Origin of the sequence: Prevotella rectalis, from assembly GCF_900607215.1 — a bacterium.
Lineage (GTDB): Bacteria > Bacteroidota > Bacteroidia > Bacteroidales > Bacteroidaceae > Prevotella > Prevotella brunnea.
Window position 1 is genome coordinate 419,190 of record NZ_LR027820.1, and the last position, 50,827, is coordinate 470,016.

The following is a 50,827-nucleotide window of genomic DNA, read 5'->3' on the forward strand; positions in this document are numbered from 1 at the left end:
CTGTATTTCATCTTATGCCTTGTGTGTTTGGCAAGTTCCCCTGTTGTATCATTATGAATGATATTATAAATGGATTGGTGGGACACCTTTATTCCCTCATTCTTGCGCAGATAACCTGATATTTGTCGTGGAGACCACTGGTCATTGGTGATATATTCCTTAATTCTCCAGACTAATTCGTTAGAGAGCCTGGCGTTCTTTACCGTTCTCTTTCTGCGCTGCATAGCCATATCGTGCGCCTTTGTCCAGATATACTTTTCTGATGGCGTGCTGTTGCGTTTGATTTCACGTGATAGTGTTGACTGACTGATGCCGACGATTGTGGCAATCTCTTTTCTCCCTGTTTTCTTTTGGAGTAAGGCGAAAATTTGCGACCTTTGCTCCGAGGTTAATTGATGATATTTCACAATACAAAGTTAATTAATCTTGGGGAGACAGAGGTCTCCCTTTTTTATTTGTATTGCTGGTTGTTTTTTTTCCTCGCCGAGAGATGCAGACAACCTCTCGCTACGCTTCGAGAACGTCTGCATCTCTCGGCGAGGGCTACTCTTTTATTGCACTTCGTTTTGGAACTTGCATACGAATATCAACTCGCCCATGACAGAATCACTGACGAAAATGCCTTCTCGAGTTAGATGCAGATGGTTGTTTTCCAACTTCAACAACTGATTTCTTATGAGCGGTTGGGCAACCTTTAAGACATATTTTCTGTATTTGGGCTTCAGATGACTTATATCTATTCCTTCTACGGTTCTCAGTTCCGTTGTTATCAGATCGTTATAATGTGTCCCTTCGTCTATTACTTCACCCTTGTAATTCAAGACGTCGCTCTCTATCCCTTCAATGTACTTCAATAGGTTTGATACATTCCATTGTCGCGATGTTCCGTTGTAGGAATGTGCCGATGCACCTATGCCTAAATAGGGGGTGTCGTGCCAATAAGAACTGTTGTGTCGTGAACGGTAAGGAGAAATATCAGCACCACCCACACATTTAGCAAAATTGCTTATTTCGTATTGTTCAAAGCCTGCTTTTTCAAGTTGGTTGATAAGTTCTTCGTACATTTTTCGATACAGTTCTTCGTTAATTTCTTTTACTTTTCCTTGTTCCCACATTCTGTAAAGAGGCGTACCGTTCTCATACATCAAGCTGTATGCTGAGATATGTTCTACATCAAGTTTAATGACTTTATCTATGTCTTCTCTCCATTCATCAAGCGTCTGATTGGGAAATCCGAACATCAAGTCTGTGGAAATATTATTGATGCCACATTTGCGCAACCGCTCTATTGCCGGTTTTATATCTTCAGCGTTATGGCGTCTTTTCAGAAACCGTAGTCGGTCTTCTGAGAAAGATTGCACGCCCATTGATATTCGGTTTATTGGAAACCGTTTAAGATGGTTCGCAAATTCATCCGTAACATCGTCCGGGTTGCATTCCAATGTTATTTCCATGGATTTGTAATCATCTACGTATTCCGCAAAAGTGTTATCAATTCGTTTGAATATCTCCGTAAGGTTTTCCTGTGAGAGTAATGATGGTGTTCCTCCACCAAGATAAATGGTCTGGATTTTTTCTTTATTATCTTTTATATTCGGGTTGCAAAAAATATAGTTTTTTCGCATTTCCAGTTCTTTACAGAGGGCAAGGGTGTATCTGTCGATAATCGAATCTGTCGTAGTCTTTTCTTTTCTTCCGCTTTGCCTTTTGTTGGGGACGACGGTGGAGTAAAAGCCACAATAAATACATCTGCCGGCGCAAAATGGAATATGTATGTAAATTCCTGACATATATTAATAGGTAATAAATAAAACGCTAAGAAACTATTTGCAAAAGTAGTGATTTCTTTGATATATTTTCTTTTTTCTTGTAATTTGTTTTGGCTGTTTGCATAAAAATTTATAACTTAGACCGCTGAAAGCAGGTTTAGTCCGGCTTATCTCATGGTAAAGAAAGAACATTACTAACAACTTAAATCTATCTTGATATGAAAGTATATCAGACAAACGAAATTAAAAACATTGCCTTGCTTGGCAGTGCGGGTAGCGGCAAGACTACTCTTGCCGAAAGTATGTTGTTCGAGGCAGGTATCATCAAGCGTCGCGGTACGGTAGAAGCAAAGAACACAGTTAGCGATTATTTTCCGGTGGAACAGGAATATGGCTATTCTGTATTCCCTACCGTTTTTCATGTAGAATGGAATAACAAGAAATTAAATATTATTGATTGTCCCGGTAGCGATGATTTCGTAGGAGGTGCAATTACCGCCCTGAACGTAACTGACCAAGCCGTTGTTTTGATCAATGGTCAATACGGACCCGAGGTGGGTACGCAGAATAACTTCCGTTACACAGAAAAACTGAAGAAACCTGTTATCTTCTTAATCAATCAGTTGGATTCTGAAAAGTGCGACTTTGAAAATCTCATGAACAGCATGAGGGATATTTATGGTTCAAAGTGTGTACAAATACAATATCCCATCAAGACCGGACCGGAATTCAATAGCTTGATCGATGTTCTTTTGATGAAGAAATATAGTTGGAAACCGGAAGGTGGTGCGCCGATTATCGAGGAAATTCCGGAAGAGGAGAAGCAAAAGGCTTTAGAATTACATAAAATCCTTGTTGAGGCTGCCGCTGAGAATGATGAAGGATTGATGGAGAAATTCTTCGAATCGGAGTCGTTGACAGAGGATGAACTTCGCGAAGGTATTCGCAAAGGATTGGTAACACGCAGCTTGTTCCCTGTCTTCTGCGTATGTGCAGGCAAAGATATGGGCGTAAGACGCTTGATGGAGTTCTTAGGCAATGTGGTGCCGTTTGTTGACGAGATGGATAAAGTGCATAACACTCGAGGTGAAGAGATTACTCCCGATTCCAATGGACCGGAATCCATATATTTCTTCAAGACCGGTATGGAACCTCATATTGGAGAGGTAAGTTACTTTAAGGTAATGAGTGGAAGTATTAAAGTTGGAGATGACTTAACGAATGCCGACAGAGGCTCAAAGGAACGTATCGGACAACTTTATGCTTGTGCGGGTGCCAATCGTATTCCGGTCGATCAGTTGAATGCCGGTGATATAGGTTGTACCGTAAAACTCAAAGATGTAAAGACCGGAAATACGCTGAATGGCAAAGGTATAGAGCAACATTTTGATTTCATAAAATATCCCAATCCCAAATATACACGTGCTATTGAGGCTGTTAATTCTCAGGAAACGGAGAAATTGATGGCGGCTTTGCTGAAAATGCGTCAAGAAGACCCTACGTGGATAGTGGAGCAAAGTAAGGAGTTGCGCCAGACCATCGTAAGCGGACAAGGAGAATTCCACCTTCGCACGTTGAAATGGCGATTGGAAAATAATGAAAAAATTCAAACAGTTTTCAAGGAAGCAAAAATCCCTTATCGGGAGACTTTAACCAAACAAGCAAAGGCTGAGTATCGTCATAAGAAACAAAGTGGCGGTGCGGGACAGTTTGGCGAAGTGCATCTCATCGTTGAACCCTATGCTGAAGGAATGCCTGAACCTTCGGCTTACAAGTTCAATGGGCAAGAGTTCAAGATGAATATTAAGGGTAAGGAGGAGAGAGACTTGCCTTGGGGCGGAAAACTCGTCTTTATTAATTCTGTTGTCGGAGGTGCTATTGACGCTCGCTTCATGCCTGCTATATTAAAAGGTGTAATGGACTGTATGGAGCGCGGACCATTGACAGGTAGCTATGCTCGCGATGTGCGCGTTATTGTATATGATGGAAAGATGCACCCTGTTGATTCTAACGAGTTGTCGTTCACCTTGGCTGCTCGTCATGCTTTCTCAGATGCTTTCAAAAATGCCGGACCGAAGATATTGGAACCGATCTATGATCTTGAAGTTTATGTCCCCGGAGATTATATGGGCGATGTCATGAGCGATTTGCAAGGTCGTAGAGCAATGATAATGGGAATGGATTCTGAAGCCGGTTATCAGAAGTTGCAAGCAAAAATCCCATTGAAAGAGCTTTCCAATTACTGTATATCATTGAGTTCTCTGACTGGTGGACGTGCAAGTTTCACAACGAAATTTGCAAGCTACGAGTTAGTGCCAAACGATTTACAGCAAAAACTGATTGCTGAACATGAGACCGAAGTAAAAGAAGAGGAAGAATAATTCCTTTTCCTATGAGTCTTGTTAATCGAGAAACTTAAAATGTTATTGAGCGAGAGCATGTCTGTTTGAGATATGCTCTTGCTCAATTAATAATCTTATTGTAATTGATAAAAATCAATTATTATCATACAAAATAATTAATAAACTCTAAAAATACAATTTTAATTAACATTTAATTGTTAATGTTTTAAGGAATTGACTATCTTTGCTTTTAAATAAAAATGACAGGTGTGATAAATGCTGAATATGCAGATTGAACGCGCAGATAATTTGTTTAGATGAAGAAAACGACTATTTGGACAATAGCGGTAATTATGGGACTCTCTTTCCTGGCATTGCTACTTTTGCAGCTTAATTACATAGAGGAAATGGCTGAAATGAAAAAGGAGCAATTCGATGAGTCAGTAAATCGAGCACTCTATCAAGCAGCTCGCAACATGGAACTCAACGAGACACTTCGCTTTTTAGAAAGTGATGTGAATAAGAGCGATGCCAAATTAGCCAAGAAAAATGTATCAAAGGATAAATTAACGTCCGATACTCATCAAGCATTGGTGGCTGATGATAATGGTAATGCTTATACCTCGTTCGAGACGAAGCTTATTCAGAACAACCCATCGCTTACACCAAAAGCTCTTGTAGTTAGAAATGATAGTGGTTCACTCACGGCAACGAAGAAACGAATGCAGGAAGTAGTGCGCAATCGCTATGTTTATCAGAAAGCATTATTGGAGGAAGTGGTTTACAATATTTTGTACTCTGCTTCGGATAAGCCCTTGGAACAACGCATCAACTTCAAGTTGTTGGATCAGGATTTGAAGGCGGAAATGATGAACAATGGAATTAATATCCCTTATCATTTTACAGTTACAACACAGGATGGCAGAGAGGTTTATCGCTGCCCAGATTTTGTTGAGGATGGAAAGGACGCCGGCTTTTCTCAAGTACTCTTCCGAAATGATCCTCCAAATAGAATGGGTGTGGTGAATGTACACTTCCCCGATATGACGAGTTATATATTCTCTAGCGTGCGCTTTATGATTCCATCTATTATATTTACCATCGTTTTGTTGGTAACTTTTATCTTCACGATAGCGATTATTTTCCGTCAGAAACGTTATACGGAAATCAAAAACGATTTCATTAATAATATGACGCATGAACTTAAAACTCCAATTGCAAGTATTTCTCTTGCTTCACAGATGCTTAATGATAAGAGTGTGGTGAAATCGCCCAAAATGATAGATCATCTTGGGGGGGTTGTAAATGATGAGACTAAACGGCTGCGCTTTTTGGTAGAGAAAGTTCTACAAATGAGTATGTATGACCAAAAGAAAGCCGTATTGAAGAAAAAATATGCTGATTTGAACGAAATGGTGGAGACGATAGCCCATTCGTTCACCCTTCGCGTGGAACATACTGGGGGAAAAGTATATACGGATATAGAAGCGGTAGATTCAAAGGTTTATGTAGATGAAATGCACTTTCAGAATGTAATTTTTAACCTAATGGATAATGCCGTGAAATATGCAAAACCTGATGCGCCCTTAAATGTGTATTTGAAGACATGGAATACAAACGAACATCTTTATCTTACCATACGAGATACGGGGCAAGGCATCAAGCGCGAGAACTTGAAAAAGGTTTTTGAAAAGTTTTATCGTGTACATACCGGTAACCGACACGATGTAAAGGGTTTTGGGTTAGGATTGGCTTATGTCAAGAGAATGATAGATTTGCATGAAGGTGAGATAAAAGTGGATAGCGAATATGGAAAAGGTACAAAATTTACTATCATCTTGCCAGTAATGCCGGAAGAATAGTTTGTGAAAAAAGAATATAAACAATTTAAAATTTACTGATATGGAAGAAAATTTCAAAATGCTGTTGTGTGAAGATGATGAGAATCTCGGAACATTGTTGAGTGAGTATTTACAGACGAAAGGTTATGAGGTTGATCTTTGTCCAGATGGAGAGGAGGGTTACAAAGCTTTCTTGAAAAATAAATATGATATTTGTGTGCTGGACGTGATGATGCCTAAGAAAGATGGTTTTACATTGGCACAGGAAATTCGCCAAACCAATATGGAAATACCTATATTCTTTTTGACCGCCAGACAACTAAAAGAAGATATCCTGACCGGGTTTAAGATAGGGGGAGATGATTATCTGACCAAACCCTTCTCAATAGATGAACTCGTGTTCCGTATCGAAGCCATCCTGCGTCGAGTACGCGGTAAGAAAAACAAAGAACTGACCCTTTATCAAATCGGTAGATTTACATTTGATACGCAAAAGCAGCTACTGACGCTCGATAATAATCCGGAAAAGGCAACCAAACTGACTACAAAGGAGAACGAACTGCTTGCTTTGCTTTGTGCTCATTCGAATGAGATATTACAACGCGATTATGCATTGAAAACAATTTGGATAGATGACAACTACTTTAATGCCCGTTCAATGGATGTTTACATTACTAAACTGCGTAAGCATTTGAAGGCTGACGACCAAATTGAAATTATAAATATTCATGGTAAAGGTTACAAATTGATAGTTCCGGAGGAGGATTAAACTCGCATCTATCCCAATAATCTCGAGAGGGAAGGAATATACTAAAAATTATGTAATATGAAAAAGAGTGTGTTCGTATAGACACACTCTTTTATGCTGTGAGACGGAATGCCAAATGTCAGGAAAATCAATCTTTATCGCTGTAATTTAACAAATGCCACTGTGCCACCAATGACAAACGCCAACCCCGATAGTAAAAGTTCGTTGCCTCTGTAATCCACTATGAGATGTATTATAAATAGCAATAATCCCAATGTTATGCTTATCAGACCTAAATATTGAATATACTTTTTCATAGAATGCAAAAATACGAAAAAGATTTGGTTAGTTCATAAAAAAATAGTAATTTTGCACCGCATTTTGCTTATGCAGGTGCTATTTTATTAATTATTTATTTTAATGTAGTATGAATCAATACGAAACCGTTTTCATTTTGACTCCCGTTTTATCTGATGAACAGATGAAGGAAGCGGTCGCTAAATTCAAGAAGCTGCTCACCGATAATGGTGCTGAAATCTTGAACGAAGAGATCTGGGGCTTGAAGAAATTGGCTTACAACATTCAGAAGAAGTCATCAGGCTTCTACGCTTTGTTGGAGTTCAATGCAGAACCAACAGTCATTAATACTCTCGAAACAGCATACCGCCGCGACGAGAAAGTTATTCGTTACATCACCGTTAAGCAGGATAAATACTCGGCAGCTTATGCAGAGAAGCGTCGTGCTAAATGGGCATCTAAAAAGGAGGCTTAATTATGGCAGAGCAGAAAAAATCAGAAATTCGTTATTTGACCGCACCCTCAATTGATACGAAAAAGAAAAAGTATTGTCGGTTTAAGAAGAGCGGAATTAAGTACATCGACTATAAAGATGGAGAATTCTTGAAGAAGTTTTTGAACGAACAAGGTAAAATTCTTCCGCGTCGAATAACAGGAACATCTTTGAAGTATCAGCGTCGTGTGGCACAAGCTGTTAAACGTGCTCGCCAAATCGCATTGCTTCCATACGTAACCGATTTGATGAAATAATAGAGGAGGCTAAGGATATGGAAATAATACTGAAAGAAGATATAATCGGACTTGGCTACAAGAACGAAATTGTAAATGTAAAGAACGGCTACGGTCGTAACTACCTCATTCCAACAGGTAAGGGCGTTATAGCATCACCGTCTGCCAAGAAACAGTTGGCTGAAGATCTTAAGCAGCAGGCTGCTAAAATTGCAGCAAGGAAAGCCGAGGCTGAAAAACGTGCAGCTCAGCTGAGTGGAGTGGAACTTGTAATACCGGCTAAAGTTTCTGCAACAGGCGTTACTTATGGTTCCGTAAACACAGCAATTGTGGCTGAAGAATTGGCTAAGAAAGGTATTGAGATTGAACGCAAGATTATCACCATGCGCGATATTAAGAAAGTTGGCACTTATGAGGCTACAGTTCATTTCTTCAAGGATGTAGAGGTGAAACTTCCTGTAACGGTGATAGCTGAAAATCAACCCGCCCCACAAACGGAAGAAAAAGCTGAAAAGCCTGTTGAAAATGCAAAGGAAAACGAAACAGGAGAGACAACTGCTATTGAACAAGAGGCTTCGGCAGCAGAATAAGTTCTATTCTGTATCTCATGAGGTAGATTCTTATATTTGATTCACATCAAGAGATAATATCATGACAATAAATCCCTTTCACTCTCGTAGTGATTGGGATTTTGAGTTTTACGCAGCTTAATATGAAAAGAATTGTCCTGACAGGAGGTCCTTGGGCTCAGTAGAAATTTACTGGGGGAATAATTTGTTATTTATCTTAATAATTCCGACCTTCGCATCATGGAAGAAAATATGTTACGCACCTTGGCAGCTCTTGTGTTGCCCACTCAAATATTACAGTTTTTTACTATCGTTTCTGTCCGTGAGGTCGGATCAGAGTTTCATATTAGTCTTGACGAACGTATGGACAAGACTTTATCGGATGATGCCAACTTCGAGTCCAAAGGGTTCATGGAAGCTGTTAATATAACTGACTTTCCGATCCGAGACCATAAGGTTATATTGAAAATTCGTCGCAGGCGATGGACGGACTTGCGCACAGGCAAGAGCTTTACGCTTCCCATCGCTTTAGACATGGTAGCTCAGGGCACTCGTTACTCCAAGGAATTTGGAGCTTTTTTAAAAGAAACGTATGGAGACATCCCCCGTGACCTGCCTTACGCTTGAGGATTTCTATCATATTGACGGACATACATTTGAGAAACAATACAAGGAAGTTCTGAGCGGCTTCCGTCAATGGGATCAGGCAGAACATGCCGACGAATGGCTTCTCTTTCCTGACAACATCGGACCCTCTTTGGCTATTGATGAAACTTCACTGTCTAACGGCGAACTGTACACTTTCGTGACCAACCGTGCAGCAAGGACACGGGAAAGAAGTCTCGTGGCAGTAGTTGCAGGTACAAAGTCAGAAGATGTCATAGCAGTACTGGATAGGATTGATGAGGAGAAACGCTCTTCTGTTGAGGAAGTCACTCTGGATCTGTCCGATTCTATGCGCAAAATAGTCAGAAGGTCGTTTCCCAATGCCAAGCGTGTAATCGATAGGTTCCATGTACAAAAGTTAGCATGCGACGCCGTACAGGAATTGCGTATCAAGCACCGCTGGGATGCAATACAGCAGGCAAACGACGAGATGGAGGAGGCAAAACTCTGCGATGAACCATACAGCCCATACCGATACGCTAATGGAGATACAAGAAAAGAGCTTCTCGCCAGGTCAAGATATCTGCTCTTCAAGTCCGCTGACAAATGGACCGAGCGTCAGAAAATGCGAGCTAAAATTCTTTTTGAACAATATCCGGACATCCAAAAGGCATATGGATTGTGCCATTCTCTGCGCATGATCTTTGCAAAGAACACCATCAAGGATGCAGCCAGACTTTCCATGGCACGGTGGTACAATAAAGTTGAAGAGGCAGGCTTTCATTCATTCAATGTCATTGCTGCCACATTCTACGAGCATTATGATGAGATATTGAACTTCTATAACAACAGGGCTTCGAATGCCATGGCAGAATCGTTCAATGCCAAAATTAAACTTTTCCGAGCTAATCTAAGAGGAGTGGCAGACAAGAAGTTCTTCCTATTCAGAATTGCAAATCTATACGCATATCCCCACTGATTTTCTACTGAGCCAAAACACCGCTTTAGTAACTATAATTTGGCGTTAGGGAAATAAACGATATCTTATGTTAACGTGAATTCATCGAACTCACGTTAAAAATACATTTACAGCCCCGGCGATGATCATTCTTTTTAACATTTAAGCTGCCACAGAAGACACATGTTTTTTATTCATAGTTTTTCAAATGGTACAAAGGTAATAAATAAAGGACATCTGGAGCTTTTCAGCCTACCAAATGTCCATTACGCCAAAAAAGAGGGTACGTACTTTGGACGCACCCTCGTATTTCAGATCAATGATTAAGTTTTTTATAAACTCAATCCGATTACTTTACATATACTACTGCCAAACGGTTGGAAGTCGTACCCTGAACACCCTTACCAGTAGCCTCATCAACGATAACACCACGGCTTGTGAGATAATCAGCAACAACCTTAGCACGGTTTTCAGACAATGTCTGGTTGAATGTAGGATTACCCTCCGGAGATGCTGTACCAACAATCTGTACGTGTGAGCCTTCATTGATCTTGTCGAGAGCTGCTTTAGCTTCGTTAGTCAGATTGTATTTTGCTTGAGCAAATGTTACGAATACCAAGTCAGATACAGTGAATTCCTTAACGGTGGGAACTTCCTTAACAACTTCCTTGGTGATAACTTCCGGCTTGCGGTTGCGAAGCTCGTTTATTTGTGCGTTCAAAGCGTCGATTTCAGCCTGATCACGTGGAGTGATAATGGTGAAGTTGTGTGTACCGTTAGTATTCTTAAACTTATAGACAATGCCAGCATTCAGTTGTACGAATGAGTTATGGATGTTGTAAGCAGGTTGGTTAGACTGGCTGTAAGCCTTGTAGCCATAAGCTGCACCTGACTCATTGTTGTTCACGCTTTGTCCCAAGAACGCGAAGTTGATGGACGGCTCAATGTAAATCTGCCATGCTTTATTTGCACCGAGATTGAAAGCAAAGTCCAAACCGGCTTTGGAAGTCATGCGGTTGATGGGATCAAGGTCTTTTCTGTTGTTGAAAACGTGTCCCCAACCAAGACCATATACACCACTTACCTCGAATGTTCTTGGTTCACCTTTGTAACCACCGAACCAATTGCTAAAGTTTACGGTTGCGAGTAGTTGTGTATTGATGGCGCGAACAGCTGTTCCTGTAGATGCCCAAGGTTTGTTTGAGAAATATGCATTGCCTTCGATTGCCAAACCAAAGACAGGTGTGAAGTAACGACCAATTCTAAGACCGGCATTTGGATTAAGATCACTCAACCATCTGTGCCCTGTTGTCTTTGTTGCAACACCACCATTAATACCAATGTAGATGTTATCAAAAGTTTTGCTTTCCGAAACAGACTGTGCTGATACGGAAACTGCCATAGTTGCGGCAGCAAATAAAAGTACTAACTTTTTCATGTCTCTCTAAATTAATTAATAATTAATGAAATTCAATTTATTTTCGTGTGCAAAGTAATAAAAAAATACTTACATCTCCAAATTAATCCTATAAAAAGTAATGGTAAGACATACTAAAAGAATATTTAAGGTAAGTCTTCGGGGGATAAATATTCTTGTTGGAATGTTTTTCATGATACCTTAGTGCTTATTTACGTTTTTTACAATTTCGGCGAACTTATTGGAGGTGGTTATGATTTCAATCCTTGTTTTAACTCCTCTGTCGTAAATCTAATCTATTTTGTACTCTCGTAATCTCAAAAATAAGTGAGCATTTCTCGAACTTTACACAATAAAAAAGTAGGCTGGTTGTTTCAGCCTACTTAATTCTATTATCAACATTTGAAAAGCTGTCCGACTTTACAAATGTCTATAGCGATTTTATCTTTATTTATATTTCCTATTCCAATCCCAAACTCTTTTTGATAGCTGAAATTTTCTCACAAGCACGAGCGCGACAAGTTTTATATTCATCTGGCGATTTCATCTTATCCTTAATCTCAAGGTAGAACTTAATCTTGGGTTCGGTTCCCGATGGACGCACGCTTACTTTGTTTCCATCTGTGCAGAACCATTGTAGCACGTTACTCTTATCGGGCATGACCAAAGGAGTTTTGTTTCCTTGCGCATCGACAGCCTCAAGCCTTAAGAAATCTTTCCACAAACAAATTTTGCTTCCACCGAGTTCTTTGGGTGGATTATTTCTGAAGTTCTTCATCATTTGCTGAATTTCATCCGCTCCGCTCTTGCCCGGTCTTTCAACATTGATGGTGTATTCTTCGCTAAATCCATACTCAAGATAAATATCCATAAGCAAATCGTAAAGAGTTTTGCCCTTATCTTTCGCATAAGCACATATTTCTGCCAACAGAGCACATGCGCTCACCGCATCTTTGTCGCGTACGAAGTCTTCCGCCAAAAAGCCATAACTTTCTTCTCCTCCACCAATAAATTGTTTCTTTCCTTCCGAGATAGCTATTTCATGAGCAATCCACTTAAATCCGGTATAGCAGTCGCGCATTTCAATGTTGTGTTTTTTTGCTATTTCCGTAATGACTTCCGTTGTAACGATTGTTTTCACGATATAATCGGTAGGTTGCATTTTTCCTAATGCCTGACGATTGGTAATGATATACCACAAATAGAGCAGACAAGTTTGATTGCCATTGATTAATACCCATTCTCCATTGCTATCCTTGCAAGCCATTCCGACACGATCTGAGTCTGGGTCTGACGCCATAAGAATATCGGCATCTAACTTCTTCGCATCTCTCAAACCCAGAGTTAAAGCCTCAGCGATTTCCGGATTGGGGCGATCTACGGTTGGGAAGTTTCCATCTACAACCATCTGTTCCTCGACACAATGGATATTGTCAAATCCCCAAGAACGCAATGCCTTCGGAACCATTATCCTACCGGCACCGTGGAGTGGTGTGTAAACGATTTTTAAGTCATGTTGCCGCTTTATTACCTCCGGGTCAATGCATACGGTCTTAACTTGTTCCAAATAAACCTTGTCAATATCCTCTCCAATGATTTGAATTAGGTTTTTGTTTCCTTCAAAGCGAACATCCTCTACTTTTACTTTGTTTACTTCCGCTATGATACCTGCATCATGTGGGGTCAGTACTTGTGCACCGTCTTCCCAATAAGCCTTATATCCATTATACTCACGTGGATTATGACTTGCCGTGATATTAACACCTGCTTGAGCCTTTAGGTAGCGAATGGCAAAGGAACATTCCGGTGTAGGACGTAAATCCTCGAACAAATATACTTTTATTCCATTTGCAGAGAAAATGTCTGCAACTTTCTCTGCAAAAGAACGTGAGTTATTTCGACAGTCATGGCATACCACAACGCTAATCTCTTCTCTGTCCTTAAAGTTCATTTTGAGATAGTTGGCAAAGCCTTGTGTAGCCATACCTACGGTATAGATATTCATTCTGTTAGAACCTGCTCCCATAATGCCTCTAAGTCCACCGGTTCCAAATTCTAAGTCTTTGTAGAAAGACTCTACCAACGCGTTTTTATCTTCGTTCTCAAGCATTGTCTTCACTGCTTTACGTGTTTCCGCATCGAAAGCGGGTGTAAGCCACTGCTGAGCTTTCTGCTCACAGAGGGAAATAAGTTCTTGATTATTCTGCATAGTTTACTGAGATATTATTTATGTTTATATTTGCAAATATACTCATTTATTCGCAATATAAGGAGTCTAATTGCATTATTTTTTTGTATTTTTGCACATCATTAGATATTATGTATTGAATTATTGGTTGAAATCGCATCTTAGAATGTTATTCTTCCATTACCACAAAATTAAGTAAATAAGATGGAATTATATTTCGAAGGAATCATCCTTGCTGCCTGCACTTTCTTGATTATTGGGATTTTTCATCCTATGGTTATCAAAACGGAATACTATTTTGGGACTAAGCCTTGGATTATATGGTGTGTTTCAGGCATCATCTGTTGTGTTTTGGCTCTTTTCATCAAAGATACATTTTGGTCGGCCCTTTTAGGTGTTACCGGAGCTTCTCTATTATGGGGTATCGGTGAAATTTTTGAGCAAAAGAAGAGGGTGGAAAAAGGATGGTTTCCCATGAATAAACGTAGGGAACACGAATATAAGAGAAAATACGACAAAACAATAGATGAGAAATAACGCTCCTCGGCAGCTTTGTCAATAGAGGCTTTATTTTATAAAACCAGACATGAGGAAAAATGAAAGCTACGTTACTTTTAATTGGAAAGACCAAGGAAAAGCATTTCATCGCGGCAATCAATGATTATATCTCGCGCATAGAGCACTATCTTCCTTTCTCTCTCGTCACCATCCCTGAATTAAAGAACTCTAAAAATCTTTCAGAAGACTTACAAAAAGAGCGTGAAGGTGCCCTCATCCTCAGGGAAGTTCAACCATCCGACACCTTGATATTGCTGGACGAACATGGGAAAGAGTTGCGATCGGTTGAGTTTGCCAATTGGCTGCAAAAGAAGGAGAACGTTGCCAAACGAGTCGTCTTTGCCATCGGTGGCGCATACGGTTTTTCTCCGGACGTTTACAAACGAGCCAACGAGCAATTATCATTATCCAAAATGACTTTTAGCCACCAGATGGTACGACTTATTTTCACGGAACAATTGTACAGAGCCTGCACCATCATCAAAGGAGAGCCTTATCACCATGAATAGCAAAATGAACATTACAAAGACTATGTTCCACGAAGGACAAGTTCATCTCTACACGGGCAACGGAAAAGGAAAGACAACAGCAGCTTTCGGTCTCGCCGTTCGTGCCGCGATGTCCGGGAAAAGAGTTTATATTGCCCAATTCGTAAAATCAATGAAGTACAATGAGACGCGCATCACCGAGTTCGTGAAGAATATTCGCATCGAACAGTTCGGTTGCGGTTGCATGTTGGACAGAGAGCCGAATAAAGCCGATAAGATTGCAGCTCACGAGGGACTAAGAGTTTGCTCAAAAGAATTATCCCGTGGGGACGTGGATATGGTAATTCTCGATGAAATCACCATCGCCCTGCACCTGCATCTCCTCGACTTAAACGAGGTTTTGCACGTCCTTGAAAAGCGTTCCGAAAAAGTGGAAGTCGTGCTCACCGGTCGTTATGCGCCACAAGAACTGATTGAATATTCCGATTTAGCAACCGACATGAAAGAGGTGAAGCATTATTATGCCCAAAAAGGCTTACTCTCTCGCGATGGAATAGACAAATAACAATCTCTTCCGTATCCATCACAACCTGTTCAGTTCCTCCCAAATTCTTTGTATGGGCAATCCCATCACATTGAAATAGCTTCCCTCGAGCGAGGTTACGCCCACATATCCTATCCATTCCTGAATGCCGTATGCGCCGGCTTTGTCGTAAGGCTTGTAGTTATTGATATAATAGTCAATTTCCGATTCTTTTAATTTCTTAAATGTAACATTCGTTACCACCTTGAAACTTCTCCGAAAATTGGTGGTACTGAGACATACGCCGGTTACTACCTGATGTGTTCTACCACTTATCTCTTGCAACATTCGTTTTGCATCGGTGGCACTCTTCGGTTTCCCCAACACGTCTTTTCCGACCACAACCACGGTATCCGCCGTTATTATCAACTCGTTTCCCATAATTAATTTCTCGTAAGCATCGGCTTTCTCATTACTAATATAAAGAGCTACGTCTAACGCCGAGAGGCTCATGGGATAATTCTCTGATATGTCGGGCAAAACCTTAACTTCAAAATCAATATCTAAACCGCGGAGAAGTTCCTTTCTGCGCGGGGAGTTGCTTGCCAGAACAATGTGATAATCCTTATAACTCATATTTTAATCCTTTACCAACCAAAAGCCTTTCCGTTCATTTTCCACTTCCCTTGTGCACGCAACACTTGCTCTATCACATCGCGGGCAACTCCATACCCCCCATTGAAATCGCTCACGTAAGTGGATATTTTCTTTATCTCCGCAGCCGCATCCTTTGGGCAACAGGCACAACCGGAACGGCTCATCACCTCGAAATCGGGAATATCGTCGCCCACGTAGATTATTTCATCGTCAGAGAGTTGATACCGTTTGGTAAACTCTTCCCACACGCGTATTTTAACCGAACAACTCAGAAAAACATCTTTCACCCCCAAATACTCATATCTCAAACGTATATCCTCACTGCGTCCTCCGGTCATAATAGCTATTTTCAGACCGAGCTTTTCCGCCAACTGAATGGCATATCCATCTTTAATATTCATTGTTCGTATGGGCTCACCCTGTTTGTCCATTGCCACAGTACAGCAAGAGAGCACACCATCCACATCAAAAACAACAGCCTTTATCTTGCGTAAATCATAGTTTATCATATTTCTAAAATCTATTTTTCCTTCTTATGTTTCTCGTGAATGCTTTCGGACAACAGTTGATAGAGTTGGGCTTCCATTGCATTCTCATTCATCAACTTAACTTGCTTTTCGATAACATTCTCATCAAAACGCACCGCAGGTCCGGTTTGTGCTTCCCTTGGGGTGAGCGAATGAACCTTTCGTGCAGTTTCGTCAATCAGTGGTAACAGTACAGAGAAAGGTATGTCATGGGCACTCAATATATCCGATGCAATGTCATAACAGTGGTTCACGAAATTACAAGCCCATACCGCAGAAAGGTGCAGATATTTCCTATCCTCGGAAGACAAATAATATACTTTATTTGTGAGTTTGCGTGCCAACTCATCAACACGTTTCCGGGCAATATCATCGCTATACTCCAAGAACACGGGTATTTCCTTAAACTTCACACGCCGTTCCCTTGAAAATGTTTGCATGGGATAAAATACACCATAATGTGTAGTCCACCCCTCAAAGCAATTTAACGACATGGTTCCCGCAGTGTGTAGAAACACTTTATCGTCCCTATTCTTGCACACTTCCGGAATGACCTCTTCCAGAGCAATGTCTTTGATGGAAATTATATATACATCGGCATCATCGGAAAGCATCGAGAAATGGTTTATTGGCTCACTGTTAACAAGTCGCGCGAGCGTTTCGGCAGACTCCGTTGTTCTGCTGTAAATTTGTGGAATTATGCATTTAGCTTCTTTCAATGCCAATGCCAATGAAGTGGCTAAATTTCCGGCTCCTATCAATGTTACTTTCATGTTACCCGCAAAAGTAATAAAATACCGGTTAAAAACAACATTTCCATTGCTATTTTAGAAAACATTTGCTATTTTTGCATTGTAAGTAAAAATGGAAGTCGAGATAATCACACAAAGCAGTGAACTTCCACAACTCTTCAATGATGATTTTTTTCATAGTCGGGAGTTGTTTTGGATAGTGGAACATACCCCCCGTATGTTTCCTTGTATGGCTATTGCCCGCAACAAAAAGGGAGAGATACACGGACAAATTTTAGCCATTATCCAAAGACAGCCCACATTTATTCCTTTTCGCACCTCCAATCATGCACGCATCTATGGGGAGGGAACGTATGACAAAACTATCTCGTTCAAAGAAAAAAACACTATCTTCGCTGCGCTTCTTGATTCCTTAGTAGAACATCTGAGAGAACACGACTGCCACCACATGGAGATAAGTCATATCTCTCGAAAAATGTTTGGCTATAAAGTCCTAAGAAGGCATGGGTTTTTCCCCGTGCCATGGTTGCAAATTCATCATTCGCTCCACAGCAAACGCCCGGAGGAAAGAGCCAATGAGAAAGCACTCTACCGCATCGGAAGAGCCTACAAGACGGGAATCATGACACGCGAGGCTGATAACGATGAAGAAATTACAATTCTTTATAAACTCATTAAGTCGTATTACCGATTCAGAAAACAAAGACACATTCCCGATGAAAAACTTTTTCACCTGATTGGAAATAGCATCAACGGACATATCTATGTAACCACTTATAAGGATAAGATTATAGGCGGAAGCGTAGTGGTTGATTCCGACAAGAATGCCATGATATGGTATGACACTGCGTTAAAAAAACGCTATTTGCTGCATTATCCCTATCATGCCACCATTTGGCATGCCATCCGGACGGCTTATCGACAAGGAAAAGAGCATATTCAAATTCTCAACGTGGGCTTGCCTTTCAAAAGGTCGCGTTACCGTAACTTCATCCTTAGCTTTGGCGGAAAACCCGTGAGTTCTTACAGATGGTTCCACTTTTCCTTTTCTTGGATTAACAAACTGCTCTTTTGGTATTACAGAATCTGAAAAGCACTTCAAGAGGCTTCGTTTAATATGATAATCAATAGCTTACAAATCATATTTCAAAAACTAAGCTTTCAAAACGCGAAAATTCTTTCCGATGAGATGGGAAAAGTTCAATAATGTCCTGATAATTCTTCATCCATCTCTCCAAAGCTTAGCTTTCGCTCTGTAAAAGCTTACCTTTTGCACTGCAAAAGGTCATGAATCGGGGCGTAAAAGGCAAGCTTTTAAATCCAGATTAATATCGTCTTGATTATCAACAGATTACGAATCGTGTCGCGAGCGTGGTTTTTGTAATATGATTTCGTAATGCCGGGCGGGTCGAATGTTCGCTGTCAAGCATCTGTCTGCCATCACCTGAATACGAATTGGAGGCATAAGGAGGCATGTGTTATCCGACATTGGAACAGAATACGTCCGGTCTCATGATTTGACACGACTTTGTGTGGAAATAACAACATCTTTCAGGAAACCATTGGGAAGCGACAAAGGATTTTCCATGGTCATGCAACATCGGGAAATCCTGATGAATTGATGAGAAAAACATGAAAGAGGATGATTGAAAAAGCATCAATCGGAAAAGCCTTTTCAGTAAGCGTAAAACGTCTCTATAGAGGTGTCAAGTACGTCTCTATAGAGGCGTTAAGTATGTCTCTATAGAGGCGTAACACACGTCTCTATAGAGACGTTGAGCACAGCTCTATAGAGGCGCGTGATGGGGTTATTCACCGTAAAACAGGATGAGAAGTTCTTTCTATACAGACTTGCTCGAATTTATGCTTCCTCACTAAATTTCAACTGATGCGCTATATGACAGCATGGCAAAGTGATGAAGTCAAGGGCAACGGAAAGGGGATTGGAAGAAATAAGGGATGAAACTCTGGTTAGGATTGAAAAAAAGAGACAAAGACACGGTTGATGCTTCGTGAAAAATTACAACAGATCAAATTCTGAGAGAGCTTTTATCGCAACTTGTTCATAAATATCGCCAAGTTCGCAAAAGCGACAAACGCAATTGTAAGCCGAATGCTTTATTCCCATTTCACCGCTCTTCAATGCGGTTTGAACCTGATCCAGAAATTCATTGATTCCACGTTCGTTCGGTTCCTTTCCATCGGCAAAAAGGGCGGCGAGCAATTGATAGCCACAAATCTGAAGCATTTTCTTTTCCGATGCGATGTATTCATAAGCCAGCGATGGAGCAAACGAGAGATTTTTCAACAAATTGAATGCTATTAGTTCCGCAAGTTCTTGATTATCCACCGCTTCCATCCAAACATCCACCAGCTCGCGCGACATTCTTTCCGCCGGCATGATGTATGTCGCCATGATTTTGCATTCTCGAATCGGCTCTTTCCAAAGCTCAATGGCTAAGTCAAAATTCTTGCCATAGCCCTTTGAGATTTTTCGCAACGATGGTAGTGGAATGCCCCAATTTATTTTATAATTCAAGCCCTTTTTTCTCATTGAACTCGATGTGGCTCCATCCATGAATAGGCGGAAAGACCTTTTTATCTCCTTTAATGTTTCGCTCTTTTCCTCATTCATAATATTCCGTATTCATTTGAATATCTCAACATCTGATCAGTATAGCTCTCCGTGTAATCAATTCGAATGTCTGCTATTTCTCCCGAGGCATTATGAACAATTTCCATTTTCGGGTTTAAGAACCCTTTATATGGCGCAATGTCAAGACTATCATATCTTGATAAAATTTCCTTATGCAGGGTGAGATCAATGTTGATGGCGTACTTTTCCACTAATTGTCTGCCCTTGTCGAAATCCCCTTCGCTCTTGATGCGTTGAATTTCTGCCAACTCATATGCAAAAATATCTCGAAGAGCCAAATAATCATTTATTCTCAAAAACGTCTTCCCTGATATGGAAATCAATTCCGCGACTTTCGCTTTCTTACCAAGCTCCAATGCCCATCTTGCTATCAATGCACGGTTTTGCATATGGGCCTCCTCGATGGATTTGCCGGGTTTGATACGTGCGAGCTGAGTCAGCAAACCGTTCATTAAATAAGAATAATACTGTGCTTTGTAAGCTTCTTCCGAATTTAACAAACCTAAACTTAGCAGCTTATCATCCGGCATATAGTAAAGTCCGAAGAGATCGGCTCGAGTCTCTTCTATGGTATTTCCATAATTCTTTAATGCATCAGTGTCTATGCCCGACAAGAGTTTTCCACTTCCATGTCCCAAACATTCGTGTATATCGGTGTGAAGAATATCTGTCTGATTTCCATACTGTTTTATTAAGTCCAAAGTTCCTTTGTCAATAACAAACTCTTCCAAGAAGCCATTGTTCTTTGATGCTTCATCGTAAGCGTGAATCAGATTGGAGATAGTTACGCTTTTCGAACCATGTTCCGCCCTTATCCAGTCGGCATTGGGCAAGTTAATTCCTATTGCCGTTGATGGATATTCATCACCACCAAGCATTGCCGCGCAAACCACATTTGCAGTTACCCCTTTCACTTCCGACTTCTTAAACCTCTTGTCTGTTGGAGAATTGTCCTCAAACCATTGTGCATTGTCAGAAATAAGTCTTGTTCGCTTTGTCTCCTCTAAGTCCTTATAGTGTACGATGCCCTCCCAAGAGCCTTTATAGCCAAGAGGGTCGCCATAAACTTCAATAAAACCATTAATAAAATCCACTTGTCCCTCTAAATCATTCACCCATGCAATGGAATAATTATCGAAATCAGTAAGATTTCCTGATTTATAGAATTTAATTAATAACTCTATAGTCTGAACCTGACGTGAATTTTCAGCATATCGTTTTGCCTTATCAAGCCATTCTATTATTCGTCTTATCGCACTACCATATTGTCCACCGGCCTTCCAGACAAGTTCTCTTATCACTCCGTTTTCTTTAATTACCTTCGAGTTTAAACCAAAAGATGGAGGATTGTCATGGGCTTTCTTTTTTTTTATGCTCATAAAACTGTTCCACTTCTGCTTGAGAGACATGCTCATAGTAGTTGCAAGCCGAAGTCTTCACAATATCCTGACCATCTGCCTTGTTGACTCGTTTAGGTAAATAGTTTGGGTCGAATAAAACTTTCTCGAGATTCGCAATAAAGGTCTCAAGCGTTTCACCTTCGTCCAATCTAAGCAATGAAATATCTACATGATGAAGTGCATCGACAAAATAAGTTTTGGAGAAGCCGGGAACAAACTTATCCGAACTATAATGATGATATATTCCATTCGCAAACCATACTTTCTTCAGATACAACTCCAAGGCTCGAAAATCATCACTCTCTTCCTTGAACTTGGAAAGAAAGATAGCTTCCAACGCTCTCCTGACTTTCAAGTTATATTTGCCAAACTGATCGAAGGTTATATCTCTTCCCCAAAGTGTGGCTTGCGACAGACAATAAACATATTTTTTCTGCCTTAGTGAAAGTTTCTCAAACCCACACAAATGGTATCTTAAGATCTGTATATCATCAAATCTTTCGTTTGAAAAATCAAAAACTTTTTGGTTCATCTGAGTCACAAGATCTATTGAGGGGGTGTTATTTGTTCTGTTCACCGTTGCCATTCTTTAGTCGATTAGCTTCTTTAGACATGGGGTTGGTATGGTTTAATCTGTATTGTCGCGGAGTGATGCCATTAATTTTATAAAACGAGGCATAAAAAGATTGACGATTGGAAAAACCCACCATATCGCTAATGTCTTCAATAGTTAAATCCTTATATCTCTTATCGACTAACAAGCCCATCGCTTCTTCAATACGGAACTTATTTACGAAAGACGTATAGTTCATGTGAAACCGCACATTAACAACCGCGGAAATATATCTCGTGTTAGTACCCAACATCTCAGCTAACTGCTTTGCTGAGAAATTCTTGTCTTTATATTTTTGCTGGATAAGTATAACATTCAAAATCTTATCCTTTAGTTCGTCCATCAGCTGAGGGCTGACCAAGCTGCGATAAGCGGCAACTTTCTTCTTTTTCTCTGTAATGTTATACTTTCCCATAAGATTAAGATAAAAAAAACGATCGCTTTATTCCTTTTGCAAATATAATTCTTTTATTTTACAAATTCAAGTTTTTTATATTATTTTAGCTATAAAAGTGTTGAATTGCTTTTATACATTTTCAAAAAGACATAATCATCTGATAACTTAATAGTTATTGAAAAGTAAAAGCCCACATTTTCACGTTTTATCTCTTTCTTTCAAAAACAGACTGATTAAGCAAAAAAAACAACAAAAAAGGGATGAGCTTTTAACCCATCCCTAATCCCTGTGATAATTTATCAGTTAGAAATCGTCATCTACCACATCTTCCGATTCCATTTCCAAAACCTCAGGACCGGCATCGAATGTCGTATGATAACTTTCTTCCGTCAGCTTATCGTCATCGAACTCATCTTCCTCAATTTCCGAATCATCAATATCATCTTTACATAGAATATTCCCTTCCGAATCTAACATCTCATCATCGACTTTTCCCGATTGAGTGCCATCTCCTGTTGAAAGCTCCTTTACGAAAATGGCTTCAGTCCATGAACCCTTTGTTATTTCCAAGATTTCAAAGCCTTCCTTTAATTTCATCTCATACAATCCTCCTGTTTTCTTGAGTCTTTCTGTAGGCAGAGTGGTTGTCGAAACTTCAAATGCACTTTGAATAACACTTTGTACGGATTGAGGCAAACTTTCCCATCCCCCTCCAAAGTTCCTTTCAAGAATCTCAATGAGTTTGGCAGCGGAAACATGATGAATATTATCCGTATTCAAATCATTTATTCGTGTGATATTTTTTTTCTTTATGGCCCATTTAACAGGTGTGCCATTATCAAAACGGACGCTACCAACTTTGCAACCTCGTTCTTCATACTTCCGAATAACCTCAACTTTATCTACTTTCACTTCTTCAATGAAGAAAGCAGACTTTATAATATCCAAGTAATGATGACTATTTTCTTTTAGATCCGCATCACGTTGAGCCTGTGACCACAATCTGAAAACATCATTCTCTTGAATATTCCATACATTCTTCTTAGTCAATGTTTTTAAAGTCAGTGTTTGTCCTTGTCGCTTCATATATTTTCCTAACCTAAAATTATCCAAAAGCTTATTTGAAAATCGCTGCAAAAGTAAGTACAAATGCGTGAACTTCCAAACATTTTATTAAAAAAAAGTTCAGAGAATAAAAATCAATGCAACTGTTATTATAAATCAAATACTTTTACTATCTTTGCATTAATATTATTAATGTATTTAGGATATGGAGCCCTTAGCGGAACGCATGCGACCTCACACACTTGATGAATATGTCGGTCAAAAACATTTGGTCGGCAAAGGAGCAGTCTTGCGCAATATGATAGATTCGGGACATATCTCTTCCTTTATATTATGGGGACCTCCGGGGGTGGGCAAAACCACATTGGCGCAAATTATCGCTAATAAGTTGGAAACCCCTTTTTATACTTTATCTGCAGTTACAAGTGGAGTCAAAGATGTTCGTAATGTTTTGGAACGTGCTAAGAATAATCGTTTCTTCAACTCCTTGCCACCCATCCTTTTCATAGACGAAATTCACAGGTTTTCTAAGTCACAACAAGATTCATTGTTGCCCGCTGTCGAGAAAGGAATTATTACACTCATAGGGGCAACAACAGAAAATCCATCATTCGAAGTTATCAGACCATTGCTGTCAAGATGCCAGGTTTATGTATTGCAGAGCCTAAATAAAGAGGAACTTTCAAGTCTGTTGGAAAGAACTATAAAGACAGATACTTATTTGAAAGACAAAGACATCCAAATAATTGAAAGCGAAGCTTTGTTTAGGTACAGTGGCGGAGATGCAAGAAAACTTCTCAACATATTAGAATTGGTGGTTGGCACCATAAGAGAAAACAAGGTGGAAATTACGAATAGCCTTGTAGCAAGCTGTCTTCAACAAAACTCAATGACATACGATAAAGATGGAGAAATGCACTATGACATCATCTCAGCTTTTATCAAATCCATTAGAGGAAGCGACCCCGATGCAACATTGTATTGGATGGCACGGATGATTGAAGGAGGAGAAGATCCTAAATTTATCGCGAGAAGACTTGTCATCAGCGCGGCGGAAGATATAGGATTGGCAAACCCCAACGCATTGTTGTTGGCAAATGCTGCTTTTGACACTGTGATGAAAATTGGCTGGCCGGAGGCAAGAATCCCATTAGCTGAAGCAGCAGTTTATTTATCCGTATCGCCTAAAAGTAACTCGGCTTACCTCGCCATTGATGCTGCATTGGACGAAGTGAGAAAAAGTGGAAACCAACCAGTTCCACTCCATCTTCGCAATGCTCCCACACAGCTAATGTCTGAGTTAGGTTATCATGATGGGTATAAATACCCACACGATTATCCTGCGCATTTTACAAAACAACAATACTTACCGGATTCGTTAAAAAAATCACGATTCTGGTTTCCGCAACATTCGCATCAAGAAGAAAAACATTACCAATGGATGATGAAATGTTGGGAAGATAGATATAAAACAAAAGGACTTGAAGATGAAAATAGTTGATTTAGATGGTTTCGCTGCCAATCCCGGTGATATTTCCTGGGACGCTTTCAAGCAGCTTGGAGATTTTGTTGTCTATGATAATTCCAATAAGGAGCAAGTCATCGAAAGGGCAAAAGATGCTGATATCTTACTTGTTAATAAAATTGAAATTGCCGAAGATATTATCGAACAATTACCCAAATTAAAATACATTGGAGAACTTGCCACCGGATACAACAACATAGACATTTCCGCAGCGAGGAATAAAGGAATTATAGTTACAAACATTCCGGCGTATAGTACCGACAGCGTAGCGCAGATGGTGTTCGCCCATTTACTCAATGTGGCAACTCATGTGGATTATTATGCTTCGGAAACAAGAAAGGGAGTGTGGAGCAGCAAGGATACTTTCTGCTATTGGGACAAACCGCTAGTGGAATTAGCTGGCAAGACTTTGGGAATTATCGGGTTGGGAAACATCGGATTCAAAGTGGCGAAAATTGGTCACACTTTGGGAATGGATATTTCCGCCTACACAAGCAAAGAGAGCGGAGATTTGCCCGAATGGATTCGCAAAACCACTTTGGAGGGTTTGTATAGTACAGCGAATGTTATCACGCTTCACTGTCCACTGACTCCTGACAATTCTAAGATGATAAATGAGAAAGCATTTGAACAAATGCATCAAGGAACCATACTGATTAATACCGGTCGTGGTGGGCTCGTTGATGAGAAAGCCGTTTTCACTGCTTTGGAAAATGGAAAACTGAAAGCTTATTGCGCTGACGTGCTCACACAAGAGCCACCTCAGAATGATCTACCCTTGCTTAAACAACCCAATGCTTTCATCACCCCACACATCGCATGGGCAACAATTGAAGCAAGAAAGAGACTATTAGAAATAGCAGTAGAGAACATCAAGGCATTCATTCAAGGTAAGCCTCAAAATGTAATCAATAAATAAAGAAGAATTTTAATGACATATAACGATCCCCAGCTGTTACAAACCTTACAGGTTGTAATTGAAACCTTAGGAACTTTTGCTTTTGCCATATCGGGAATAAGGCATGCTGCTGCAAAAAAGTTCGATTGGTTCGGCGGTTATGTTTGTGGATTTGCCGTTGCCATTGGCGGAGGTACCATACGCGATGTCATGTTAGGGGTATCGCCATTTTGGACTACGGATATCCGCTACCTTTTCTTTACAACTCTCGCATTGGCTCTCGCTATCATATCGAGAAAATTGTTAAAAAAATTGGATAATGCATGGTTTGTGTTTGATACTTTGGGACTGGCTTTCTTTACGATTGCAGGACTGCAAAAAACACTATCATTAGGACATCCTTTCTGGCTTGCAATCGTAATGGGCTGTATCACGGGAGTTGCAGGTGGCATCATTCGAGATATATTATTAAATAATGTCCCTGTTATCTTCCACAAAGAAATATATGCCATCGCAAGTGTCGCAGGTGGATTATTATATTGGGGCATGTGGTATCTTGATATAAATATTACCATAACAGCAATTGCTACATTTCTCCTAATTTGCATAATCCGCTTTGTCGCAGTTTATTACCACGTCACATTACCGGCTTTGCATGACGAACTATAAAATTATTTGTAAAAAACATCAAGAAAAGTTTGGAGGATATAAAAAAAAAACATACCTTTGCACTCGCAATTCAAAATAAAGGATTGCGACCATAAATAATGGTTCCGTAGCTCAACTGAATAGAGCACTTGACTACGGATCAAGAGGTTGCGGGTTTGAATCCCTCCGGAATCACTAAGGACTTAGACTATTCTAAGTCCTTTTTTGGTCTATGTTCATTTGTGTGGTAACGGAAGCAGGCTCAGGGCTCAGTAGAAATTTCTACTGAGTCAAAAATTCAATAATGTCCTAAATTTTCTTCATTCACCCATCCAAAGCTTAGCTTTTGCTCCGTAAAAGGTAAGCTTTTGCATTGCAAAAGGTCATGAATTGGAGTGCAAAAGCTAAGCTTTTAAATAACAATTAATATTTCACTGATTAGCAATAGATTACGCAGTTTGTCTCAAGCACAGTCTTTGTAATATAATTTCATGGTGATTAGAACACCATTGGGAAAAGATAAAGAATTTCTCACTGCCATACAACATCGAGAAATCCTAATGACCGATTGGGGTTAAAACGTCACACATAACCAAGTTATTTAAAAAGATAGGCTGCAAAAATATTACTATCTGCGATATTTTCGTATCTTTGCAGCCATGATAATTAAGAAAATTTTAAAAGTGATTCGATGGACAATAGGAGTGATGTTCGTTTCCACTATTTTGGCTGTCGTTATCTACAGGTTCATACCTGTTTATTTTACTCCCTTGATGTTTTCAAGATGTTTTGAGCAGATTGCCGAAAACAAGGATGTTAAATTGTATCATGAATGGATATCCATGGAGAAGATGCCGAAATCGATGCCGGTTGCGGTAATGGCAAGTGAAGATCAACGCTTCCTTACTCATCATGGGTTCGATTATCAGGCGATAGAACAGGCTGCCGTAGATCATTTGGAAGGCGGAAAGAAACTTAGGGGAGGTTCTACCATTTCACAGCAAACGGCGAAGAATGTGTTTTTATGGCAAGGGCGTTCTTGGGTTCGCAAGGGATTGGAGGCTTACTTCACCTTCCTGATAGAATCGATGTGGAGCAAACAGCGAATCATGGAAGTTTATCTGAACTCCATAGAAATGGGAGACGGCATTTATGGGGTGCAGGCATGCGCGAAACGAAATTTTGGCTTGGATGCGAAGAACCTAAGCCGAAGCGACTGTGCCCTGATAGCAGCAACATTACCCAATCCGCGAAGGTTCTCATCGAAGAAGCCTGGACCCTATATGCGGAAACGAACACGGGAGATAGAAAGACAAATGAGGACAATTCCCGCTTTTCCAAAAGAACATTGATTTTTGTAATTGGATATTGACATGGAAGAAAATAGCTTGAGACTATTGGAAGAATTGAACGAAAGTCAGCGTAAGGCGGTGGAGTACTGCGACGGGCCATCGCTTGTAATCGCCGGGGCAGGATCCGGGAAAACGCGTGTGCTGACGTACAAGATAGCTTATCTCATAGAAAAAGGCTTGGCGCCTTATCATATTCTCGCACTCACTTTCACAAATAAGGCTGCAAAGGAGATGAAAGAAAGAATTACCACATTGGTGGGGAGTAAGAAGGCTTACAATCTGCGGATGGGGACTTTTCATTCTGTCTTCTCGAAGATTCTCAGAGTGGAAGCAGCAAAGATTAATTACGACCCCAACTTTACCATTTATGACGAGAGTGATTCTCGCTCTTTGTTGAAAACGATAATCAAAGGGATGGGACTGGATGAGAAAGTGTATAAACCTGCTACGGTTCACGGATTTATCTCCATCGCCAAAAACCATCTGATTACGGCAGAGGCATACGCCGGCGACAGGGCGGCTCTGGAACGCGACAAAGCACGACGTATGCCGGAGGTAAGCAAGATATACATTGCCTACAACACCCGATGCCGACAAGCAAATGCAATGGATTTTGATGATTTGTTATTGAATACTTACCTGCTCTTCAAGAATCATACCGACGTTGCCGGGAAGTATGCGGAACAATTTCAATATATCCTCGTAGATGAATACCAAGACACGAATTATGTACAGGTGGCCATCGTTCAACAGCTGGCAATGCGCCACAGACGCGTTTGCGTTGTGGGGGATGACTATCAAAGCATTTATTCGTTTCGGGGTGCCAATATTGACAATATTCTTGATTTCAAGAAAAAGTTTGAGAATGCAAAGTTGTTTAAGTTGGAACGTAATTATCGTTCAACCCAATGTATCGTTCAGGCGGCAAACTCATTGATGAAACACAATGAAAGGCAAATACCCAAAGAGGTCTATTCCAAGGAGGACGAGGGACATAAGATCGTTTATAAACCTTGTTACAGTGATAAGGAAGAAGCCATGGTTGTCATGAACGAGCTGAAACATCTGAAGGCACAAGAAAACTTTGCATATAACGACTTTGCCATCCTTTATCGCACCAATTCGCAAAGTAGATCGTTTGAAGATGAATTGAGGAGAAACGCCATACCGTATCGTATTTATGGAGGATTGTCTTTCTATCAGCGTAAGGAAATCAAAGATATTATCGCTTATTTCCGGCTGACGGCCAATCAACATGATGAAGAGGCTTTCCGAAGGGTAATCAACTATCCGGCACGAGGCATCGGCAATACGACCTTACATAAAATCACTCAATGTGCGGAGGAGAATGGAATAAGCCTTTGGGAAGTAATAAATGCTCCGGAGACCTACGGACTGAATGTGAATAAGGGAACCATCTCCAAGCTGTCCGACTTTGTTAGCTTAATCAGTGGGTTTGTAAGGAAAGTTCCCACAACCGATGCGTATGAATTAGGCAAAGAAATCATAAAAACAAGCGGATTGTCTGCTGAACTGTATGCAAACAAAGAACCGGAAGATTTGGTTAGACAAGAGAATTTAGAAGAGTTTTTATCGGCAATGCATGCTTTTGTGGAAGCCAACCTGGAAGAAGGGCGTGAGGACGAGACTTATCTCACGGACTTTCTTCGTGAAGTGGCACTTTATTCTGATTTGGATAAAGAAGATGACGGCGCCCCGAAAGTTACTTTAATGACAATTCATGCTGCGAAAGGATTGGAATTTCCCATCGTATTCATCGTGGGGGTGGAAGAAAATATTTTCCCAAGTCCCATGTCGGCAAATTCAAAAAGGGAGTTGGAAGAAGAACGACGCTTGTTTTATGTAGCAATTACACGTGCGAAGAAGCATTGCGTCATTACCAATGCCAGAAACAGATTCCGTTATGGAACGATGCAATTCGATACTCCGAGCAGGTTTCTGAAGGATATTGACACAAAGTTTGTTGAGCTTGACCCAATGTCGGCGTCATTATCCGGCTACAAGAAAATGCCATGGGATGAAGAACCCAACTCCGCTGATTTTGACCCAGGTAACAATAAACTTAGGAAGAGCTTATGGAACAACTCTGACGCAAACGTAAACATACGATTCCAAAATTCAAAACCGGTGGCAAGTCAGTTTAAAGCCGATTTCAAACCAAAAATAACGGAACAGAGGAGCATGGAAGAACCCATCAATCCTTTGTCCCAACGCACTCGGGAGAGGCTGCTTCGTGAGGGCGGAAAATTCAAAAAACTCTCAATGATTATCTCTGACCAAGAACATGGTGGTAAAATCATCCCGGAGACATCTTCAGTCTCTGCGCTAAAAAAAGACGTGAATGGAGGAATTTGTGTGGGAGCGATGATAGAACATCAGCGATTTGGAATCGGTAAGGTGTTGCAATTAGCCGGAGTGGGGGAGAACGCCAAGGCAACGGTGGAATTTCGCAACGCCGGTACAAAACAGTTACTGCTAAAATTTGCAAAGTATAAGGTGCTTTAATGATTTGCCAACCTTGTTTTTATGTTTTACTGCAAGGATAAACGCTCTGTTTCACCGTTCCCCAATTTATCCCGATATGTACCTCTTATATATATCACTATTTACACTTGGGAAGGAGGGATAAGAAGCGTTCATCCAAAGATATTGACACTTTTCTTTTTGCAATTCAATATAATTTTATAACTTTGCCATATCAACAAAATGGGTATAGCAATAGATGGAATACAAGAAGACGGAAATAGAAGGCGTGTGGGTGATAGAGCCTAAGGTGTTCAATGATGCGCGTGGCTATTTTTTTGAAGCATGGAACCAATCCGATTTTGACAAGCATATAGGAAGACACGTAGAGTTCATACAAGATAATGAATCGAAATCATGCTATGGTGTTTTAAGAGGTCTTCACTATCAAAAAGCTGAAATGTCGCAAGCTAAATTGGTACGTGTAATAAAAGGAAAGGTGCTGGATGTGGCAGTCGATCTTAGAAAAAGTTCCCCTACTTTCGGAAAATATGTAATGGTGGAGCTATCCGAAGAGAACAAAAAACAATTTTTTATTCCGCGAGGGTTCGCTCATGGCTTTTTAGTTCTCTCTGAAGAAGCTGTTTTCACTTACAAGGTAGATAATATATATCATCCCCAAAGTGAGGTTAGCATTAGATGGAATGATGCCACAATAGGCATTAAATGGCCTATTGACATGGAACAAGTCCGCTTGTCTGAAAAGGATGAAATGCGTGCCGTATCGTTGGCGGAGGCAGATGTTTTTGAATAGTATTTTCCATATTAACCGAATGGATATGAAACGTTTATACATTGTTGTAATTGTTTTCTCGTTTTTCTTTTCTTGTGGGTCGAAAGATAAAACCTCATTGATGAACCGTGAAGATAAACAGGCAAAGCAAATGATGCAGGGGCTGTGGACCGATGAGAATGGAGCTGCTGCCCTATTGATTAAGGGGGACAGTATTTTTTATCCTGACTCTGCCAGTATGCCTGCCAAATTTTGGATTTACAACGATTCTTTGTATCTTGAAGGAGCTGAAATCAATACATATAAGATAATAAAACAAGCTGACTCATTCTTTAAGTTCATCAATGAGAATGGGGAGGAAGTTAATCTGTTAAAATCCGACAACAAGTTCTTAACCTCGGCATTCGACTATCACGTTTATGCGATGAATACCTTTCAGCGACAAGAAACAGATACTTTGGTAAGATTGGAAGTTGGTTTTGTGGATTGCCATATTTCTGTCTCAACAACCTCTGACAGAATAATAAAGTCCTCATTCAGTGAACTTGGAATAGGAGTGGATAACACCTATTTGGATAATGTGGCAGCTGTGAATGTTTCGATGGGAGGAAAAAATATTTATTCTCATCAATTTCGCAAACAAGAGTTCGAATCATTGATAGGAAAGGATTTCCTTAACAAAAGCATTTTAAGACGATTTGAATTTACTCATGCCGACAAAAATGCTTTATCCTTTGATGCAATCATAGGAATACCGGATGCATCGACCAACTATGTTATTGAAGTAAAATTAACACCTGATGGGAACATCACAAAACGAATGCGGTAAAAGACTATTTAACTTGAGATTATTGATAGAGTTTACTAATTTTCCATTAGGTGCAGTTTTGTGAATCAAATGCAGCAGAATAATTATTTCTTTTAAATGTCTTATTGATGCCAACACAAACGACAGTTCTCTCAACCGTCTTTACAATGCCCATGGATTTTATATGTTGAATGATACAACCGCAAGAGGTATTATTATGGACATGGTAAGGAATATGAAGCATTGGAAGAATATGGCAGAAGATATAGGACTTTCCAGGCGAGAAATCACATACTTTACGGATCGTTTTAAACTGGGTATGGAATTTCAATATGGATCAGAACTTCATCGGTGAGATTTAATCAAATTAAGAAGGCTCTCTATCTGTTACCTTTTTGCTTATACAGCATAAAAGTGTATTAAGAAGTTCTTTTAACTTTTTTTTGTCAGTATGTTGAGCCTATCTTTTCAAAAAAGACTAACTTTGTAGAAATTTAATCAACAAATCGTGACAAACGAAACTATAAAAGAAAAAGTAAGAAACATTCTTGATGGTTATCTTGAGATGAACAATCACCGCAAGACACCTGAGCGATTTGCCATTCTTGACGCAGTGTACGATATGCACAAGCATTTTTCTCTCGATGAGTTGGGGGTAAAGATGGAAGCACTCAACTTTCGTGTTTCAAGAGCCACTCTTTACAATACCATGCGACTTTTCATAGAGCTACGTTTGGTAGTTAGGCATCGATTTATTGGTCAGACGAAGTATGAGGCTTGTTACAATAATGATGATCACATTCACCAGATTTGCACAGTATGTGGATCTGTAACGGAAATAGATGCAAATAGGATAGTGGATGCTATCGAGAATATTAAATTGTCGCGCTTCCGAAAAGATGGTTTCACCCTCTATTTATATGGAGTATGTTCACGTTGTCAGGCTAAAATTTCCCGACAGCGTAACAAGATAAAACAACAGAAAGAAGATAAAGCTAATGAAAACAGGTAAAGTTGATATCCTCTTAGGGTTACAATGGGGCGATGAAGGTAAAGGAAAAATAGTAGACGTCCTTACTCCTCGCTACGATGTGGTGGCACGTTTTCAAGGTGGTCCGAATGCTGGGCACACCTTAGAGTTTGAAAGTCAGAAGTATGTCTTGAGATCCATTCCGTCCGGTATTTTTCAAGGAGGTAAAATCAATATCATTGGTAACGGTGTTGTCTTGGCTCCTGATTTATTCATGAATGAAGCCAAAGAATTGGAGCGTTCCGGACATCCGTTGAAGACGAGATTGCATATATCCAAAAAAGCACATCTTATCATGCCTACCCACCGACTTTTGGACAAGGCCAACGAAATGGCAAAAGGGAAAAACTTAGTGGGGACAACAGGAAAAGGTATCGGTCCTACCTACACCGACAAGACAAGTAGAAATGGGTTGAGAGTAGGAGATATTCTCAATGATTTCGACGAAAAGTACAGACTTCATAAGGAACGGCACCTTAGAATGTTGGCTGCTTTGGGATGGACGGACTTTACCGGTTTAGACGAAATGGAAAAGACGTGGATGGAAGGCATAGAGTATATGAAGAAGTTCATGTTTGTAGATTCCGAACATGAGATAAATCACATTCTTCGCGATGGTAAAACCCTTCTCTGCGAAGGAGCACAAGGAACTATGCTTGACGTGGATTTCGGTTCCTATCCGTTTGTAACTTCTTCAAACACAATTGCTGCGGGAGCTTGTGTGGGATTGGGAATAGGTCCCAGCAAGATAGGAAATGTCTATGGAATTATGAAAGCCTATTGCACTCGTGTAGGTTCAGGACCTTTCCCAACGGAATTGTTTGATGAGACAGGAGCACGCATTCGCGATTTGGGACATGAATATGGTGCGGTTACCGGAAGAGAACGACGTTGTGGCTGGATGGATTTGGTGCAGTTGCGTTATTCCGTTATGGTAAATGGTGTAACTGAACTGATCATGATGAAGAGTGATGTGCTTGATGGGTTCGATACCATAAAGGCTTGTGTTGGCTATGTCCTTCCAAATGGTGAGAAGACAGAAGAATTACCCTTTGATCTGAACGGCGTAAAACCTATCTATAAAGAATTCAAGGGGTGGAAGATAGATATGACAAAGTTTAAATCGGAAGAACAATTCCCAACCGAGTTTAAAGAGTATATGAAGTTCTTGGAAGATTTTCTTGAAACAAGAATAGGGATTGTATCAATAGGTCCGGATAGAGAACAAACAATAGTAAGATAAAAAATATATGGCAAACAAACCTTCCATTCCAAAGGGTACGCGCGATTTCGGTCCGATGGAAATGGCTAAACGTAATTATATATTCAACACGATAAAAGAGGTCTATGCAATTTATGGCTTTCAGCAAATAGAAACACCTGCACTGGAATCCTTGCAGACTCTCATGGGTAAGTATGGCGAGGAAGGCGACAAACTTCTTTTTAAGATATTAAATTCGGGGGATTACTTCAAAGGAATAACTGATGAAGACCTCTTGGGCAGGGACACATTAAAACTTCAAACGAGATTGGCGGAAAAAGGTTTGCGCTATGACTTAACGGTACCTTTTGCTCGCTACGTGGTGATGCATAGGAATGAATTACAATTGCCGTTCAAACGTTATCAAATACAACCTGTTTGGAGAGCAGATCGTCCACAAAAAGGAAGATATAGAGAGTTTTACCAGTGTGATGCAGATGTGGTTGGCTCCGAGTCGCTGCTTAACGAGGTGGAACTGATGCAAATTATTGATACGGTTTTCGTACGATTTGGAATCAGGATAAAGATTAAGATAAATAACAGAAAAATTTTGTCTGGTATTGCAGAAGTAATTGGCGCCCAAGATAAGATAGTTCAGATAACAACTGCCATTGACAAGTTAGACAAGATTGGACTTGAAAAGGTGAATGCTGAATTGATTGAAGATGGAATTGCCACAAATGCTGTTGAACGGCTGCAACCCATTTTAAGAATGTCAGGAACAAACGAAGAGAAACTCGAAACGATTTCACATGTTTTGTCTGAAAGTGAGATGGGCTTGAAAGGAGTAAAAGAAACAAGGTTTATTCTTGATACGTTGAGGCAAATCGGTCTATCCAATGAAATAGAATTGGATTTGACTCTGGCTCGCGGTCTTAACTATTATACAGGTGCAATATTTGAAGTGAAAGCGCTTGATGTGGAAATAGGGTCAATCACCGGCGGAGGTAGATATGATAATCTAACGGGAATATTTGGTATGCCGGGACTTTCGGGAGTGGGTATCAGTTTTGGTGCCGACAGAATATATGATGTATTGAATGTATTAAAGCTTTTCCCCAAAAGAAATATAACCAATACTCAACTCTTGTTCGTAAATTTTGGTTGGAAAGAAACGGAATATATCTTGCCAATGGTTAGTAAGATTAGAAAAGCCGGAGTAAGGACGGAGGTGTTTCCGGATGAAACGAAGATGAAGAAACAAATGAGTTATGCCAATGCCAAGCAAATTCCTTTTGTTGCAATTGTAGGTGAAACCGAAATGAAGGAAGGTAAGCTGACACTGAAGGATATGATGACCGGGGAACAATTGAGTCTGACAGTTGATCAGCTCATTCAAAAAGTTCAGGTATAGTCGGCTTAATTCAAAAGAATAAAAAGGCAATTGGGAAATCTCAATTGCCTTTTTATTCTTTTATCTATTAAACCAAATATTGGTTGGAAATGCTTTCATTATTCACAACCCTTCTGATCGTTTCCGCAAACATATCGGCTACAGAAATTTGTTTCACTTTTGAACAACGATCAGTGTAGGGTATTGAATCGGTGAATACGATTTCTTCCAAAGATGAAGCCTCTACACGTTCTGTTGCAGGACCGCTCATTACACAATGCGATGCACAAGCTCTCACACTCTTGGCCCCAGCCTCTTTCATGATGTCTGCAGCTTTTGTAATCGTTCCCGCGGTGTCAACCATGTCATCAACGATAACAACGTTTTTATCTTTTACATCTCCTATGATTTGCATACTGGCAACCACGTTCGCGCGAGCCCTTGTCTTGTTACAGAGAACAAGTGGACATCCCAAATATTTCGCAAAAGTATTGGCACGCTTTGAACCGCCTACGTCGGGACTTGCAATAACCAAATCTTTTAGTTGCAAGCTTTGTAAATAGGGCAGGATAACACCACTCGCATAAAGATGGTCAACCGGTACGTCAAAGAACCCTTGAATCTGATCGGCATGAAGATCCATGGTCATTAGTCTGTCAATACCCGCAACACTTAACAAGTCAGCGATGAGCTTTGCGCCAATACTAACGCGCGGCTTATCTTTCCTGTCTTGCCGTGCCCATCCGAAATAGGGGATAACTGCGATAATGTTTCTGGCAGAGGCGCGTTTGGCGGCATCTATCATGAGAAGCAATTCCATGAGGTTGTCTGAATTTGGAAATGTGCTCTGAACAAGGAATACGTCTTTTCCACGAATACTTTGTTCGTATGAAACCACAAATTCACCGTCAGAAAATCTTGTTACGACTAAATTGCCTAAAGGACAACCCAAACTCGCACAAATCTTTTCTGCGAGGTATCGCGTCTTTGTCCCTGAGAAGACCAAAAAAGAGTTGTTTTCACTCATTTTTTTTGTTGTTTATAGTTTTATATAAGGTTTATTTATGAAGACTTTATTCTACAGCCTGTTTTAACTTCTTAAAATATGCGATAATTGATTTAAAGTCAGTAGCGTGCTGGATATTGAATTTCTGCCATAGCGCGCCACATACTACAACCCCACCAAATCCATATTCTTTCAAAGATGGAATGTCGCTAAGTTTTATTCCTCCCATTGCATAAACATGTCTTCCAATCAAACCTTGCCTTTGTAGTTCTTTTAACTCTGGTATGAAAAGTGATTTTCGTTCCATAGGATATTCAATTCCATCGTTGATATTTTTAAGAGTGACATACGCAAACCTCTTTCTCGTGTCTTTTAATTTTAGAATATCAGAACAAGTGCTACTGATTCTTCCTCTAAAATCTTTAGGAGGAATGATCGTGTCTGCGTCTAAATGTATTCCGGCAAGTGAGAACTCTTTCGTTAGATTGAAATTCTGATGAACAGTTATAAATCTGTGATAATTGGATGGTATCAAAGATAACAACCGCTCTGCATAATGGGGTGAATGATCTGTCTTCGAGATATGCAGATTGTCCAGTCCTTCCTCGAAGAGTATTGTCAATATCTTATCTTCTTCCACAAAAAAAGTGGACTTAGTCATAATGACCAGCTTCATTCCCTCTTTTATTTTGCTTGCAAAGGTAGATATTATTTCCGAGTTTCACAAATTATTTGCTACTTTTGCAGAATGAAAGTAAATTCTTCAACATTTAGGGAAATAGGGCAACCTATATATATATTGGAAGAAGCAAAATTGCGCAGCAATTTGTCGTTGATAGCTGATGTTGCCAAACGAGCTGGTGTGGATATTATTTTGGCGTTTAAAGCTTATGCTCTATGGAAGACATTCCCAATATTCAAGGAATATATAGGTGCCACAACGGCATCTTCTCTATATGAAGCGAAATTAGGCTTTTTAGAATTTGGAGTGCCAACTCATACTTTTTCGCCTGCCTACACAGCTTATGAAATTGATGAGATTTCCAAATGTTCTTCTCATTTAATTTTTAACTCCCTTTCTCAATTTTATCGTTTTTTCGAGAGTGCGAAGAAAGCCAATCCAAACCTTTCTGTTGGTTTGCGTGTTAATCCGGAATATTCTGAAATAAAAACAATGTTGTACAATCCCTGCGCGCCGGGTACTCGTTTTGGCGTTACGAATAAAAAGTTGCCGGATAAATTACCAAACGGAATAGAGGGGTTTCACGTGCATTGTCATTGCGAGAATGGTAGCGATGTCTTTGTAAGAACATTAGGGCATATAGAGGATAAGTTTTCTGCTTGGTTCCCCCAACTGAAATGGATTAATTTTGGTGGCGGACATCTCATGACCCATTCAGATTATGATGTCAATACATTGATAAAAGTGCTCAAGGCATTCCGTGAAAAATATCCTTGGCTACATGTAATATTAGAACCCGGAAGCGCTTTCGCATGGAATACGGGGTGTTTGGTGTGTCAAGTAATAGATATTGTTGAAGATAGCAACATTAAGACGGCTATCCTCAATGTGAGCTTTACTTGCCATATGCCCGATTGCTTGGAAATGCCTTACCACCCTCATGTCAGAGGTGCCGAAGTTATGTTAATCAATAAGCCACAACATCCTTATACGTATAGGCTTGGTGGTAACAGCTGCCTGAGTGGCGATTGGATGGGGTCATGGAAGTTTGACCATCCCTTGCAAATAGGTGAAAATATTATTTTTGAAGATATGCTGCATTATACAACTGTAAAAACTAATATGTTTAATGGTATATCTCACCCTTCAATAGCCATGCTTCGTACGAATAATGAATTGGAGATGTTAAGAACATATACTTACGAAGATTATAAATCAAGAATGGACTAAATGGCATGTGTTTTGCTATTCTTTTCATAATAAGGAGGAACAAAATATGGCATTTATAGATTATTATAAAATACTTGGAGTAAATAAAAATATACCACAAAAGGATGTAAGAGCAGCTTATAGGAAGCGCGCAAAACAATTCCATCCCGATCTTCATCCCAATGATCCGAAAGCCAAGGCTAAGTTTCAGGCATTGTCTGAAGCTTATGATGTAATTGGTAATCCTGAAAAGCGTGCCAAATATGATAAATATGGTGAGCAATGGCGTAATGCCGAGGCGTATGAGAATTTTGGAGGAAGGGCAACCGAATGGGACAATAGGGGAGGAGCAAGTCCTTTTGATGGATTTGATTTCAATTCTTTTTCTTCAGAAGGGTTTAGCAGCTTCTTTCAGGATCTCTTTGGCATGAAAGAAAAGAGACAAAATGCCGAAATGTATATGGGACACCCCAAATCTGAAAAAGTTGCGGATAGAAAAATTAAAATCAATTTGGACTTCTATACGGCAATCTTAGGCGGTGAGATTATCCTTTCTTTGTCCCCTAACAAGAAAATAAAATTAAAAGTAAAACCCTATACTCAAAATGGATCAAAAGTGAGATTGAAAGACAAAGGCTACGATAGAGGGAATGGTACTTATGGGGATTTAATAATCACTTATAATGTAACTATGCCAACATCTTTGAATCAGCGCCAAAAAGATTTGTTGAGGCAAATGAAAAATTCCCAATAGCCAGCTATTTGTATATTTGCTTTTGGTCGAATGTTATCATCTAAAGCTCATGCCTTGTATATTTTCACAGAAGCTCGCAATTTTTCATTGTATGCAAAAGATTCTCGGTGAGGTCGTCGATAACGGTCATGTCGCCATCGTGTGAGAAGTAGCGTTCCATCATGTACGCGAGTTCGGGATAAGAAAAGTTCTTAAAAAGTTGGTAATCTCGCTTATTATTTGTACTTTATGGTTGAAAATCAATAAGTACAAATAAAAACAAAGCGATGATTACCAAAGATAAAGTTGCTGAAATATTCTGTATTACCGACGAGATTAACGTGTGTGGAGCGTATTTATAAAAGTCTTATATGGAAAAGTGTTCGCTGACAGAGGATAATCAAGACAATTGGAACTTTTCTAAAGATTTTCTTATCCCGAACTCGCGTAAGTGATGGTAAACAGACGCTTGATAGCGAACATTCGTCTTGATCAGTACTGCGAAATTATATTACAAAAACAGCCTTCGAGGTATGCTTTGTAATCTATTGATAATCAGTGTGATATTAATTGCGACTTAAAAGCTAAGCTTTTGCAGGCTAATTCATGACCTTTTGCATTGCAAAAGCTTAGCTTTTGGAAAGCAAAAGGTAAGTTTTGGATGGGTGAATGAAGAATATTTAGGACATTGTTGGTCATACCCATAATTAATAAATCCAACGAATGGTTGTACCCTCATGAATTGTTACTTTCGATAATCGTTTTTTGTTAGTTTAATATCCAGCAATGTCTTCTGAGGGGCTTTCCCGGAGTGATAGGTATAACGAAAATTGAATCCTGCATCTTTGTATGCTTTGGTGTTTGTTTCATTCCTTACGGCTTTTAGCAGCGTTTGGAACAATTGTTTCTTGTTGGATTCGATAATCTTAGGATTATCCGCTTCATTAAAGATACTATAATAGTAACGAATGGTTCGAGTATCGGTATCAAAACTCATACTATCCATACGTGTATTATTCCTTATTGGTGTTGGACATCTTTTTGTTGTGTACTCTTTACATTCTTTTGCCACACGTTCTTCCAAATTTTCCTGACAAGCAACCGGTATCAGAAAAATTAGGAATAATGGAATTAGTTTCTTCATGTCTTTATGTTTATATGATAAAAAGGTAAGATGACCTCACAATTAGATATTCTTTACCCATGAGCTCACCGTTGCAAAGATAAGCTTTTTTGCGCATTTTTATAAATTGTTCTTTCTTATTTCTCGTTTTTTATTGGTAAATTTGCATAATAAAAGATAACACCCCCAATGGAAAATATAAGAAATTTTTGCATCATTGCACACATAGATCATGGGAAATCTACATTGGCAGACCGCCTTCTTGAATATACAAATACCATCCAAGTAACGGCAGGTCAGATGCTGGATAACATGGATTTGGAACGTGAGAGAGGAATTACCATTAAAAGTCATGCCATCCAAATGGAATACGAGTATCAAGAAAAAAAATATATTCTGAATTTGATTGATACGCCGGGACATGTAGATTTCTCATACGAGGTTTCGAGAAGCATAGCGGCTTGTGAGGGAGCCTTGCTAATTGTTGATTCTACTCAAGGAGTGCAAGCTCAGACTATATCTAATCTTTATATGGCCATAGATCATGACTTGGAAATAATTCCTATTGTTAATAAGATAGATATGCCCAACGCCATGCCTGAAGAGGTAGAAGATGAAATCATTGAACTTATTGGCTGTGAACGAGAGGACATTATTCGTGCCAGCGGAAAAACGGGCGATGGGGTTTCCAAGATATTGGAAGCAATCGTTGAACGCGTTCCGTGTCCCGTTGGTGATAAAAATGCTCCTTTGCAAGCATTGATATTCGACTCCATATTCAATTCTTTCAGAGGCATCATCACTCTATGCAAGGTGACAAACGGAGTGATTCGAAAAGGCGATAAGGTAAAGTTTGTTCAAACGGGTATGGAATATGATGCAGATGAGGTGGGGGTGTTAAAAATGGACATGAAGCCTACCAAAGAATTATCAACGGGAGAAGTGGGCTATATTATTTCCGGAATAAAAAATGCCACAGAAGTAAAAGTGGGAGATACCATTACTCATATTGAGCAACCTTGCGAACAAGCCATTGCCGGTTTTCAAGTGGTGAAACCCATGGTATTTGCCGGTGTGTATCCGATTGATCCCAATGATTATGAGAATTTGCGCGCTTCATTGGAAAAATTGCAGCTCAACGATGCTTCTCTTACCTTTCTTCCTGAAAGTTCACAGGCTTTGGGATTTGGCTTTCGGTGCGGCTTTTTAGGTTTGCTCCATATGGAAATCGTACAGGAACGACTTGACAGGGAATTTAACATGGATGTAATAACTACCGTGCCCAACGTCAGTTACATGGTGTATGACAAGATGGGAGAAAGTAAGGAAGTTCATAATCCATCAGGATTGCCGGAGCCTACCATGATTGAACATATTGAGGAACCATATATAAAAGCTTCCATTATAACATCTGCTGATTATATCGGACCGATTATGACTTTGTGTTTGGATAAGAGGGGGGAACTCGTAAGTCAGAACTATGTCAGCGGCAATCGTCTTGAGTTGATTTTTATGATACCACTGGGTGAAATCGTGATTGACTTCTATGATAAGTTGAAAAGCATCTCCAAAGGATACGCGTCTTTCGATTATCACATCGATTCTTTTCGTCCGTCAAAACTTGTAAAGCTCGATATATTGTTAAATGGAGAGCCCGTGGATGCTCTTTCCACTTTGACTCATGAAAGTAACGCTGTTGGATTCGGGAGAAGAATGTGCGAGAAATTAAAAGAATTAATTCCAAGACAACAATTCGATATTGCCATACAAGCAGCCATAGGTGGGAAAATTATTGCGCGTGAAACGGTAAAACAAGTTAGAAAAGACGTAACGGCCAAATGCTATGGAGGTGATGTCAGCCGTAAACGTAAGTTATTGGAGAAACAAAAAAAAGGCAAGAAACGCATGAAGCAAGTTGGTAATGTCCAAGTCCCGCAGAAAGCGTTTCTTGCAGTGTTGAAATTGGACTGATTAACAGTGAAGGAGGAATTATTAATGAAAGAGACCATCGAGACCAGAGATATCGCACGCGAATTGGCGCGTAAATATAGTACGATGACCCATGACGAATTGGATGTTCTTGAAAGTATTCTCGTACCCATAAAATTTGCAAAAGGTGAAATGATATTAAAAGAAGGCGAGGTATGTAAGAATATTTATTATATAGAGCACGGACTTATTCGTCAATTTTATTTCAAAAACGGAAAACAAATCACAGAACATTTGGGCGAAGACCGAACAATTTTCATGTGTATAGAAAGTCTTTTCAGAGAAGAGCCCACAAAACTTCAGGTTGAAGCTTTGGAATCGACGCTTGTTTTCGCTCTGCCGAAACATCGATTGGAACAAGTAGCCTTGCATAATGTTAATATTCAGATACTTTATCGTAAAATTCTTGAAGAAAGCCTTATCATTTCCCAAAAACACGCAGATCTTGTTCGATTTGAGACTGCTCAAGATCGATACAAGAAAATGTGTAAGATGAATCCGCAGGTAATTCTGCGCGCGCCTTTGGTATATATTGCAAGCTACTTGCAGATGACTCCCGAAACATTAAGTCGCGTAAGAGCATCGACGGTTCTTGACTGGTAATCCCCCTATTGTCTTTCCTTTAAAAAGGTTGATTTGTAAAGTCAATGGTTGTTGGCATAATGGCATGTTCAACGGGGACTTGAACATTCCCAACGCCGGATACGGAACACAGACTAATTTTATGAAAAAGTCCCCCTCTTCACTCGAATGGAAGAGGGGGATTTTTCTAATTCTTTATGGGTTCACATTTTCGCCACCCGTTGTGCCACCCGTTGTGCCACCCGACGGCTTGGCTTTCTTCTTCTTTTGCTTCTCCACACGGAAGAACTCGACATTCTTAAGCTGGCGGAAATCGGTCGTTGGCGTGAAAATTATCTGCGTCTTCGAGATACACTCCGATGGCTTGAAATCCTCCTCTTTCTCTACCGCTTTCGATGTGAACGTGGGACGGAATGTGCCCAGCGGACCGCCATCGACGATGTAGCCTTGCGAACAAAGCTGGTTCAAAGTCTTGCGGAACTTGTAGAATACGGCTGCCACATCCGCCTGTCCGACGGTGGAATCCTCCACCATGCGCTCGCAAAGTTGGTCGAACGAAATACGCTGTTTCTGACAAACAGGGCTTGCCACAAACATTTCCTTGCCCTTCGACGGACCGAGAGCCATTTTTCGTTTGTTCAGTGAATAATCCATACTGCTAAAAAATTAAATGGTTAATAGATCGCATGGGCAACATTATCCGCACCCTTCGCAGAACCTTCCGTCCACGCGTCTGCCACAAAGATAGGAAAAAGATTCTGTATTTGCAAGCAAACAATACTGCTTTTTATTTGTAAGCCTGACACTTTTTTATAATTCCAATATTAATTTTTCACAATGGCAATATCAACTTTTTCAGAAGCAATATTGGCTTTTTTCAATGGATATGCGAGCTTATTGGAAAAACGATTGTACTTTTCGTGCAAAAAGATTATACTTTTCGTGCAAAAAGATTATACTTTTCATGCAAAAAGATTATACTTTTCGTGTAAAATGATGGTACTTTTTTATTACTATCAGGAAAAGCTTTTATTAATTTCCAAAATTAAGGCTGACACTTCTTGCGAGGTGTCAGCCTTTTTGGGATTTACCGGACGGCAATAGTATCAAAGATTGTTTATAAACCATTCCGCCACTTGTCGAAGCAAATGGTTTCGGGTATTACCTCCGTAAATGCTATGATTTCTATTTGTGTAGAAGTTTTCTTTGAAATCTTTATCAGCCTGAACCAGTGCTTCTGAATATTCATAAGCGTTTTGAATATGAACATTGTCATCAGCGATACCATGACATATCAGAAGTTTGCCATTGAGCTTACCCACGCGTTCGATGGGATTCGTGGCATATCCGTCAGGGTTTTCTTGTGGCGTGCGCATATATCGTTCTGTATAAACGGTGTCATAGTAACGCCAGTTGGTGGGAGGTGCAATAGATACTCCGGCCTTGAATGTATTTCTTCCTTCACTCATACTCATCAAGGTGTTGAAACCTCCAAAGCTCCAGCCCCAAATTCCTATCCTGCCGGCATCCACATATTTTTCCTTACCCAACCAAAGAGCTGCTTCCACCTGATCTTTTGATTCCAAATCACCAAGTCTCTGATAAATACATTTTTCAAATTCGGCTCCGCGACCACCCGTTCCGCGACCATCCACAGAAACGATTATAAATCCCTTTTGGGAGAGATAAGCATCGAAAATCCCCCCGTTTCCCATTGATCCAATCGACCAGCTGTCAACTACTTGTTGGCTTCCGGGACCACTGTATTGATGCATGATAACGGGATACTTCTTGTTTTCGTCAAAATCGGAAGGCTTCATCATCCATCCGTTCAGTTCAATGCCTTCTGATGTCGTGAACTTGAAAAATTCTTTTGTTGGTATGTCGTATTTAACAATATTGGCGAGGAGAGTATCATTGTTCAAAACCTCTCGAACCATCTTTCCGCGATTGTCATATATGGTATAGACATAGGGATGATTGCGGTCGCTCCATGTGTTCAGGAAGAATTTGTAATCTCCGGAAAATACGGCATCGTTCCACCCGTCTTTCAAGGATAGACAACTCACTTTTCCATGCTTGTCAGCAACATACGTTTCACGTTGCATGGGCGTTTTTCCGGCCGCTTGAAAGTAAGTGCTGCCTGTTTTTTCGTCATAACCATATACTTTGGTAACATCATAGGCTCCCTTTTCAATTTGGCGAATCAGTTTCCCCTCAAGGGAATAGAGATAAAGATGCATGTAGCCATCTCGGTCTGAAGGCAGAAGAATGCAATTCTTCATAATGGAGATACCTTCCATAGCCTCCTCTTTCACGTATTTTGGAACGTTCTCTTTAATCAGCAATCTACATGTACCTGTCAATGGATTACTTACATAGAGATTAAGCATATCCTGATGTCGGTTCATTGTGTAAATTAGGATTTGATTTTCTCGTGGAAAGGTCTTGACTCTTGGAACATAGCCATCAGTGTCCAATGGCAGTTGATATTGAAGCGTCTTTCCATTAATCAGATTATGCGCCCAAACTGTAACCTTTGAATTATCTTCTCCGGCTTTCGGATATTTATAAGCATATTCGCCGGGATATACCATGAATTCTTTCCTTGTTGGTTTGCTTCCCATGAAAGTTTGCAATGAGTAGGTCTTTACTTTCGATTCATCGTAACGAATCCAACTCAATGTTTTGCCATCACTGCTCCATGCCAAAGCGTTGTTGAACCCAAACTCTTCTTCGTTCACCCAATCGGGCACGCCATTGATTATCTCATTAAACTTTCCATCTGTTGTAATCTGTTTCTCGGTTTTCCCATCTGTGATGAAAATATTATTATCTCTTACAAAGGCGATATGTTTCCCATCAGGCGAGAAAGTCGGAATCTGTTGTAACCCTTTCTCGGATAGCTTTTTCATGGTTTTGTTTTTTATGTCATATAAATAGAAATCGGCCTTGTATGATCTTCTATATATGCGTTTGGTGTTCGTTTGTATCAAGATGCGTCCATCATCCGATATCTTATAGCCTTCAAAATCATTTATCGACACCCCTTTAGTATCTGCAACATCAAAGAGGACGCCTGTTTCTTTTCCCGTCTTAAAAGAGTACTTAACAATCTTTTTTGAATCGGAAGACATCTGTGCGTATTCTGATGTCCCTTTTAGCGGATTAACACCTGAAATTCTTTTCGCCGCAAAAGCATTATCGGTAAAATCTTTAAGCGAAATAGGCTCACCGGCAAAGATTTGAGCTGACACTGTGATGATAGTCACACACATAAATAGTATCTTTTTCATATATTTCATTGATTTAACAGTACAAAAGTACAAAAATATATATAACTTTGCAAAAGTATGGAACAATACTATTGTGATTTTGGCAATTGGATACGCAAACAATTTCCTTTTCGTGTTCAAAAAATATCTGTCGATGCCGGATTTACGTGTCCCAATAGAGACGGAACGATAGGGAAGGGGGGATGTATTTTCTGTGATAACCGAACATTCAATCCTGTTTACTGTAAAACGGAAAAGACAGTAACTCAACAATTGGAAGAGGGCAAGAACTTTTTTGAAAGAAAATATAAAGATATGAAATATCTTGCATATTTTCAGGCATATACAAATACTTATATGCCTTTAAAAAAGTTGCGTCAATTATATGAGGAAGCTCTCGAAGTAAAAGATGTGGTGGGATTAGTCATTGGAACCCGCCCCGATTGTGTAAACACGGAATTGCTGGATTATTTAGAGGAACTTAATCATAAGACCTTTCTAATTGTTGAGTTTGGGATAGAGAGTTGCAATGATAAGACTTTGAACTTTATCAATCGAGGACACAATTTTGCATGTACGAAAAGAGCAATAGAGAAAACCGCAGATCGTGGAATATTTGTGGGAGGGCATGTAATTATCGGGCTTCCGGGAGAAGATAAAGAAGAAAGTTTGCGTCAAGCTCCCATCATATCTTCTTTGCCTTTGACCATTCTCAAAATCCATCAAATGCAAATTATTCGAGGCACGAAATTGGCAAGTTTATACAGAGAAAAGCCCTTTAAACTCTATAGTCTTGATGAATATGTTGAGTTAATTGCGGACTACATACGTTTAATTCGCAAAGACATGGTGTTCGAACGTTTTGTTAGCCAAAGTCCTGCAGAACTTCTTATCGCTCCGAAATGGGGTATAAAGAATTATGAGTTCACAAATCTCCTCAATAAATATCTTAAAAATAAATCCTAAAAAACTATTTCCCATTTTATCTGATAGATAGGAAAATCCGAATATATTCCTCTTATTTATCGATTATTGTTCGATTCCAAAACATGCGAAATTTGTTAGCTTTAACAATTCTTCATAGGAAGTCTTCGGATGCTCTTTCATGTACTTTGAGACAACTTCTACATATTTTGTCCGATAAAAATGATGAGATAAAGCTTGATTAACAATCCATTGAATTTTTCCCATGTGCAAATCACGTTCCATTTGTGGACGATTTTCAAAATTTTGCAGGGGATATAATCCCATTAGAAAGAATGACAAGCAATCCGGTAGGATATACTCACGTGTCATCTGTTGCCGTTGTTGTTCCGTGTAGTATTTCTTATAAAGAGGATAATCAGCCCCTAAATACTTATCTAGAGAGATGCCTATTGCTCCATTGCCTACCACCACACTTTGATCCAAGGCGGAAATCTGTGCATAAATCATTGGTACAGAAATATTTGGCAAAGAATGTTTTAATCGTGAAAACGCATTGGTCAGTTGTTGATTCAAATCATCCATATTGGCATATTCAGCTTCAACATCTGCTATAAGGCTTTGTAAAGTGGTATCTTGATAAAATTTTAAAAAACGTGAGTTTATGTCAGGTGCAGTTGCGTCACCTATTTTTATAACATCTTCAATGAGTGTTCGGGTTTCAATTGGATATTCTGTGTTCATCTCTTGCAATGCAGAATAATCGCCTGTTGTAAGATAGCGGTATTCAAGTCTGTCATAACGTTCAATAACGATGGCGTGATCTGCTGAATCGTCTTTAGAAAGTCTTAATTGACAGCCTGCAATCAAGAATGACAGAAAGAATAATATGTAATAAATCCTCTTCACTGACTATTTTTCTTATGTATATTGCTTGAGTGGTACAAAAGTAAGTATAAAAATTCGGTTGTGCAAGTAAAAAGTAAAAAGAATTAAAATAAAAAGCAAGAAATCTCCAATTTTGTAAAAAAAACATAAAAACCTACTTTAACTTACTGTATATTTTGTTTCTTTTTACATAATAATTCCATAAGACGGAGTAGTTTTTTCGCATGCTTCTTGGTTTTTGATTAAATTTCGTTGAAACAATCTCTCGCCGTTTAAAATCTTTCCGCCATGTCTTGAAAGCTTTTCTTCCTTTTATGACAGCTTTGAAATCCTGAACGTTCCAATGAAATATTAACATTTGAATGGCCGCCAAATAATCAAGAATGAAGCGAATGCGCATCACTTTGGAAAGCTCTTCTTCCGGTAGGTTTTTCCATAACATCGTAAGATTATTGCGAAAATTGAGGAATGTTTTCTGTGGATTTGTTTTTGGAAGTGTACCACCTCCCAAATGATATACAGAACTCTTGGGGAAGCAATAGATTCGCCCCCCGTTTAATTGCAATCGCCACGCCAAGTCTATTTCTTCGTTATGAGCGAAAAAACGTTCATCGAATCCACCAACAGCCCAAAAGGCTTCTGCACGAATCATCAAGCAGGCGCCCGTTGCCCAAAATATTTCCACCTCATCGTCATATTGCCCTAAGTCTTGCTCCACAGTCTCAAAAACTCTACCCCTACAAAAAGGATATCCATATTTATCGAGTTCACCCCCTGATGCCCCTGCATATTCAAAATGCGATCTACTTAGAAGTGAAAGTATTTTTGGTTGGCATGCAACTATGTCCTTCCGTCTATCCATTTCTGATAAAAGTGGTTGTAACCAGTTTGGAGTTACTTCTACGTCGCTGTTCAAAAGCAGATAATACTCACTTTCTATCTGCTTTAATGCTCGATTGTATCCTCCTGCGAAACCATAATTGTGGGACAATTGAATAATTCTTATGTCGGGATAGGCTTTCGTAAGCCATTCAACGGAATTGTCGGTAGAAGCATTATCGGCTATGATTATTTCCGCTCCTTGTGAATACCTGACCACGGTGGGCAAATATTTTTCAAGCATGTGTTGTCCATTCCAATTAAGTATGACTATGGAGATTCTCATATTGTTTCAACCTTTAATGCTGTTTTGTTAAAATTGAAATCCCCTAATTTTACTTTCATAATTTGATTGTCATATTCTTCCTTTACTTGTGCCGGGGGAAGCTCCACACGAATATAATTTTTGGTAAATCCGTGCATAACTTTGCCTTTCACTGCTTTCTCGAAAAGCACCTCGCTTTCTTGTCCGATGTACTGTTTGTAAAAAGCGGTTGTCATTTCATCGGAAAGCCTTAAAAGTTGATGTGCTCTTTTCTTCTTCTCGCTCTCATCTACTTTATAGGGTATGGAAAGGGCAGAAGTTCCGGGACGCTCCGAATAGGGGAAAACATGAAGTTGTGAAATGGGCAATGAACGAATAAATTGAAAACATTCTTCAAAGTTTTCAGGTCGTTCGCCTCTGCAACCTACCATTACGTCCACACCGATGAAGGCGTCAGGCATTTTCTTTTTAATCAATTTTATCTTGTGTTCAAAGAGAGTCGTGTCGTACCGGCGATGCATTAATTTCAATACTTCATTTGAACCACTTTGTAATGGAATGTGAAAATGAGGCATGAACGCTCGAGAAGTAGCACAATAGTCTATGAGCCTATCGTCTATAAGGTCTGGTTCAAGTGAACTGATGCGAAATCGTTTAATCCTATTCACCTGATCCAATGCTTTCACAAGGTCAAGAAAAGTTTCACCTGTGGTTCTGCCGAAATCGCCAATATTAACACCCGTGAGTACTATTTCTTTACCTCCTTCAAGAGCTGCCTTTTCAGCTTGTGCGACAAGAGACGCTATGGTAGGATTTCTTGAAAGTCCTCTGGCATAGGGAATGGTACAATAGGTACAAAAGTAATTGCACCCATCCTGCACCTTCAAGAAATAACGCGTTCGGTTTCCTTTTGAACAGCTTGGTTGAAACTTTTTTATATCTTTTGTTTTAACGGAATGAATCGAGGGTTCACGAAAGATATTTTGTCCGGAAGCCTCTTCTTGGGATAAATGATTCCACGCATCGCTTAAATACTGAATTAAATCTGCTTTTTCATTGCTTCCCAAAACTAAATCTACTCCTTTTAACTTCGCTACTTGTTCGCTTTCCAACTGTGCATAACAGCCTGTAACTATAATGAATGCGTCGGGATTTTGGCGAACCATTCTGTTAATGATTTGTCTGCATTTATGATCTGCTATCTCGGTTACAGAACATGTGTTTATTAAACAAATGTCAGCTTTTTCATTCTTTTGTGCTTCGCGAACCCCCATATCAAACAAGGTACGTGCAAACGTGCTGGTCTCTGAAAAATTCAGTTTACAGCCTAATGTATAGAATTTTGCCGTCTTCCCTTGAAAAGATGTTGTATCAATCATGGCTGCAAAGATACTTCAAAACGTCCATAACTCCAAATTTTATGTGGCTGTGCCCAATAGTGTTCTAAATATTTTTTAGAAAAACTCACAAAACATTGCATAAACCACGACTTGACATGTTTTATCTCTAACCATAATATAGCGCATTACTTCCTTATGTCTCCAATTTCTATTCAGGTGATGGGAAACAGACGCTTGATAGCGAACATTCGACTCGACCATCACTACGAAATTATATTACAAAACTGCATGCCGAGGCACGATTCATAATCTATTGATAATCAGAGTGATATTAATCGCAATTTAAAAGCTTAGCTTTTGCACTCCAATTCATGACCTTTTGCATTATAAAAGCTTAGCTTTTGGAAAGTGAAAGCTTAGCTTTGGATAGATGAATGAAGAATAATGTCTTTTCCTGAATTCACTTGTCAGATCTGACGATGTATTTCTGTTTTACTTGTCAAATATTTTCTTATTTACTGAATGACTTGACATTAACATTATATAGTTTAAATTTGAAGTCAGTGCACTTGCATAAAAGAAGATGGACAACACCTAAGTTCCGTCATATTTTCGGCAAGGTCTTAGGGGGCTCGATGCCCCCTGGGACCTTTGGTGAAGATGGCATAAGACCGTCGTTCGCCATATTTTCGGCGTTCCA

General features: G+C 39.7%; 46 protein-coding genes, 1 tRNA gene and 1 pseudogene. 28 read left to right on the forward strand and 20 right to left on the reverse strand.

Translation table 11 applies throughout. The features are described 5' to 3' along the window. Both E0E16_RS02610 and hemW read right to left on the reverse strand, forming a co-directional pair. A partial coding sequence (locus tag E0E16_RS02610) for a helix-turn-helix domain-containing protein (protein ID WP_165444201.1) occupies nucleotides 1-407 on the reverse strand: 407 nt, incomplete at its 3' end. A gap of 144 nt (nucleotides 408-551) precedes the next feature. Continuing rightward, nucleotides 552-1,790: a radical SAM family heme chaperone HemW gene (gene hemW, locus E0E16_RS02615; RefSeq protein WP_130828698.1), complete on the reverse strand. Its 1,239-nt coding sequence runs from the start codon at nucleotides 1,788-1,790 to the stop codon at nucleotides 552-554. Between the two features lie 197 nt (nucleotides 1,791-1,987). On the opposite strand from hemW, the gene fusA2 reads away from it, so the two are divergent. The 3 genes from fusA2 to rprY all read left to right on the forward strand — a co-directional run bounded on the left by fusA2 (nucleotide 1,988) and on the right by rprY (nucleotide 6,721). Beyond that, entirely contained in the window at nucleotides 1,988-4,150 is a 2,163-nt protein-coding gene (gene fusA2 / locus E0E16_RS02620) for an elongation factor G2 (protein WP_130828699.1), read from the forward strand. 278 nt (nucleotides 4,151-4,428) lie between these two features. Beyond that, nucleotides 4,429-5,973, forward strand: coding sequence for a sensor histidine kinase (locus tag E0E16_RS02625; protein WP_130828700.1), 1,545 nt, complete (start codon nucleotides 4,429-4,431; stop codon nucleotides 5,971-5,973). Nucleotides 5,974-6,013: 40 nt separating this feature from the next. After that, nucleotides 6,014-6,721: a response regulator transcription factor RprY gene (gene rprY / locus E0E16_RS02630; RefSeq protein ID WP_130828701.1), complete on the forward strand. Its 708-nt coding sequence runs from the start codon at nucleotides 6,014-6,016 to the stop codon at nucleotides 6,719-6,721. Between the two features lie 134 nt (nucleotides 6,722-6,855). Here rprY and E0E16_RS13870 read toward each other — a convergent pair whose 3' ends face one another. Next, nucleotides 6,856-7,017, reverse strand: a complete 162-nt coding sequence (locus tag E0E16_RS13870) for a hypothetical protein (RefSeq protein WP_193557223.1) — start codon at nucleotides 7,015-7,017, stop codon at nucleotides 6,856-6,858. 110 nt (nucleotides 7,018-7,127) lie between these two features. Here E0E16_RS13870 and rpsF point away from each other — a divergent pair, with 110 nt between their 5' ends. The 5 genes from rpsF to E0E16_RS02660 all read left to right on the forward strand — a co-directional run bounded on the left by rpsF (nucleotide 7,128) and on the right by E0E16_RS02660 (nucleotide 9,880). Beyond that, on the forward strand, nucleotides 7,128-7,472 hold the full coding sequence (rpsF, locus tag E0E16_RS02640; RefSeq protein ID WP_130828703.1) for a 30S ribosomal protein S6: 345 nt from the start codon (nucleotides 7,128-7,130) through the stop codon (nucleotides 7,470-7,472). Nucleotides 7,473-7,474: 2 nt separating this feature from the next. Further along, the gene (gene rpsR, locus E0E16_RS02645) at nucleotides 7,475-7,747 is read left to right on the forward strand and encodes a 30S ribosomal protein S18 (protein WP_004355224.1); all 273 of its coding nucleotides are present in this window, start codon (nucleotides 7,475-7,477) and stop codon (nucleotides 7,745-7,747) included. 17 nt (nucleotides 7,748-7,764) lie between these two features. Next, on the forward strand, nucleotides 7,765-8,316 hold the full coding sequence (gene rplI, locus E0E16_RS02650) for a 50S ribosomal protein L9 (protein WP_130828704.1): 552 nt from the start codon (nucleotides 7,765-7,767) through the stop codon (nucleotides 8,314-8,316). 219 nt (nucleotides 8,317-8,535) lie between these two features. After that, a complete protein-coding gene (locus tag E0E16_RS02655) occupies nucleotides 8,536-8,922 on the forward strand; it encodes an ISAon1 family transposase N-terminal region protein (RefSeq protein WP_130828705.1) in 387 nt (128 codons plus the stop codon). Beyond that, nucleotides 8,888-9,880, forward strand: a complete 993-nt coding sequence (locus E0E16_RS02660; RefSeq protein ID WP_181951314.1) for an ISAon1 family transposase — start codon at nucleotides 8,888-8,890, stop codon at nucleotides 9,878-9,880. Before E0E16_RS02655 ends, E0E16_RS02660 begins: the two co-directional genes overlap by 35 nt. 328 nt (nucleotides 9,881-10,208) lie before the next feature. On the opposite strand, the gene E0E16_RS02665 is transcribed toward E0E16_RS02660, so the two are convergent. Together E0E16_RS02665 and E0E16_RS02670 are read right to left on the reverse strand one after the other, a co-directional pair. Next, nucleotides 10,209-11,297, reverse strand: coding sequence for an OmpA family protein (locus tag E0E16_RS02665; protein WP_130828706.1), 1,089 nt, complete (start codon nucleotides 11,295-11,297; stop codon nucleotides 10,209-10,211). Nucleotides 11,298-11,736: 439 nt separating this feature from the next. Then, entirely contained in the window at nucleotides 11,737-13,485 is a 1,749-nt protein-coding gene (locus tag E0E16_RS02670) for a phospho-sugar mutase (protein WP_130828707.1), read from the reverse strand. A gap of 183 nt (nucleotides 13,486-13,668) precedes the next feature. On the opposite strand from E0E16_RS02670, the gene E0E16_RS02675 reads away from it, so the two are divergent. From E0E16_RS02675 to E0E16_RS02685, 3 genes are read left to right on the forward strand one after another with little or no spacing between them, the layout of a single operon-like run. Next, the gene (locus E0E16_RS02675) at nucleotides 13,669-14,001 is read left to right on the forward strand and encodes a DUF4491 family protein (protein ID WP_130828708.1); all 333 of its coding nucleotides are present in this window, start codon (nucleotides 13,669-13,671) and stop codon (nucleotides 13,999-14,001) included. Between the two features lie 59 nt (nucleotides 14,002-14,060). Beyond that, on the forward strand, nucleotides 14,061-14,531 hold the full coding sequence (gene rlmH / locus E0E16_RS02680) for a 23S rRNA (pseudouridine(1915)-N(3))-methyltransferase RlmH (RefSeq protein WP_130828709.1): 471 nt from the start codon (nucleotides 14,061-14,063) through the stop codon (nucleotides 14,529-14,531). A 4-nt stretch (nucleotides 14,532-14,535) separates the two neighbouring features. Next, nucleotides 14,536-15,075, forward strand: a complete 540-nt coding sequence (locus E0E16_RS02685) for a cob(I)yrinic acid a,c-diamide adenosyltransferase (protein WP_130828710.1) — start codon at nucleotides 14,536-14,538, stop codon at nucleotides 15,073-15,075. Between the two features lie 18 nt (nucleotides 15,076-15,093). On the opposite strand, the gene E0E16_RS02690 is transcribed toward E0E16_RS02685, so the two are convergent. The 3 genes from E0E16_RS02690 to E0E16_RS02700 are packed head-to-tail and all read right to left on the reverse strand — an operon-like array spanning nucleotide 15,094 to nucleotide 16,990. Further along, on the reverse strand, nucleotides 15,094-15,669 hold the full coding sequence (locus E0E16_RS02690) for a Maf-like protein (protein WP_130828711.1): 576 nt from the start codon (nucleotides 15,667-15,669) through the stop codon (nucleotides 15,094-15,096). 11 nt (nucleotides 15,670-15,680) lie between these two features. Next, a complete protein-coding gene (locus E0E16_RS02695; protein ID WP_130828712.1) occupies nucleotides 15,681-16,199 on the reverse strand; it encodes a KdsC family phosphatase in 519 nt (172 codons plus the stop codon). 11 nt (nucleotides 16,200-16,210) lie between these two features. Further along, on the reverse strand, nucleotides 16,211-16,990 hold the full coding sequence (locus E0E16_RS02700) for a Rossmann-like and DUF2520 domain-containing protein (protein ID WP_130828713.1): 780 nt from the start codon (nucleotides 16,988-16,990) through the stop codon (nucleotides 16,211-16,213). Nucleotides 16,991-17,081: 91 nt separating this feature from the next. Here E0E16_RS02700 and E0E16_RS02705 point away from each other — a divergent pair, with 91 nt between their 5' ends. Beyond that, nucleotides 17,082-18,059 (forward strand): GNAT family N-acetyltransferase, encoded by a 978-nt coding sequence (locus E0E16_RS02705; protein ID WP_130828714.1) that lies wholly within the window; start codon nucleotides 17,082-17,084, stop codon nucleotides 18,057-18,059. Between the two features lie 930 nt (nucleotides 18,060-18,989). Here the strand turns inward: E0E16_RS02705 and E0E16_RS02710 are convergent. The 4 genes and pseudogenes from E0E16_RS02710 to E0E16_RS02725 form a co-directional block, all read right to left on the reverse strand. Further along, on the reverse strand, nucleotides 18,990-19,604 hold the full coding sequence (locus E0E16_RS02710) for a DNA alkylation repair protein (RefSeq protein ID WP_130828715.1): 615 nt from the start codon (nucleotides 19,602-19,604) through the stop codon (nucleotides 18,990-18,992). Then, nucleotides 19,601-21,557: pseudogene (locus tag E0E16_RS02715) on the reverse strand (dipeptidyl-peptidase 3 family protein). Before E0E16_RS02715 ends, E0E16_RS02710 begins: the two are co-directional and overlap by 4 nt. Nucleotides 21,558-21,585: 28 nt before the next feature. Next, nucleotides 21,586-22,053: a helix-turn-helix domain-containing protein gene (locus tag E0E16_RS02720; protein ID WP_130828716.1), complete on the reverse strand. Its 468-nt coding sequence runs from the start codon at nucleotides 22,051-22,053 to the stop codon at nucleotides 21,586-21,588. A 285-nt stretch (nucleotides 22,054-22,338) separates the two neighbouring features. Next, nucleotides 22,339-23,121, reverse strand: a complete 783-nt coding sequence (locus E0E16_RS02725; protein ID WP_130828717.1) for a hypothetical protein — start codon at nucleotides 23,119-23,121, stop codon at nucleotides 22,339-22,341. Nucleotides 23,122-23,305: 184 nt separating this feature from the next. Here E0E16_RS02725 and E0E16_RS02730 point away from each other — a divergent pair, with 184 nt between their 5' ends. From E0E16_RS02730 to hisS, 11 genes are all read left to right on the forward strand, one after another. Beyond that, complete coding sequence (locus tag E0E16_RS02730; protein WP_130828718.1) at nucleotides 23,306-24,601, forward strand: replication-associated recombination protein A; 1,296 nt, start codon at nucleotides 23,306-23,308, stop codon at nucleotides 24,599-24,601. After that, nucleotides 24,588-25,544, forward strand: coding sequence for a D-2-hydroxyacid dehydrogenase (locus E0E16_RS02735; RefSeq protein ID WP_130828719.1), 957 nt, complete (start codon nucleotides 24,588-24,590; stop codon nucleotides 25,542-25,544). Before E0E16_RS02730 ends, E0E16_RS02735 begins: the two co-directional genes overlap by 14 nt. A gap of 12 nt (nucleotides 25,545-25,556) precedes the next feature. After that, entirely contained in the window at nucleotides 25,557-26,192 is a 636-nt protein-coding gene (locus tag E0E16_RS02740; RefSeq protein WP_130828720.1) for a trimeric intracellular cation channel family protein, read from the forward strand. A gap of 100 nt (nucleotides 26,193-26,292) precedes the next feature. Continuing rightward, nucleotides 26,293-26,366: transfer RNA gene (locus E0E16_RS02745), tRNA-Arg, on the forward strand. 464 nt (nucleotides 26,367-26,830) lie between these two features. Continuing rightward, entirely contained in the window at nucleotides 26,831-27,523 is a 693-nt protein-coding gene (gene mtgA / locus E0E16_RS02750; protein WP_130828721.1) for a monofunctional biosynthetic peptidoglycan transglycosylase, read from the forward strand. Between the two features lie 21 nt (nucleotides 27,524-27,544). Then, a complete protein-coding gene (locus tag E0E16_RS02755) occupies nucleotides 27,545-30,049 on the forward strand; it encodes an ATP-dependent helicase (RefSeq protein ID WP_130828722.1) in 2,505 nt (834 codons plus the stop codon). Nucleotides 30,050-30,266: 217 nt separating this feature from the next. Then, on the forward strand, nucleotides 30,267-30,821 hold the full coding sequence (rfbC, locus tag E0E16_RS02760) for a dTDP-4-dehydrorhamnose 3,5-epimerase (protein WP_130828723.1): 555 nt from the start codon (nucleotides 30,267-30,269) through the stop codon (nucleotides 30,819-30,821). A 25-nt stretch (nucleotides 30,822-30,846) separates the two neighbouring features. Continuing rightward, nucleotides 30,847-31,629: a DUF4738 domain-containing protein gene (locus tag E0E16_RS02765; protein WP_130828724.1), complete on the forward strand. Its 783-nt coding sequence runs from the start codon at nucleotides 30,847-30,849 to the stop codon at nucleotides 31,627-31,629. 487 nt (nucleotides 31,630-32,116) lie between these two features. Then, nucleotides 32,117-32,620 (forward strand): Fur family transcriptional regulator, encoded by a 504-nt coding sequence (locus tag E0E16_RS02775; protein ID WP_130828725.1) that lies wholly within the window; start codon nucleotides 32,117-32,119, stop codon nucleotides 32,618-32,620. Next, nucleotides 32,607-33,881, forward strand: coding sequence for an adenylosuccinate synthase (locus E0E16_RS02780; protein ID WP_130828726.1), 1,275 nt, complete (start codon nucleotides 32,607-32,609; stop codon nucleotides 33,879-33,881). The genes E0E16_RS02775 and E0E16_RS02780 overlap by 14 nt, the downstream gene beginning before the upstream one ends. Before the next feature lie 7 nt (nucleotides 33,882-33,888). Then, entirely contained in the window at nucleotides 33,889-35,253 is a 1,365-nt protein-coding gene (gene hisS, locus E0E16_RS02785; protein WP_130828727.1) for a histidine--tRNA ligase, read from the forward strand. A gap of 67 nt (nucleotides 35,254-35,320) precedes the next feature. Here the strand turns inward: hisS and E0E16_RS02790 are convergent, their stop codons facing one another. Both E0E16_RS02790 and E0E16_RS02795 read right to left on the reverse strand, forming a co-directional pair. After that, nucleotides 35,321-36,259 (reverse strand): ribose-phosphate pyrophosphokinase, encoded by a 939-nt coding sequence (locus E0E16_RS02790; protein WP_130828728.1) that lies wholly within the window; start codon nucleotides 36,257-36,259, stop codon nucleotides 35,321-35,323. Between the two features lie 46 nt (nucleotides 36,260-36,305). Further along, on the reverse strand, nucleotides 36,306-36,914 hold the full coding sequence (locus E0E16_RS02795; protein ID WP_130828729.1) for a beta/alpha barrel domain-containing protein: 609 nt from the start codon (nucleotides 36,912-36,914) through the stop codon (nucleotides 36,306-36,308). Nucleotides 36,915-36,986: 72 nt separating this feature from the next. Here E0E16_RS02795 and nspC point away from each other — a divergent pair, with 72 nt between their 5' ends. Both nspC and E0E16_RS02805 read left to right on the forward strand, forming a co-directional pair. After that, on the forward strand, nucleotides 36,987-38,150 hold the full coding sequence (gene nspC, locus E0E16_RS02800; protein WP_130828730.1) for a carboxynorspermidine decarboxylase: 1,164 nt from the start codon (nucleotides 36,987-36,989) through the stop codon (nucleotides 38,148-38,150). A gap of 46 nt (nucleotides 38,151-38,196) precedes the next feature. Beyond that, nucleotides 38,197-38,883, forward strand: a complete 687-nt coding sequence (locus tag E0E16_RS02805) for a DnaJ domain-containing protein (protein WP_130828731.1) — start codon at nucleotides 38,197-38,199, stop codon at nucleotides 38,881-38,883. Nucleotides 38,884-39,607: 724 nt separating this feature from the next. On the opposite strand, the gene E0E16_RS02810 is transcribed toward E0E16_RS02805, so the two are convergent. Beyond that, nucleotides 39,608-40,006 carry a DUF8479 domain-containing protein gene (locus tag E0E16_RS02810; protein ID WP_130828732.1) on the reverse strand — a complete coding sequence of 133 codons (399 nt, stop codon included), beginning with the start codon at nucleotides 40,004-40,006 and terminating at the stop codon, nucleotides 39,608-39,610. Nucleotides 40,007-40,174: 168 nt separating this feature from the next. Here E0E16_RS02810 and lepA point away from each other — a divergent pair, with 168 nt between their 5' ends. Together lepA and E0E16_RS02820 are read left to right on the forward strand one after the other, a co-directional pair. Beyond that, on the forward strand, nucleotides 40,175-41,956 hold the full coding sequence (gene lepA, locus E0E16_RS02815; protein WP_130828733.1) for a translation elongation factor 4: 1,782 nt from the start codon (nucleotides 40,175-40,177) through the stop codon (nucleotides 41,954-41,956). Between the two features lie 24 nt (nucleotides 41,957-41,980). Further along, nucleotides 41,981-42,577, forward strand: a complete 597-nt coding sequence (locus E0E16_RS02820; protein ID WP_130829722.1) for a Crp/Fnr family transcriptional regulator — start codon at nucleotides 41,981-41,983, stop codon at nucleotides 42,575-42,577. Nucleotides 42,578-42,751: 174 nt separating this feature from the next. Here the strand turns inward: E0E16_RS02820 and E0E16_RS02825 are convergent, their stop codons facing one another. Continuing rightward, nucleotides 42,752-43,210: an HU family DNA-binding protein gene (locus E0E16_RS02825; RefSeq protein ID WP_130828734.1), complete on the reverse strand. Its 459-nt coding sequence runs from the start codon at nucleotides 43,208-43,210 to the stop codon at nucleotides 42,752-42,754. Between the two features lie 452 nt (nucleotides 43,211-43,662). Beyond that, on the reverse strand, nucleotides 43,663-45,852 hold the full coding sequence (locus E0E16_RS02830) for a S9 family peptidase (RefSeq protein ID WP_130828735.1): 2,190 nt from the start codon (nucleotides 45,850-45,852) through the stop codon (nucleotides 43,663-43,665). Nucleotides 45,853-45,909: 57 nt separating this feature from the next. Between E0E16_RS02830 and mnmL the strand changes: the two genes are divergently transcribed. Then, complete coding sequence (gene mnmL, locus E0E16_RS02835; protein WP_130828736.1) at nucleotides 45,910-46,797, forward strand: tRNA modification radical SAM protein MnmL/YtqA; 888 nt, start codon at nucleotides 45,910-45,912, stop codon at nucleotides 46,795-46,797. Between the two features lie 63 nt (nucleotides 46,798-46,860). Here the strand turns inward: mnmL and E0E16_RS02840 are convergent, their stop codons facing one another. The 3 genes from E0E16_RS02840 to mtaB form a co-directional block, all read right to left on the reverse strand. Continuing rightward, nucleotides 46,861-47,664 carry a gliding motility protein GldB-related protein gene (locus tag E0E16_RS02840; protein WP_130828737.1) on the reverse strand — a complete coding sequence of 268 codons (804 nt, stop codon included), beginning with the start codon at nucleotides 47,662-47,664 and terminating at the stop codon, nucleotides 46,861-46,863. A 133-nt stretch (nucleotides 47,665-47,797) separates the two neighbouring features. Then, on the reverse strand, nucleotides 47,798-48,808 hold the full coding sequence (locus tag E0E16_RS02845) for a glycosyltransferase family 2 protein (RefSeq protein WP_130828738.1): 1,011 nt from the start codon (nucleotides 48,806-48,808) through the stop codon (nucleotides 47,798-47,800). Further along, nucleotides 48,805-50,166, reverse strand: a complete 1,362-nt coding sequence (gene mtaB / locus E0E16_RS02850; RefSeq protein ID WP_130828739.1) for a tRNA (N(6)-L-threonylcarbamoyladenosine(37)-C(2))-methylthiotransferase MtaB — start codon at nucleotides 50,164-50,166, stop codon at nucleotides 48,805-48,807. Before mtaB ends, E0E16_RS02845 begins: the two co-directional genes overlap by 4 nt. Between the last annotated feature and the right edge of the window lie 661 nt (nucleotides 50,167-50,827).

Bases quoted from the DNA above. Each gene is read 5' to 3' on its own strand.
- nspC (WP_130828730.1), top strand. From the start codon at position 36,987: ATGAAAGTAAATTCTTCAACATTTAGGGAAATAGGGCAACCTATATAT.
- E0E16_RS02780 (WP_130828726.1), top strand. From the start codon at position 32,607: ATGAAAACAGGTAAAGTTGATATCCTCTTAGGGTTACAATGGGGCGAT.
- E0E16_RS02705 (WP_130828714.1), top strand. From the start codon at position 17,082: ATGGAAGTCGAGATAATCACACAAAGCAGTGAACTTCCACAACTCTTC.
- E0E16_RS02700 (WP_130828713.1), bottom strand. From the start codon at position 16,990: ATGAAAGTAACATTGATAGGAGCCGGAAATTTAGCCACTTCATTGGCA.
- E0E16_RS02765 (WP_130828724.1), top strand. From the start codon at position 30,847: ATGAAACGTTTATACATTGTTGTAATTGTTTTCTCGTTTTTCTTTTCT.
- E0E16_RS02825 (WP_130828734.1), bottom strand. From the start codon at position 43,210: ATGGATTATTCACTGAACAAACGAAAAATGGCTCTCGGTCCGTCGAAG.
- rfbC (WP_130828723.1), top strand. From the start codon at position 30,267: ATGGAATACAAGAAGACGGAAATAGAAGGCGTGTGGGTGATAGAGCCT.
- E0E16_RS02820 (WP_130829722.1), top strand. From the start codon at position 41,981: ATGAAAGAGACCATCGAGACCAGAGATATCGCACGCGAATTGGCGCGT.
- E0E16_RS02845 (WP_130828738.1), bottom strand. From the start codon at position 48,808: ATGAGAATCTCCATAGTCATACTTAATTGGAATGGACAACACATGCTT.
- E0E16_RS02740 (WP_130828720.1), top strand. From the start codon at position 25,557: ATGACATATAACGATCCCCAGCTGTTACAAACCTTACAGGTTGTAATT.
- E0E16_RS02655 (WP_130828705.1), top strand. From the start codon at position 8,536: ATGGAAGAAAATATGTTACGCACCTTGGCAGCTCTTGTGTTGCCCACT.
- E0E16_RS02710 (WP_130828715.1), bottom strand. From the start codon at position 19,604: ATGAATGAGGAAAAGAGCGAAACATTAAAGGAGATAAAAAGGTCTTTC.
- E0E16_RS02805 (WP_130828731.1), top strand. From the start codon at position 38,197: ATGGCATTTATAGATTATTATAAAATACTTGGAGTAAATAAAAATATA.
- E0E16_RS02735 (WP_130828719.1), top strand. From the start codon at position 24,588: ATGAAAATAGTTGATTTAGATGGTTTCGCTGCCAATCCCGGTGATATT.
- E0E16_RS02660 (WP_181951314.1), top strand. From the start codon at position 8,888: ATGGAGACATCCCCCGTGACCTGCCTTACGCTTGAGGATTTCTATCAT.
- E0E16_RS02690 (WP_130828711.1), bottom strand. From the start codon at position 15,669: ATGAGTTATAAGGATTATCACATTGTTCTGGCAAGCAACTCCCCGCGC.
- rlmH (WP_130828709.1), top strand. From the start codon at position 14,061: ATGAAAGCTACGTTACTTTTAATTGGAAAGACCAAGGAAAAGCATTTC.
- rprY (WP_130828701.1), top strand. From the start codon at position 6,014: ATGGAAGAAAATTTCAAAATGCTGTTGTGTGAAGATGATGAGAATCTC.
- mtgA (WP_130828721.1), top strand. From the start codon at position 26,831: ATGATAATTAAGAAAATTTTAAAAGTGATTCGATGGACAATAGGAGTG.
- E0E16_RS02670 (WP_130828707.1), bottom strand. From the start codon at position 13,485: ATGCAGAATAATCAAGAACTTATTTCCCTCTGTGAGCAGAAAGCTCAG.
- E0E16_RS13870 (WP_193557223.1), bottom strand. From the start codon at position 7,017: ATGAAAAAGTATATTCAATATTTAGGTCTGATAAGCATAACATTGGGA.
- E0E16_RS02795 (WP_130828729.1), bottom strand. From the start codon at position 36,914: ATGAAGCTGGTCATTATGACTAAGTCCACTTTTTTTGTGGAAGAAGAT.
- mtaB (WP_130828739.1), bottom strand. From the start codon at position 50,166: ATGATTGATACAACATCTTTTCAAGGGAAGACGGCAAAATTCTATACA.
- mnmL (WP_130828736.1), top strand. From the start codon at position 45,910: ATGGAACAATACTATTGTGATTTTGGCAATTGGATACGCAAACAATTT.
- E0E16_RS02810 (WP_130828732.1), bottom strand. From the start codon at position 40,006: ATGAAGAAACTAATTCCATTATTCCTAATTTTTCTGATACCGGTTGCT.
- E0E16_RS02695 (WP_130828712.1), bottom strand. From the start codon at position 16,199: ATGATAAACTATGATTTACGCAAGATAAAGGCTGTTGTTTTTGATGTG.
- E0E16_RS02730 (WP_130828718.1), top strand. From the start codon at position 23,306: ATGGAGCCCTTAGCGGAACGCATGCGACCTCACACACTTGATGAATAT.
- E0E16_RS02665 (WP_130828706.1), bottom strand. From the start codon at position 11,297: ATGAAAAAGTTAGTACTTTTATTTGCTGCCGCAACTATGGCAGTTTCC.
- hemW (WP_130828698.1), bottom strand. From the start codon at position 1,790: ATGTCAGGAATTTACATACATATTCCATTTTGCGCCGGCAGATGTATT.
- E0E16_RS02685 (WP_130828710.1), top strand. From the start codon at position 14,536: ATGAACATTACAAAGACTATGTTCCACGAAGGACAAGTTCATCTCTAC.
- E0E16_RS02755 (WP_130828722.1), top strand. From the start codon at position 27,545: ATGGAAGAAAATAGCTTGAGACTATTGGAAGAATTGAACGAAAGTCAG.
- rpsF (WP_130828703.1), top strand. From the start codon at position 7,128: ATGAATCAATACGAAACCGTTTTCATTTTGACTCCCGTTTTATCTGAT.
- rplI (WP_130828704.1), top strand. From the start codon at position 7,765: ATGGAAATAATACTGAAAGAAGATATAATCGGACTTGGCTACAAGAAC.
- lepA (WP_130828733.1), top strand. From the start codon at position 40,175: ATGGAAAATATAAGAAATTTTTGCATCATTGCACACATAGATCATGGG.
- E0E16_RS02625 (WP_130828700.1), top strand. From the start codon at position 4,429: ATGAAGAAAACGACTATTTGGACAATAGCGGTAATTATGGGACTCTCT.
- fusA2 (WP_130828699.1), top strand. From the start codon at position 1,988: ATGAAAGTATATCAGACAAACGAAATTAAAAACATTGCCTTGCTTGGC.
- E0E16_RS02720 (WP_130828716.1), bottom strand. From the start codon at position 22,053: ATGGGAAAGTATAACATTACAGAGAAAAAGAAGAAAGTTGCCGCTTAT.
- E0E16_RS02725 (WP_130828717.1), bottom strand. From the start codon at position 23,121: ATGAAGCGACAAGGACAAACACTGACTTTAAAAACATTGACTAAGAAG.
- E0E16_RS02675 (WP_130828708.1), top strand. From the start codon at position 13,669: ATGGAATTATATTTCGAAGGAATCATCCTTGCTGCCTGCACTTTCTTG.
- E0E16_RS02790 (WP_130828728.1), bottom strand. From the start codon at position 36,259: ATGAGTGAAAACAACTCTTTTTTGGTCTTCTCAGGGACAAAGACGCGA.
- hisS (WP_130828727.1), top strand. From the start codon at position 33,889: ATGGCAAACAAACCTTCCATTCCAAAGGGTACGCGCGATTTCGGTCCG.
- rpsR (WP_004355224.1), top strand. From the start codon at position 7,475: ATGGCAGAGCAGAAAAAATCAGAAATTCGTTATTTGACCGCACCCTCA.
- E0E16_RS02830 (WP_130828735.1), bottom strand. From the start codon at position 45,852: ATGAAAAAGATACTATTTATGTGTGTGACTATCATCACAGTGTCAGCT.